Genomic DNA, 52,210 nt, shown 5'->3' with positions numbered 1-52,210 from the left:
TCACAACAAGAAAAACAACAACTAATATTTAAATCTTTTCACAAACACAACAGAAAACACAAAAAGAATCAAAGAAAAATAAAAAAAACTAAAAAATATGTCAAAGAGCTAACAAATTGACAGTCCCATTGAAATGAATTCCCAAATAACATCCCAGAAACTCCACCAATACTCGGAACTGCAAAAATACCTGTTGCAAGTGCTCCCCATATTCCAGACATACCATGTATACCCCATACATCCAAAGCATCATCATAACCAAGTTTTGGTTTTAAATAATTAATTGCAAAATTAGAAACAAATGGAGCAGCATCACCAATTATTAAAGCTGCTGGTACATCAACAAATCCTGCTGCTGGTGTGATAGCTACAAGTCCTGTAACTGCACCAGATATTGCACCTAAAACAGTTGGTTTTCCAACTAAATAGTTATCCAATATTGTCCAAACAATTAAACCCATTGCTGCTGCAGCATTTGATACAATAATTGCATTAGCTGCAATTCCATCAGCAGCTAAACCAGAACCTCCATTAAAATCCATCCATCCAAACCATAACAATGCTGCACCAAGCACAGTATAAGTTAAATTATGAGGAATTAATGAACAATCTTTTCTTCTTCCTAAAACTAATGCAACAGCTAATGCAGATACACCAGAATTAATATGAACAACAGTACCTCCCGCAAAGTCAAGAGCTCCAATCTGCATTAACCATCCTCCTCCCCACACCCAATGAGCAATAGGGATATAAACTAAACAAGCCCAAATTGAAATAAAAATAACCCATGCCTTTGTTTTTAATCTTCCAACAAGTGCTCCAGAAATTAAAGCTGCAGTTAATCCTGCAAATGATAACTGAAACATTACAAATAACAATGTTGGTATTGTGCCGGTTAAACTATCTAATGTAATTCCTTTTAAGAAAAGATTGTTAGGAATACCAATGAATCCATAAAATGAATGTTCACTAAATGCAAATTGATAACCAAAAACCACCCAAATAACACTAAGAATTGAAAAAGAGATTAGTGTTAAAAAAATTGTATTCAAAACATTCTTACGTTTACTTAATCCACCATAAAAAAATGCAACTGCAGGAATACTCATAAGTAAAACTAAAAGACTACAAACAAGAACCCATGCAGTATTACCTGTACTAAAAACATCCATAATATCAAGTTCCAATTATTAAAAATATAGTCAGAATTATATTTCCGGAAGTAATATTCCGATATATTATGATTTAACATACTAAGATATAAATGTTATGAATAATAATAAAACAATTTATTTTTAAGAAATATTAAATATAAGATATTAAAATAAATAGTATTATTATAAAATTTGATAAAATTATCAAATAAAAAAAGTGTTATTATGAAAGACTCGATAAAAGCAAATTTAGTGGTATTTTTAATAATAGCTATTATTTCCTTTGTCATTAGTAGTGCATTTGCTAATGTAACAATTCATGAGGAAAATGATTCATACAAGTTAATTCAAATTGAAAAAGAGAAATTTACTCCCAACCATGTTGATAAAGTTCCTGTTTATACTCCACCAGTAAAATCAAACAACACTACACTTAATAACACAATTTTAGAAAATTATACAAATAACATTTCAAATAAAATCAATAATACTTATAACTCTATAAATGATACAATCAAAAACTACCTGGAGTGACAAAAGATGGGAGAAAAGAAAAAATTTATCAGAGATAGTGTTTACGGAGATATTGAATTATCCTCATTTGAAGTAAAAATCATGGATACGCCTCAATTTCAGCGTTTAAGGAGAATTAAACAGTTAGGTTTAATTAGCTTAATTTATCCTGGAGCTACACATACACGATTTGAACATTCAGTTGGAACAATGAATCTAGGATCTAAATTAGCTAAAAAACTTGAATTAGAAAATGATGAACAAGATTTAATAAGAATATCTGCATTATTACACGATATAGGCCATGGGCCTTTTTCACATGTGTCTGAAGGAGTTCTTTCAGTTAAACATGAAGAACTAACTAAATATGTAATAAAACACACATCTTTAAGGGATTTAGTTGATGAAAAATTTGATGTAAATGAAATTACAGATATTATTACTGGAAAAGGTTATCTTGGACCAATCGTGTCTGGAGAACTTGATGTAGATAGAATGGATTATTTGCTAAGAGATTCTCATAATACTGGAGTAGCTTATGGAATAATCGATTATGAAAGAATTATTTCAAATTTAAAATTAGAAGATGGATTGGTTTTAGATATTAAAGGAGTTCAAGCAGCAGAAGGAGCTCTTGTATCAAGGTATTTCATGTATCCTAGTGTATATCAACACCACACAACACGTATTGTAAACTCAATGTTTCAAAGAAGCCTAAAACAAATATTAAATGAAGGAATTTTAGACGAAAATACATTATACAAGTATGATGAAGCTGATGTTGTTTCAATTATGAGAAGATGTGACAATTCTTATGTGAACGATATTATATCAAGATTAGATAATAGAAATCTTTTAAAAAGAGTCAAAACCATAAGACTAGATAATTTTAAATTCCCTGAAAAAATGTATAAAATTAAAACATCAGAACTTAAAAGAGCTGAAGAAGAAATTAGCGAAGATTTTGGAATTGATAAAGATTATGTATTCATAAATATAGCTGAATATCCCCGCTTTGATGAAATGAAAACGCAAGTTAATAGGGATGGAAAATTATATCCTTTAACTGAAATTTCAAATATTGTAAGTGCATTAAGTAAAGCTAGATTCAATATACCAGATATTAGTGTCTATGTTCCTAAAAAAGATAAAAATAAATTAGATAAACTTAAATTAGAACATTATATTGATTTACCTGAAATTGATAAAGAAAAATTCCATGGAATACATTATGATCAAATTAAACTGTTCTAGGAGATAATATGATAATTGTGGCAATTACAGGAGCTAGTGGAGTGATTTATGGAATAAAATTACTTGAAGCTCTAAAAGAATTAAATATTGAAAGTGGATTAATAATTAGCGATGCAGCAAAAATTGTTATAGAAGATGAAACTGCTTATAAAATTGAAGAAGTAATTAAACTATCCGATAATTACTATGAATTTAATGAATTAACTTCTTCAGTAAATAGTGGATCATTTAAATTTGAAGCATTAGCTATTGTTCCTTGCTCCATGAGAACATTATCATCAATCGCCCATGGCTATGGAAATAATACAATTACAAGAGCAGCAGATGTGTGTTTAAAAGAAAGAAGGAAAACTGTAATTGTTCCACGTGAAACCCCACTTAGAAGTACTCACATACAAAATATGTTAACATTATCACAAGAAGGAGCAGTGATTTTACCTGCAATGCCTGGTTTTTATTCGGATAGTGATACAGTTGATGACCAAATTAATTTTATTGTTGGAAAAATATTAGACTCATTAAAAATTGAAAATAACTTATATAAAAGGTGGCAGTGAATGTTAAGTGATATGGACTTTTATAAATCATGTGATGTTCCAGGACCTACAAAAGAAGCTATTAGAGCTATTATACTCTATAAATCAGAAGTAGGAGAAAATGATAATGTAGTTGATATTGGATGTGGAACTGGAGGAATTACATGTGAATTTTCACAAAGAGCAAATAAAGTAATATCGATAGATACTAATCCTGAAGCAATTGAAGTAACAAAAAAGAACCTTAAAAAATTTTCATTAGGTGATAATGTAACTTTAATTAATGATAAAGGATCCAATGCTTTAAGTGAAATAAAAAACATTGATATAGCTGTTGTTGGAGGAAGTGGTCGGGAACTTGAAAATATTTTAGAAATTATTGATACTAAACTAAATCCAAATGGTCGAATAATTATTACTGCTATTTTAGTTGATACTAAACTAGAAGCTATAAACAAACTAAAAGACCTTGGTTATAATCCTAAAATTATGGAAGTAAATGTTTCAAATGGTAGAATCTTAGACCGCGGCATATTAATGATTAGTGAAAATCCAATAGCTATTATAACTGCTAAAAAGAGAGGTAATTAAATGGAGATTGAAGAATGGAAAATTAAATTTGGAGTTATTTTAATAATAGCCTCAATTGTATTATACGGAATTACAATGACACTATTTCATGGCGAAGAAGCAGTTTTTCACTTTTTTGTAGATATTGCATTTGTACCAATTGAAATTCTAGTTGTTACTTTAATATTAGATAATATAATTGAGAAAAAAGAGAAAGAAGCTCAATTAGAAAAAATTGACATGATTTTAGGAGTATTTTTTTCAGAAATCGGAAATGATTTACTTAGGACATTTTCATCCATTAATGAAGAAAATGATGATTTAATAGTTAAAATCAAAAATATTGACACATGGACTAAAAAAGACTTTAAAAATGCTTATGAAATAATGGAAAAATCTAGACGTAAATTTAAATTATCTATTCCTAATGAAGAAGCACAAGAATTTATTAAAGATTTAAAAGAATTTATGCAAGATAAAAGACTATTTTTAATAGACTTAGTTGAAAATCCAAATTTACTTGAAAAAGCTGAGTTTTCAAATCTTTTACTTGCTTTGTTCCATTTACATGATGAACTTGAACAAAGGACTGAACTAGAAAAAATAGATTCAACAGATTTTAAACATCTTCTTGGAGATATAGACCGGGTTTATGGTACATTAACTTATCAATGGGTTAAATATTTAGAATACTTAAGCAAGAATTACCCATACATGATGTCAATTACTATACGTACTAATCCGTTTGATCCGAACTCAAGTATATATGTAACAGCATGAAAATGAAATCTTGTATTATATTATGTGGAGGACAAAGTCGAAGAATGGGTCAAGATAAAGGATCTATGCTCATTCATGATAAACCGATGATTAAATATGTCCTTTCCACATTAAATTACCAAATAGATGAAGCTATAATTGTTTTAAATGATGAAAATCGTGTTGACAAATATAAAAAATTTATCAATACTAATGATTATAGCTACAAATTAATTTTTAAAACTGATTTAATTAAAGAAAAAGGACCATTAACAGGAATATACACGGGTCTTAAAGAAATTGATGGAAATTACGCTTTAATTTTACCTTGTGACAGCCCATATGTTACAAAAAATTATATTCAAAGTATTTTTAATGAAATTGAAAATAAATATCAAGCTATTGTTCCTTATCATGATGTTAAAAATAAATTAAAAACATCAGAACCTCTTCATTCAATTTATAATAAAAATACCATCCCAATAATTGAAAAATTACTAAAAAATAACAGTTTACATATTAAAGGATTAATAGAAAAAATAGATACAAAATTTATTTTAATTGATAATGAAAAAATATTAAAAAAAGAATTTAGAAATTTAAATCGCCCAAAAGACATTTAAAGCTTTTCAATTAATTCTTTTGTTTTTAAAATAGCTATATTTACCGCATTTGTAATATCTTCTTTAGTTAAAGGCTCAAATCCACCTTTTTGCATGGCACAGATATTACCTTCACTAGTTACACCAATATTTAAACGAGCATCAGCAACTCTTTCTTCAGTTAATGTTGGATCTAAAACTAATTTATCTCCAATTTTAACAAAAGTACACATAGCTACTTCTTTGTTAATAGGCAAATCAAAGAATTCATCATCACTAAGAACAATTTCTTCATCAACTATTTCTGCAACAGGTAATTTCATAGATTTTAATGCAGCCATTACTGCAAGTTCAGATGCATCAAATAAGTTTCCACAATTATCAATAATATGTAAATCAATAAATAACATCCATACATACTTACCTTCTTCAACGCAAAGTTTATCTAAATCAACTAATTCACTTTCACGAATTCCCCTATCAACAACACGTGCAAGTTCAATTGAATCTTCACTTGGTGGTCCTGGTTCAAAAGTAGGATCAGCCATAGGTAACATCTCACAATTAGTCATTAAAACACCCAATTCAGGAGTATCAGGAAACGGACTTCCTAATTGTGGTTTAATACCTACCATAACTTGTGTTTTTCCAAGTTTAACTCTAGCAGAACCTTCAGCTTTAGAAATAACATTAGTTTCAATAATAATATCTCTGTATTCATCAAGTGCTCTTGCATCTTCTCTTTTATCATTCTTAACAAGGTTAGTTATACTTTGTCTTGTAATTTCTGGTATGATATCCATATTGACCACCTATTGTTCTGTAGAATACTTTTTCATTAAAGCTTCTTTTTGAATCTCGCTTATTTTTCTACATCCTTCCATGGCTAATTCAATAGCTTGTGAAAATTCTTCTTCAGATAAATCTCCATCACTTTGAAGTAATGTGATTTCTCCTGTCCTCGGCATAATAGCTATTGGAACATCGGCTTGTCCTTCTTTGTCTTCCACTTCAGATAAATCTAAAACAACAGCATCATTAACTTTACCTGCAGCACACCCTACAACAATATCTTTCATAGGAATACCTGCATCAACTAAAGCAACAGAAGCTGCAGTAATTCCTGCACATCTAGTTCCACCTTCAGCTTCAATTACTTCTATGTAAATATCAATCATTGAACGAGGATAATTTTCTAACATTAATGCTGGTCTTAATGCATCTGCTGTGATTTTAGAAATTTCAGATGACCTTCTATCTGGACCAGGTCTTTTTCTATCATCAACTGAAAATGGAGCCATATTATACCTACATCTAATTACTCCAGTATTTGGTTTGAGTAATCTTCTAATATATGATTCTCTAGGACCATAAACAGCCACTAAAATTTTATTTCCACCAACTTCTAAATAAGCAGATCCATCAGCTCGTTCAAGGACTCCTGCTTCAATTTTGATAGGACGCAACTCATCAAATTCCCTACTATCATGTCTTATCATTTTTGACATCATATCAACCTCTTAAACACTCCAAAAATTAATAATTATTATCTTTATTCATAATTAAATGATCATTAGAACCACTATCATAAGACAGAGATTTGTCTTTATTATTTTTATTTTTTCTTTTAAATTCTTCGATAACTTCATAAAGATTTGGTTTATCTTCTTTTTCTTTAGAATCATCAGAAGATTCGTTTTCTTCTTGTTCTAATTCATCTTTAAAATTTTGAAGTTTCGGTTTTTCTAAAACAAACTCCTCTTCTGCTTCAGGAGTTTCTTCAGGTGGTAATTCACCATCAATAGTTAAATATAATTTATTTTTAATTTTATTAGTTAAACCAGAAGTATGAGCTTCAGCTTCAATTGTATGGATGATATTTTTGGTGAGTTGTTCCATATCTTCTTCACCTTTAACCCAAACAATACCATTTTGACCAACAACTATTTTACAATTAGTTTTATCTTTAATCATGTTGATCATGGAGCCTTTTTTACCAATTAACCTAGGAACTTTAGTTGGAGCAATATCAACCATTATTCCTCCTCTAAATTTACCCATTCCTCTTCCTTTTAAACCGAGCTTAGCCTTTTTGATTTCATCAACTTCGACAACTCTTAAAAATAGCACGTCCCCAACATCAAAAACTTTGTTGAGTTCTTTTTTATCTTTATTAAATACTTCAGAAGCAGGTAAAATTCCAGAATAAGGGGAGTTTATATCAACATCCCACATAGAAAATCTAACATCTTTGATTTTACCAATTACAACATCTCCTTTCTTAGGAACATATTTACTTTTAAATGGAATAACTCTAATTTTTTTATTCCTTAGAGAAACACGCCCCATTAAAGAAGAACAAACTTTACCATCCTCTTTAAAGGTTCCTCTTCCTGAGTAATAATCATCATCCGCTAACACTTGGCCAGGAATAACGAAATTTTTATTTTCTACATATATCATAATAATCCCATTAATTAAAATTAATCATTAAATTGATTTTGTCTCAGCTTCACCATTTGAAATTTCAGCCATTTTAGCAGCAAATGAATCTTGTAGACCACCTGGCATTTCAATAATACCAATCCAAGAACCATCTTGTTGCCATTCTTCATTTAATACTTCGCCAAATGCATGAATTTGAGAATAAGCACTACCTGCTACAGAACCTGGTAATCTAACAGCTACTTTAACTTTTTCAAACCTAATTGGGATAAGTGGTTTAATAGCTTTTAAAGCAGTTTGTACTTGTTGGTCCACAGATGTGAATGGGTCAAATTTTACTTTCGCTTCATCAATTGCATTTTCAATCCTTTGTACAGGATGAGGAAGTCCATTTTGAGGATTAATAGCTTCACGAGATATTTTATTAATAACAAGTTTTCTTTTATCCGCCTGCATATGTCTTTTTTGCTCTGCAGTTAATTGAACAGTTCCTTTTTCAAGAATGATTTTTGAAACTTCTATAGGATCTGTAGTTTCAAAAATCTTATTCATAGATTCATCAGAAGCTTTATCTCCTTTTTTAGAATCCTTAAAAATTTCTTCAACAGCTAAGAGATCTTCAATGGCAACATCACTACTGTCAGGGTTTCGATACTCGGCTGCTAAATCAGCATCAACCAAAATCTCAAAGTGTTCACCACAGTACTCATATTTAGCTATGATAGCCTCATCAACATTCACCATTGAAAACATCCCTTAATTAAATATTATAATTATTCTTCATTTTCTTCTACTTCTTCTTTATCATCTTCTTCTTCAACAATGACTTGATCAATGTATGATTTTACTTCATCTTGAGATAATTTTACATATTTTTCATCATCAATTTTAATAACAGCAATTTCAACATTGTCAGAAGTAGTATCATGATCGGTAGCTTCATTAATAGCAGTGATAGCTAAACAAATTGCATCATCTAAGGATAAATCATCTTCATATTTATCCTCAAAAATATCCATAGCAGCAGATCTTCCTGAACCAATTGCAGTTGCTTTATATTCAATTAATGCACCACTAGGGTCAGTTTCAAATAATCTTGATTTACCTTCATATACTCCACCAATAATTAATGCAGAACCAAATGGTCTTACACCACCATTGTGTGTGTATAATTGTAACATGTCACATAATTTTTTAGATAAACTTTCTACTCTAATAGGTTCACTGTAGGTAATTTTATTAATTTGAGATTCTACCCTTGCCCTTTCTACTAATGCCCTTGCATCTGCTACAAGACCAGAAGTAGCTGCACCTATGTGCTCATCTATTTTAAATATTTTTTCAATAGATGTTGGTTCAACTAACTTAGAAGTAGTTCTTTTATCTACAGCGAGTACAATACCTTCAGAACTTTTTACACCAATAGATGTAGTCCCTCTTTTTACAGCTTCTCTTGCATATTCAACTTGAAAAAGTCTTCCATCTGGGCTAAATACAGTGATTGCCCTATCATATCCAGCATTTTGTAAAGGTTGCATAACATTACCTCACATTCAAATATTTTATAAACAATAATTTAAGTTCGACACCACAAAAATAAAATCATTTTCTCCCGTGAAAATGTATATAATTTTAATTATTTAAAATCTAATTAAATTATTTTTTATTTCTTTTCCATATATCCAATTAATTATATATAAAAATATTATTAATAAAGTTTTCTATTTTAAAATAACAAAAAGTTATTAAATAAATTTAAGTGCTCCATTAATAGTACCGGATAAAGCAATTGTAGTCATTGCTATTTTTTTACCATTGACTTTATTAACTAATGCAATTGAAGAACGAACTTCCTGCTCATATCCTCTTTGACATCTTACAACAGCTTTATAATTATAATAATTTCCAATTTTATTTAATTTAAAGAATCTCATTACCCACAAATTAAAATCAGCAGCATTTAATTCACCACAAAAATGAATACAAGCATTCCAAATAATTGAAACAATTTCATCTTTATTAATTTGTGAATCGATTTTAATATCAACAACAAGATATCTATTATTCTTTCTAAGTGTTGGAGGTAATATTTTAAGCTTCATCATTAACCCTCCTAACACCTTTCAAAATCAAATTTTTTCTATTTTTATTAAATTCCAATATATTTAGCGCACTATTATTACAATTATCAACTTCATCAGAAGTTAAACCTGTTTGAATAAAAAAAGATTTGAAATCTTGTGGTGTGCGTATATCCATGATAGATTCAGCATGAGAAGATAAAATTAAAGGAAACTTAAATTTACGATACAAAGTATAAATATCTTTAAAATTAGATAAAACTTTTGATCTATGGGTCGAATAAGTTTTTAATGCATCCACAAAAGAAATTTCAATAGCCACATTATTTTTAAAAGCTTCTTTAGCTAGTACATGGTTAATACCACTATCATATCTTTTTAAATAAGGTCTTGATAAAATATCTATCTGAATATTCTCTAATGTAGCTCTATTAACTTTTAAATCTCCACCTAAAACTGAAATACAAGAAACTTTATTTCTAAATTTATTAGCAATTTTACGAACTTCACCAACATTATTTGATTTAATTTCTAATGTATAATCAATTTTATCCGAAAATTCCTCTAATAAATCATCTTTATAATGCAATGCATCAGAAAAGTTATTTTGATTATATGAAAAATTTACATGTTCCCATCCATATTTAAAGGCTTCATTAGCTAGTTCTAAATTATCTTCATAACTACTCCCTTTAATATTTAAATCAAAAAACATATTAAAATCTTTAAGTTTTATAATTATTAAATTTTATTAAACTACAACAGTTAAATAAACAAAAATTATTGATAAATAACAATACTTTTGATTTAAATAATATTAATAAGCTAATTTTAAACTAAATAATATCATAATATTTAATTTTAATATAATTAAATCAAAATCGTTTTAAAATATATTAATTTCTAAAATAAGATGATAAAATATTGAATGAAAGAATTATATTGAAAATTTGCAATGTTTCAAGAATTTATTTGGATAAGTAAAATAAAAAAAAGATTTAAATATAATGAACAAGTCTTAACTATTATAAGACTATTAAATTTACAAAATTAATACTTTTATGTAAACATGTGTTATTTCATGTGTTTAAAATACATCTAAAAAGTTGTAAAATATTTTATATAAAAAAAATAGAGTAGATAATATGAAAAGAGAAGGCGATGAACTTTTGAAATTAACCTCATATGTAACTATTTCCAAGTATCGTGAAAAAACATTAAAATCCATTGGTGATGAAGTTAAAATACCTACTGTTATAGCTAAAGATAGTGGTATTAGAACTAATCATATTTCAAAAGTACTAAGCGAATTAAAAAGCAAAGAAATCGTTGAATGTATTAATGAAGAAGCACGTAAAGGAAGATTATATAGACTAACAGATACTGGTAAAGACATTTTAGATAGCATCCAAGAAGGTGATGAATAAATTAATGTTTTTCCAACCCATCCCTAATAAAGTCTAATTCTTCCTTACATATTTCTTGTGATGCAATTTCAAATTTCTTAAATAAATCATTAACTAACAACTTATTTTTTATATTCAATTCTAAACATTCAGCTGTTTCCAATATTATTGAATCATGTTTAGGATGATTTAAATCCCGTTTATATTGTAATTTTATTGAATCTCTTAAATCTTTATTAATATAATTCTCTAAAAATAATATAATTTCATTAGCAAATGAATTGCCTATAACTATCATCTTTTTTAAAGTAATATCTTTCATTTCAATATTTTCAATTAAACTATTAAACGATGCATAATTCTGATAACCATATGGTATAAATCTTCCTTCAACTGTGTGAGCACAATACTCATTCATAACACTAATTTCACCATTAGACAAAAAAAACCAAATGAAACTTTGTAAAACAGATGTTGATTTTACTCCTAAAATCTCACACATCAATTCTTCAATAATTCTAAACAATAAAAAATGAGATAATTCATGAATAATTGTAGCTATTTGAATCGAATCATCAAGACGATCATCATAATAAATAACATTTCCAAAACTAAATCCTCTCTCATAACCCTTTGATTTAGTTTCACAATGAGCAAACAAATTCGCTAATGATAATACTTTTTCTTTAATGGTATTTCCATGAATATCGCTGAATTCTATTCTTTTAAATACATCGTTTAAGATATTATAATAATCGTCATCAAAAATCTCAAAATTAGCTATTAGACTTTTATTATAATCTGTGAATAGTTTATCAAATGAATCAATAGCAACAGGTTTAATTTGCTCTTTACAATAACTACAATGAGTTGCAGTATCTGAATTTAATTTATTACAAAATGGACAAATGTTTTCTATAGCTATTTTATTTCCACAAAAAGTGCAATAGTTATTATCATTGAAATTTAAAGTACCACATATATCACAGGTTTTCATTAAATCACTTACCTAAATAATCCCTTGATATTATTTACAGTATTAAATAATATATTTCTCTTTTCAATAGCCCGTTTTATATTTTTACCACAAGAAATGCAATAATCATCTTTAAAATCAAGAATTTGACCACAACTACAAATAACTCTTGATTTAATAAGTCTCTGAGGATTTAATGGCCTATTACATGATATACAAAAACTATCATTAATATCATTTAATGTGCCACAAACACAACTAATTTTAACATTTTCCTTTTTTAAATCAGCACCACAACCAATACAATAATCGGAAGTTATTTCATTTAAAGTAGAACAAGCACATAATATATTCAGATCATCATTTTTACCACAACTTTTAATTGGACGACCACATTTTGTACAAAACAATGCATTTTTTTCATTTTCTTGTCCGCAAAAACAAAAAACACTCTCATCAAATTCTATATTGAAATTACTATAATTATTATTAAAAGTATGAATTTCATCCTTTTTTAATTGATTACCACAATTTTCACAAAAAGAATTTTCTTTTGAATTAATTGTTCCACAATCACATAAAACATTGTCTAAATAATTTTTATCTCTTTTTGGTTTGAAAAGATTATAAAATCTATTATTTACTCTTTTAGTCCCACACATTGGACAAAAATCATTTGATTTTTCATTTAAAAAACCACATCCACATATTTCATATTTAAAATTTCTTCTAATGTTATTAATATATGGTGAAAAATCAATGTCAAAATTAAAAAAACCAATATTATGAATTGGAATTGTTAAAATATACTCACTATCCATATCATTATAAGAAGTCCGATTACCACAGTTAGGACAGTATGGTTGATTTGGAAGTATTCTTTTACCACAGTTCTTACAAAAGTTTTCTAAAACCATTTCAATCCATTACTAAATTTTAGTCATCTCTTTTATTTCACGAACAATTTCAGATAACACTTCCTCTCCAAGTCCTTCAATATATTTAATAGAACCTGCACATTCATGACCTCCTCCATCAATACCTGCAGAAGGAATCCTTTCAGCCAAAATAGAAACAATATCATTAACATTAAACCCATATTGTTCATTTACTGAATCAGTGGCCCTAAATACACCAAAATCTGGACCATGACCTAATGTTACAATAGCTTTATCTTCACCTAACTTCTTAATTACATCATCATGAACAAAACCACAAGTTTTACCTGGAGCTGGGAATGTAAATTTATGTGCAAATTTCTCAACATCAATCATATTAAAATAAATTCCATTTTCAAATTGTGTTTGTTTAATATTTGGAAGAGCCGCTTTAAGTTGAGTATCAACTCGTTTAAGATATTCATTATATAATGCATTAACCATTTTTTCATGCTTATCTAAATTATCAACAGCTAAAATTGTATCCATTATTCCTCTTCCATTCATGAACCTCAAGAAATAAGCTTCAAAATCAACACATTCAGCTATTTTAGCTAAATCTTCTTTATTAAATCCTTTATCTTTAGCTAATTGCAAGTATTGATATACCTCACCACATTCAGCACGATCCCCTAATGCTGCAACCGCTGGAAGATGTTTTATTAATTCTTTAACAGACGGATTTATAATATGTGCAACTTCACATGCCAACGCTCCTGCAGTTAGTTGAGAGTCTCCACCAACCAGATATGGATTCACATGAGTATCAACATACTCATCTACTGCTACTGTTGCTGAATAAATTTCACCATTTCTTTCATCTTTTGTAATTAATTCTCCAGGATAATGGTGATCAATTACAACAACTTCAATATCATAAATTTTAGCTTGCATTAAAGCTGTAATATCTTCTTCAGTAGATCCATTATCTAAAAGTACGATTAATGGTAATTTCTGACCATGCCTTTCTTGATCTTCAAGAGCAAAAGATAAATCTTTAACAACATCTTCTAGTTCATAAAAAGGAGCTTTACTTGGAGACCTTTTAAAGTAATAATATTGAGCATCATTACTTGGATTTGTCATTTCAATTAATGGAATTATAGCTTTTTCCATAGCAACTCCAGAACAAATACCATCAGCATCATTATGATGTCTAAGTAAAATTGTTCTTCCATCAAGAATAGCTCTTCTAATTTTGCAAGCAGCTTCTCTCATCTTAGGTTTAAGTCTGTTTAAAACATCACTTTTAACTAAAAATTCTACATCTTCAGGTTCAGCTCTTTCATTTAATGCAACATCAATTGCTTTATGTAATCTTATAGAACTTTCTTCAGTAAGTTTTAGTATTGACTGTGACTCAATTTGTGTTTTTCCACCATGCTCGTTAACATCACCTAAAACTTCAATTGCATCCCCAACATTAATATCAGGAAAAGCTCGTTCTCCCGCTTTATCAAATGCAGCAACCCAAGTAACTCCACTTTCATCATTAATTGTAAAAATAGTTGGTCCGGAGGTTTGTTGGATTTGCATAACTTCACCATCAATACGGACTAATTTACCCATATTATTCTCTAAATCACCAATTAAAGTTCTGGAAATATTTTTGGTTAATTTTTTAATTTGATAATTTTTAACATAAGTAGGTGCAAAGTCTATTTTTCTTTCCCTTGGTTTAATAGATGTAATAAATACGATAACTTCATCTCCAACTTTATAATCAGAGACATCTCCCCTCATAAGACCCCAAACATTATTATTTAAAGTAACAAAAGCACCATATTTTTCAACTCTTGTAATTTTACCTTTATATAATTTATCTTTATCCATATCCCTCATTTCACAAATAGGATCTAATATAAATACATCTTTTGTCTCATTTTCTTTAGCTATCCTTGCATCTCGTTTCATTTTATCTTCATCCCTTTTTTTCTTACAATCAAGACATAAATCATGTTTATTATCAATATGCTTTCCACAATCACGACAAATATTTATCTCTCCACTCCCATTACAATGTGGACAATCCTCATAAACTTCAACTTGACCCTTTCCATTACATACTTCACATGGAATATCTTGCTCAGAGCCTAAATCAAATTTAGCTCTTGCATTATTATTAACACCTTTAAAATGATTTCCTACATCAAAAGAATCCTCATAACCAGTTCCGCCGCAAGCATTGCATTCTTTGTAGTCCACAACAATAGAACCTAAACCTTTACATTTTGGACATTTTTCTTTCATTTCATAGCTCCAAACATCATTTAAATAAATTAGGATTTTCACTAACAAGTTGATTTCTCGAATCTTGATATTGTAAAGATTCATTCATATAATCATTAGCTTCTAAAGCATATGTATTACCTGTTGAATTATAATGATCCTCATAATAATTAATAGCCATTGTTAAAGAGTTTATTGCCTTAATTTTTATTTGTACTTCCTTATAAGCAGCATTTATATAACTTTTATGGACATTATTGATATCATTATTAAAATTACTTTTTACATCAGATAATTTTTTTAAGCTACTATTATAATAATTACTTGCTGAAGTAGCTTTATTCATTGCTCCAGTATAATTTTTATTATTAAGTAGTTCTACTGCATCATTATAATCATCATTACCCTTTTCAATATCCTCATTAATACTTGGTATGGATTTGTTTATAGTATCTACAGAACTGTCTAAAAAAATAATTCCGGCAGAAATTAAAAGTAAAACTAAAATAAAAATTACTAATTTAGTATAACTTGACACAATTTAAAAGTATATACAAACATATTATTAAACATTTTTATAAAAAAAGAAAATATTAAGATTTAATTAAATCTTAATTTATTCGCTAGACCAAAGACCATGAAGGTTACATAATTCATATGCAACAATGCCTTCATTGATTTTATCAGAACCAATAGTGAAAGTAGCTTCCGGTGTTTCACCCGGCTTAAAGCATTTAATAAATAATTCACTACCAGCCTCTACAATTACAAATTGAATGAAATGATCTTCATCAGCAGGATGTTGTATTTCACCTATTTTTACAGTAACATTATCCCCATCAATTTCAACAACAGGTTTGTGTTTAGCTGCTTTATCCCCTTCTGTTTGAGCTTCCATTAAAATCATGTGAGAATCACAAGATTCCCCATCACCTTTTACTAAAGGAAGAACAAAACTTCCACATGTATCACATTTAATAATTTTTGCCATATATACATCTCCATATAAAATTATGATTATAGGTTTTATATTAAATGTTTAAATAATTATTGATTCTTATCATAGTAATCTTTAATTGCTGCTTGAAGACCATCAGCCGCCAAATTAGAGCAATGCATCTTAATAGGAGGAAGACCCCCTATCTCTTCAGCAACATCATTTCTAGATATTTTTAAAGCTTCATCCAGTGTTTTTCCAACAGCCATTTCTGTAATCATACTACTAGTTGCAATTGCTGCTCCACAACCAAACGTCTGAAACGTAATATCAGAAATTACATCATCTTTAACTTTAATATAAATTGTCATCAAATCCCCACATGTTGGATTACCAACACTACCTACACCATCAGGATTTTCCATTTTTTTACAATTTCTAGGGTTTGCAAAATGATCCATTACTTTTTCACTATAATCCATAATATCCACTCCTTATTTTCTACCTACAATTCTATTATAATCTAATTTTTGATTCCATAAAGGAGACATTTTTCTTAAAGTCTCAACAGCCCCAGCAATGGCATCTACAAATTCATCAATATCAAATTCATTGGAATTTGGTGAAAGTGAAATTCTTAAAGAACCATGTACGTCTACTGGATCTAAACCTAAAGCAGTCAATACTGGAGACGATTCTAAATTTTTAGATGAACATGCGGATCCAGTTGAAGTTTGGTAACCTTTTGAATCTAAGAGAAGTACTAAAGATTCCCCTTCAATTGCTCTAAATCTGAAATTAATAAGATTTGGTAATCTAATCTCTTTATCTCCATTTAAATAGGATTCAGGAATTTTATCTAAAACTTTTTCAATAATTTCATCACGAATAGCCACTAATTTTTCTTGTTTCTCATTTAAATTATTGTTAGCTAGCTCACAAGCCTTAGCAAATCCAACAATGCCTGGAACATTTTCAGTTCCTGACCTAATTCCTCTTTCTTGACCTCCACCATGAATAAGTGGAACTAATCTAACACCTTTTTTAGTATATAATGCTCCAACACCCATTGGTCCATTTATTTTATGTGAAGATAAAGATAAAAGGTCAACATTTAATTTTTCAACATCAATATCAATTTTTCCAAAACTTTGAACTGCATCACTATGGAAAATAATATTGTTTTCACGAGCTAATTTTCCTATCTCCTCAATTGGTTGAATTGTACCAATTTCATTATTAGCATGCATAATTGTAATTAAAATTGTTTCAGGAGTAATTGCTTCTTTTAAGTCTTCAACTTTAATAACACCATTTTCATAAACTGGCAAATAAGTAACATTAAAATCTAAGGATTCAAGAAAATGTAAAGTCTCCTTAACAGCTGGATGTTCAATTTCAGTAGTAATAATATGATTTCCTTTTGATTTTAATTTAAAAGCTATTCCTTTAATAGCTAAATTATCAGATTCTGATCCACCACTAGTAAAAATTATTTCATCCGTTTTAGCATTAATTGAATCGGCTACTTGTTTTCTAGCTAATTCTAAAGCTTTTTTTGATTCCCGACCAATTGAATAAAGAGTAGATGGATTTCCAAAATTTTCTTTTAAATAAGGTTCCATTGCACTTAAAACTTCTTTGCTAATTTCAGTAGTTGCTGAGTTATCTAAATACAATAATATCATCTCCATAATTTAATAATTAAAAAAATTTATTTAAATTAAATCTAAAGCTTCATTTAAATCATCAATTAAATCTTCAACATCTTCTAAACCTATAGAAAGTCTAATAAAATCTGGTGTTACTCCAGTTGACGCTTGTTCTTCTAGTGTAAGTTGTTGATGAGTAGTGCTTGCTGGATGAATTGCTAAACTTTTAGCATCACCTACATTAGCTAAAAGTGAAAATAATTTTAAGTTATTAATAACCTTTTTACCAGCTTTTTCGCCTCCTTTAACACTAAATCCTATAATACCAGAATAATTTCCTTTTAAGTATTTTTTATTATTTTCATAAGTCGGATGAGATTCTAAACCAGGATAACTTACCCAATTAACTTTAGGGTGAGACTCTAAGAATTTTGCAATTTTAAGTGCATTTTCAGAATGTCTTAAAACTCTTACATTTAAACTTTCAAGACCTTGTAAAAATATAAAGCTATGCGTTGGTGCTTGTGTTGCTCCTAAATCACGTAGTAGTCTTGCCCTTATTCTTAAAGTAAAAGCAATGTTTCCAAGACCTTCCACATCACCAAAAGCCTCCCAAAATACTAATCCATGATAACTTGGGTCTGGTTCAGTGAATTGTGAAAATTTACCATTACCCCAATTGAATTTACCTGAATCTACAATATACCCACCAACTGCAGTTCCATGACCTCCAACATATTTTGTTGCTGAAGCTGCAATTACATCTGCTCCATGAGTTAATGGTTGAACTAAACCAACCCCTAATGTATTATCTACGATTAGTGGAATGTTATTTTTGTGTGCAATTCCAGCTAAACTTTCAAAATCAGGAACATCTAATTTAGGATTTCCAATTGATTCCACATATATGGCTTTAGTTTTATCATCAATTGCATCCTCAAAAGCTTTCAAATCTTGTGAATCAACAAACTTTACCTCCCTTGCTAAATCTTTGAAAGTATAGTTGAATAATTGATATGTCCCACCATAAAGATTATTTGCTGATATGAAATTATCTCCAGGACTGGTAACATTTAGTAATGCATAAAATATTGCCGCAAGACCACTTGCAGTTCCAAGTCCTGAATTTCCTCCTTCAATAGCAGCAATCCTATTTTCAAATACTTCTGTAGTGGGATTAGTAAGCCTTGAATAAATTGAACCAAATTCTTGTAGAGCAAATCTCCTAGCAGCTTCATCAGCATCTTTAAATACGTAAGAACTTGTTTGATAAATTGGAACTGCTTGAGTTCCTGTAAATGGATCTGGTTCTTGCCCCGCACGTACACCTAATGTTGATAATCCGTATTTCTTATTTTGTTCCATTAATAATCACCTAACATTAATTTATTTAAATTACATGCCCATATATTTAAAAACCAGTTTTATTATCAATTAATTGATAAAGTAATTTTGTATTCTTATTATTGAATACAAATAGTCTTCATAATATATATCTTTGTAAAATATAACAATAGTTATTTTTTAAAAAATAAAAATTTTTAATTTGGAGAAAAATTAAAAAAATATAACCATTGTTATATTATTATCATTGTTGAATTTAATATATAAATGTTTAGTAATAAAAAAGAAGAGATAAAAATCTCTTAATCATTTATCTCATAACCTAACTTTTGTAGGTCATCTCTAATTTTATCAGATAAATCATATTGCTTTATAGATCTTAATTCTCCCCTAACTTTTAAAATTAAATCAAATAAATCACAAGAAGAAGATTCAACATCTTTTAAAGTAAAATCAATTCCTAAAATATAAGAAACATCGTCTAAAAATTTTCTAATTGCAACTTTATCATTATTAGATAAATCTTCTTTTTTAGAAGAGCTAATTAACTCAAAAATAGATGCAATAGCCTTTGGAGTATTAAAATCATCATCCATACTTTCAAAAAATTCCTTTTTAGATATTTTTAAAGCTTCCATTTCAGATTCACAAACCCCATCTACATCAAGAAGTTGTGTGTAGAATTTTTTAATTTTTTCTAAACTTTTTTCAGATTGATGAAGTGAATCTTTTGAAAAATCAATTGGACTTCTATAATGAGTTGAAAGAACAAAAAATCTAAATGTGTCAGCTTCATAATTTTCAAGTAAATCACGAATGGTTATAAAGTTATTAAGAGATTTTGACATTTTTTCTCCAGAAACATTTAAAAATCCAGTATGTAACCAAAATTTAACCATTGGAGATTTTCCACTTACTGCTTCCATTTGAGTAATTTCTGCTTCGTGATGTGGGAAAATTAAGTCGAGACCTCCACCATGAACATCATATTGTGGACCAAAATAGTATTCAGTAATAGCAGTATCTTCAATATGCCAACCAGGTCTTCCATCACCCCATGGAGAATTCCAAACTGGTTCATCTACCCCTTCACGTTTTTTCCATAATGCAAAATCATTTTGATTCTTTTTATTAACATCAGCAATATTCCTATGAGATTCTAATTCCTCAATATTGCGATTAGATAATTTTCCAAATTCTGGAAATTTATCAATTTCAAAGTAAACTCCATCTTCACTTTCATAAGCAAAACCTTTATCAATTAATCTTTGAATTTGGTCAATAATTTCATCAATATGATCAGTAGCTCTTGCAAATAAATTAACACTATTAACATTTAATTTATGCATATCTTCAATATAACGTTTTTCAAACTTTTTAGCTATATCTGCAGCAGGGATTCCACTTTCTTTTGATCTTTTAATAATTTTATCATCAATATCAGTAATATTTTGAATATAAAATACTGCATAGCCTTTATAGTCAAGATATCGTTTTATTGTATCAAAAGAAATATAAGTTCTTCCATGCCCAATATGTGCATCATCATAAACAGTAGGACCACAAACAAATAAGTTAACTCTATTTTTATTAATTGTTTTAAATTCCTCTTTATTACGAGTTAAAGTTGAATAAATATCCATAAAAAATAACCTCAAAAAAAGATAGTTATAAAGGCAAGTAAGGGATTTGAACCCCTGTATCATGGTCTGCAGCCACGCACCTGAGCCGCTCGGTCAACTTGCCATGTAAAATAAAAGTATAATAAAATATAGTCATTTGTAGTATATAAAACTTACCATATCGACAATATTTTAATCGACTTCAGAACCCAAACAAGATTGACAATCTTCACCTAAATCGGACTTATCAATACCTAATTGCTCTAAAACATCAGTAGTTTCTACTTTTTTACAAATCTTACAAACTCTAGGAACTAAATCAATTTTAGATGCATTACCTTCATATAAGTCTTTAGCAAATCCATGAATCATTCCTTTAACATTATCTTTTAAACAAATACCACTACCACGTTTATCAGTAATATATTGAGATACTGCCGGCTGAGTTATATCCATAAGTTCAGAAACTTCTTTTTGCTTCATTCCTAATTTTAATAATTCTTTTGCTAGTTCTGAACGAATAGCAGGAATTACATACCATACAATGATTTCACAAGGTGGTTTCATTTTAAATCCTTCTACTTATTCAATAAATCATCTAATTCATCATTATATTCATCAGGCGAACATAATTTGTTTTTATCAAGTAAAATCTTAATACATTCCTCATTCTTCTCAAGATGCTCTGAAAGAGTTTTAATAGCATCTGCAACAGGGTCGGGAAGTTTATTGTGATCAAGATCAACTCTTTTAGTACGTTTATGTTTTCTTTTAACAATTCTTCCTGGAACCCCCACACAAGTAGATTCAGGAGGAACATCTTTAAGTACAACAGCTCCAGTTCCGATTTTAGAATATTCACCAACAGTAATGTTTCCCATTATTTTAGCTCCTGCACCAATAATAGCTCCTTTTTTAATTGTTGGATGTCTTTTAGTTTTTTGAGTACTAGTCCCACCAAGAATAACACCCTGATAAATTAAAACATCGTCTTCAACAATAGCTGTTTCACCAACGACAACACCCATACCGTGATCTATAAATACACATTTACCAAATTTTGCTCCAGGATGAATTTCAATACCTGTAAGAAATCTAGATATAGTTGAAATAACCCTAGCTAATAACTTTAGAGAATGATTCCATAAAAAATGACTAAGTCTATGAATCAATATTGCATAAAATCCAGGATAACACAAAAATATTTCTAATGTATTCCGTGCAGCTGGATCTTTGTCTTTTATAGCCTGTATTTCACTTCTCAACCTGTTAAACATTTATAAACCTCAAAACATTATAACCCTTGCTTCATTAAAACTTTTATAATATCTTGCTTATATATTTTAAGATTTAATCGAATAACCAATCAACAGACAAATATCTTTCTCCATTATCTGGTAAGATTGCGATTATTCTTTTACCTCCATTTTCTTCACGTTTAGCTAATTCTAATGCTGCCCATGTAGCTGCACCAGATGAAATTCCAGCAAAGATTCCTTCTTTTTTAGCTAAATTAACTAATGTTTTACCTGCATCTTCATTAGCTACTGGAATAATCTCATCAATTACACTATCCTCATAAATCGACGGAGTAAATCCTGCACCAATACCCTGAATTTTATGCGGTCCTTTTTCACCTTTAGCTAATGTTTGGGAGTCCTTTGGTTCTACTGCAACAATTTTAACATTAGGCAATTCTTTTTTCAATAGTTTACCTATTCCTGTAATAGTTCCTCCAGTCCCAACACCTGCAACAACAATATCAACATTTCCATCGGTATCTCTTAAAATTTCTTTAGCAGTTGTTTTAGAGTGAATATCAACATTGGCAGGATTGTCAAATTGGTGTAATATTATTCCACCAGGAGTTTTTTTTTCAATTTCATCTGCTTTTTCAATAGCTCCACTCATTCCATCACCACCGGGTGTTAAAACAATTTCAGCCCCAAAAATAGCTAATAATTTTCTTCTTTCAATAGACATTGTTTCAGGCATTATTAAAATTAACCTATAACCCTTAGCTGCTGCTGCAAAACCAAGTCCAATACCCGTATTTCCACTTGTAGGTTCAATAATAACAGAATCCTTATCTAAAAGACCCCTTTTTTCAGCATCTTCAATCATTGAAACAGCTACACGATCTTTGACACTTCCTGTTGGGTTAAATGATTCCATTTTTACATCAACTTCAGCATTTAGATTTCTAGTTAAATTATTTAATCTTACAATAGGAGTGTTTCCAATTGCATCAACCACACTATCAAGCACTCCTCTTTTTAATTCAGGTATATTTACCATATTTGCATCTCCTATTTTTTTCATTAATTTTTAATATAACATGTGTTATACCAATCATATAATACTATCTTATTAGTCATGTAAAATAAATTATTCATTAAAATAATCACAAATATCTGTACAAGGACAAATTTCACATTGAGGTGAAGTTGGTTTGCAGATATTTTGTCCAAATTGAACCATTAAATCATTTAATTTAATCCATAAGTGACGAGGCACAATTTTTGTAAGTTCCCCCTCAGTTTGATCAGGAGTTTTTGTATCAACCAAACCCAGCCTATTTGAAATTCTATGAACATGAGTATCAACTGGAATAGCTGGAAGTTCAAATGCAAATACTAAAACACAATTTGCAGTTTTACGACCTACTCCTGGAAGTTCTACAAGCTCTTCTAAAGTATTTGGAACTTCACCACCATATTGATCTATTAAGATTTGAGAAACTTCTTGAATCCTTCCTGCCTTTACACGATAAAAACCTGCAGGTTTAATTAATTTTTGAACATCCTCAATTGGTGCATCAACAATCTCATAGATATCTTTATATTTGTTAAATAAATTATTTGTAGCTTGGTCTGTATTTTCATCTCTTGTTCTTTGAGATAAAATTGTTCTAACTAAAACTTTATATGGGTCTTTATCTAAAAAGACTCTAATTTTAAAAATACCCTCTAAATATTCAATAAGTTTAACTACTCTTTCTTTTTTATTCATCATATCAACTCTAAATTAAAACCAATTTTTGCCATTGTATCTATGAAATTAGGGAATGATACATCAAATACTTCTCCATTCTTAATTTCAATTTCATTTTTAAGTCCAATTAATGAAAACGCCATAGCTAATCTATGATCCCCATGGGAATCCACAACACCAGAGTTAACTCCACCTGTAATGGACATTCCACCCTCATATTCAACTAATTTACAACCTAATTTTTCAAGTTCACGACAAGTAGTGTCAATCCTATCTGTCTCTTTAACTCTTGTATGTTTAACTCCAGTAATATTAGATGTTCCATTAGCCATTGCGGCAAGAACAGCTACTGTAACTAATAAATCTGGAGCATTTGATAAATCAACATCAACAGCTTTTAAATTACTATCAGATGAAATTTCAACATAGTCATCATATCGATTAATCTCAACACCCATTTTTTCAAGTATATCTAAAATTAATTTATCCCCTTGTTTAGAACTTTTAAATAGGTTTAAAATTTTAGCATTACCTCCACCAATGGCTACACAGGCAAGCAAATATGATGCAGATGAATAATCTCCTTCTACAATATAATCACAAGCCATATAATCTTGTTTTTTAATTACAAACTCATCAATTCTACAACTCTTAAATTCTTTATTACAAGATTCATGTTTTAAATAATATCCCTTTAAAATATTTACCCCAAATTTTTTCATTATATCAATAGTCATATCAACATAAGGCTTTGATTTAAATTCAGGAAGAACAAATAAAGTTACACCCTTGTCTGAAAGTGGTGCTGAGATTATAATTGATGATATGAATTGTGAACTTATACTGCCTAAAATATTAGTATCTCCACCAACATAACCTGGTTTTATTAAAATTGGTGCCTTATCATTATTGTTTAAAGATTTAGTAGTGATTCCTAAAGGTATTAAGGCATCCATTAAAAGACCCATTGGCCTACTTTGTAAGGATTCATCCCCAGTTAAAATAACATCATTATCTGATAAACTAGCTACACTTGTCATTAATCTTAAAGTAGTTCCAGAATTAGCTAAATCAATTGCATGTGTTTTTGAATTATGAAGTTTAGCAGATGTTCCAACAACTTCTAAGTAATCATCATGTTTTGTAATTTTAGCTCCTAAAGCTTTACAAACATCAATAGACGCTTGAGTATCTCCAGAAAAAAGTAAATTATATAATTTTGAAGTACCATTAGCTAAACTAGCTAAAATAATAGCTCTATGAGAATAACTTTTAGATGGTGGTGCTTTTACAATACCTCCAATATTGGAAACATTTTTTACCTTAAGAATCATTTTATCATTTTATTATTTATTAAAAATTAATAAATATAGTTAACTATGACAAGAAAAATCTTAAAAAAATTGTAAAGCAAGCAAAAAAAATATAGTTAAATTAATGTAAAAAAATATTACTATCAAAAAATAGGTGAAACTAGGGATTATTAGATAAAATTGCAGGTCATGCCTATGCATGTGGAGATATAAGTATAATAAACGAATATTTGTTTCCAGACGAAGAAATCATACAATCATTTACATTTTTCAGAGATTCAATTGTTTTAACAACACTTGGAATTTATGTAATTGCTGTACAAGGCTTAACTGATAAAAAAGTTGAAGTTAAATCTTCCATTGAAATTATTAAAACAATTTCTTGAAACTGCTTGATCTCTGATAGATGTAGATACAAAAATAAATGTAGATCACAAAACAGTTATTCTTGTTAAATATGGATATGTGAATGAGCCAACATCATTTAAAGTTCCAAAAACACAAGCAGAAGAATTGTTCATCTTGTAAAAGAACATTATTTAATATAAGAGTAATCCCTACTTTTAATTTTTATTTTTTACCATAAATCATTCCTACATTCTTAATCATCCAAGGTAATTTAATATAACTTGGAATAAACTCGTTATTCTCTGTGTTTGCAATGTAGTGAATTTCTTCAATTCCACTTTGTTTTAATTCTTCACAGAATTCGTTCATATCCCCATAAAGCTTTTTTTGAGAAAATAAATCTTGAAAGCAAAATGAACCTCCTTTTTTAAGAATTCTTAAAGCTTCTCTTACTACGTCCCGTTTGTCCTTAGCACTTCTAACTTCATGGAAAACAAAATTACTTATAGCTGCATCAAAGCTTTCAGATTCAAAATCTAGATTAGCTGCATCCCCTTTTACAAAGTTAGTTCGACTAGAAACTCCTTCTAACATTGCATTATTTTCACATTGTTCCTTTGCAAAACTCCATTCAGTCCCCCAATAATCAATTCCAGTTACTTTTGAATTAGAAAATCTTTTTGCACAACATATGGATAAAGCTCCTGACCCACAACCAATATCTAAAAGCTCACCTTCACCATCCCATTCTAAATGGTTCACAACATCTTGATGAATTTTACCCATCAACCCACCTTTTTCAAAATCTAAAAGATTTCTACATATTTTCATATAAATAGTAAATGCCAAACTTACAACAAATATTATAGCTAAAATAATACTAATCACTTGTATTTTTAAAAATAAGACACTTAAAACCAATAGTATAAAAAAAATCGATGAAAGAACAATAATTGTTTTCATCATAAATGCAGAAACCCAATTTCCATAATCAACCTTATTCAAATTATCACCTTTATTTAATATAATATAAATAAAGCTTATATAAAAATTTAGCTATACCTAATTTTAATAGGGTTAACAATAAAAATTTTGTTTAAATTCACAACCACGATCATTTTTCAATTATGAATAAATATGAAAAAAATGAGTATTTAAACAGTGATAATTATTTTAGAGACGAACCTACTAGCAAACACCGAGGAAAATTCCTACTTTAAATGTATACTACTAACTGCAAAAAATAAAAAGAAATATTTTTTTTATTTGGTAGATAAAATATGATTAGACAAAATTAAAAAAAGTATTAAAGTAATTATCTAATTACTTCAACAATAATATCAAGAGTTTCAGATTGTAATATATCTATTTTTTTACCAGAAGCGCCTACAATATCTTTTTTAATATTCAGCATAGATTCATCAACAATTAGCCCATTTATATCTAATTGACCATTAATGTTTAAATTTTCTGCAATTTCATCAATTGGAGTTGATTTAAGATATCCTATGATTTTACCTGCATCTTTTTTAAATTTAGGTCCAATTTGAGACATTTCCCCTTCGATTTCAATGATTTTTTCATGCACTTCAGGTCTTCCTGTTTTAACAGATAACTCATCAATCTTTAAAGTTCCTAAAATATCTTCATTAAATTCATTAAATACATCAATTAATTTTTCATCAGAAGTATATACATTTACTTCAGCTAATCGGGCATTAAGAGGGATTTTAGAAGCTGATTTAAATCTTCTTACTTCATCAATCAAATCAACAGTTAAATCTCCATTTTCAACAGCTACATCATTCAATAATGATTCATTAACTTCTGGCCATGATTCTTTATGAATTGATGTATCAGAAAAGTGTTGGTAAACTTCTTCTGCAAAGAACGGTACAATTGGAGATAAGAATTTAAGTGAAGTTTCAATTACACATCTAAGAGTGTATTTAGCTGCACGTCTTGACTTATCACCAACATCATCATTGTACAATCTGTATTTAACAGCTTCAATATACTCATCACAGAAATCGTGCCATACAAATTTCTCAATTGAGGATATTGTATCTGCATATTCATAATTAGCAAATGCATTATCTACTTTAATGTTTAATTTGTTTAATTTAGCTAAAATCCATTTATCCATTGCTCCAAATGAATCTTTAGCTTCATCATATGGAACTTCCTCATCAAATATTTGCATGCTAATAAATCTAAATGCATTCCAGAATTTTCTAAGGAATCTATAACCATGCTTAATGTCTTTCCAATCAAACATTACATCAGAACCTGGAACACTATTAGCTGCCCATGTTCTTAGAGAATCTGCACCATACTTAGCAATTACATCTTCCGGACCAATTACATTTCCTCTGGATTTACTCATTTTATATCCATCTTCACCAAATACCATCCCATTTATTACAATATCATCAAATGGCTTTTTACCAGTTAAGGCAAGACATCTAAGAGTTGTATAAAATGCCCATGTACGAATAATATCATGACCTTGTGGACGAATATTAGATGGAAAAATATCTTCAAAACCTTTATTAGGCCAATCTGCAATAGAAAGTGGTGAAACAGATGAATCCATCCATGTATCTAAAACATCTTCTTCTGGAATAAATTCTTCACAACCACATTCACAAGTGTGTTTAGGTTTATCTTGAGTAGGATCTACTGGTAAATCTTCTATTTCAGGTAAAATGATTTTACCACAATCTTTACAGTACCATACTGGAATTGGAGTTGCAAATAACCTTTGTCTTGAAATACACCAGTCCCATTCCATGGAATCTGCCCAATTAATCATACGACTTTTCATATGTTCTGGAACCCAATTCATCTCTTCTGCAGCTTCTTTTGTTTGCTCTATTAATTTATTAACTGCTACAAACCATTGCTTTTTAACAAGAATCTCTATAGGGGTTTTGCATCTCCAACATTGCCCAACATTTTGTTCTACTTTTTCTTGTTTTAAGAGATATTCTTCAGATTTTAAATCTTCAATAGTTTTTATTTTTGCAGTTTGTAAATCTAAACCGTCATATCTTCCAGCAGCAGAGGTTAAATGACCTGTTTCATCAATTGCATCAATAATTTCAAGTCCATGTTTATTTACCCATGTTACATCTGTTTTATCCCCAAAGGTACAAACCATTACAGCACCAGTACCAAACTCAGGATCCACTTCTTCATCAGCAATGATTTTAACTTTTTGATGAGAAAGAGGAACCTCCACATATTTGCCAAGTAAATGAGAATATCTTCCATCATCTGGATGAATTACAAGACCTACACATGCAGACATTAATTCTGGCCTTGTAGTAGCAATTATAATCCCTTTTTCTTTAGGATTTGCTTGTTTACCAGACTCTTTAGAAGTTTTTATATCTTTATAAAAACTTTCAGCTGCAGGTGGAAAATTAACATAGTTTAAATAAGTTTCATTATCACCATATTCTACTTCAGCAAATGCAATAGCTGTTTCACAACGAGGACACCAATTTACAGGGTGAATACCTTGATAAATTAAATCATCATCATACATTTGTAAAAATGAATATTGAGTTCTTTTCATATACTCAGGAGTCATTGTTATAAATTCACGACTCCAATCTTGTGAAAAACCCATAGCTTTCATTTGCTTTTTCATTTTAGCTATATTTTCAGTAGTAAGTTCAATACAGAATTCTCTGAATTTAGCTCTTGAAACATCATTTTTTTTAATATTGTGAGTTTCTTCTACTTTTACTTCGGTAGGAAGTCCATGACAGTCCCATCCTTGAGTGAATAAAACATCCATACCTTTTAATCTTCTGTATCTCGCATTCATATCAATATAAACCCAATTTAAAACATGACCTAAATGAATAGAACCTGTTGGGTAAGGTGGAGGAGTATCAATTACATATCTCGGTCTGGTTCCATCTCCAATAAATTTGTAAACATCACCATCCTGCCACTTTTGCTCCCAAAATTTTTCTTTTTTAATGTCATAGTCCTTAGGAATATTCTCATTTGCCATATATTTTCTCCTAAAATAATTATATAAAAATAATATTACTAAATATGTCATTTATTATTTAAAAAACTAAGCATATAAACATTTTATTAAAATATTAATTTAAACTTATTATTATTCAATTAATACAATGAACAGTTGTCAAAAGTTATTCATAGAAGTTTAAACGAATTATTTAGAAAAAAAAGCTTTTATAACTAAAAAATTAAATTATTATCTATCTATTCATTTTTATTTTTTTCAATCATATTATTGCTTTTCAATTAAACAACTAAAATAAATGTTGTAATAAATTACAAAATTGTAAAAAAAAGTAAAACTTAGATATCTATTAAAATAAAAAGTAAAATTAAATGAGTGTTGGCAGAAATTATTGAGTTTTAATTAATGTTTATTTTTTCTTCTGTTTTTATACTATTTTTTAAATAGTGTTCATTTTCATAATTATATTATTTTTTTCATGTGAATTTAGCTTCTTTTTTAATTTAGTAGTTAAATACTAACTAATTTCCAATGAATATTTGTTATTTTTATTTGTTTAATATATTGTTTGTTAAAAATGTATTATTCTGAATAAAAGTTATTAAAATCTATTTATATCAGAAAATACAAATATATATTTAGTTATAATTAATTTTATGATGTTTAGAATTGAATTATTTGTGTTTTGGTTACTATGATTGTGGATTGTTATATTTTGAATGATTTTAGTAAGAATGATGCGAAAATGGAAGAGGAATTTAAGGTTATGTATTTGGCATCTGTTATTGTGGGATGGTGCTTTTAATTATTTTAAAATCGAACGTAAATTGTCAAATGTAGGTAAACCTCCTTTTAATCTTAAATATATGATAAAACTAATTTTTTTATGGTTGTATAAATAAAATTACCAGTTCAATAGAGTTAGCTTATAATGCTAAGTATAATATATATGTATAAATGGATTTCTAATGGGATTGAACCTAGTGATAGAACAATTAGAGATTATAACTGTTATTACTTCAACAGATTTTATCAATTGATAATGGCTTTTATTCTTATTGTAGCTAATAGGATAGGTTTAACAGATTTTGAACATATTTCAATTGATGGTACAATAAAAAGAGCACATAACTCCGCATTCAATAGTAATTAAAGAAAAGGATATTAGTTTATTAATAAAGCATTATATGGTTGAAAAACTGTCAAAAAATGAAATTAAAAAGCTTAGAGGAAGTGCAAGAAAATTTCTGAATGATAAATCTAAATCAGATGAAGAAAAAGTTGATATTCTTTTTTATTGATGGCTATTTGCTTGATTGTTCTGGTCAAAAATCATTGGCTTTAAACGATTATGATGCTAGATTGATGAAAACTAAGGATAAAGGACAAAAATATCCAAAGTTTTCATATAATGTTCAGTTGGGAACAGATACCGAATCTAAGTTGATTTGTGGAGTTAATGTTGTCCAAAATCCCAACATGATCATTTATCAAATTCCTGTATTTAATGAATCAAATCCTTACCAATTTAAACTTAAAACCTCAAAAAATTAGTGCAGATACAATATATTCAACATTAGCCAACTTGAATTACCTAGATAACTTTAGGCATAACCTGCTCTAATTCCAACATCACAGCAAAATAGAAAAAAATTCTGGAAAATTACCAGAAAATCCATTTGCCATTGATTACTTTGTTTTCGATGAATATAAAAAATGTTTTCATTTGTCCAATGGAAAAAGAATTAACACTCGATGGTGCATACCCTGCACCAATGGAAAAAGGAGGAGGAATATATAAGTTAAATTAGTTTATTCATAATTACAATGAATGTAAAAAAATGCCAATATTCAAAACATTGTTATAACACAAACCATAGAACAATAACGCGATATGTTCATGAAGTTTCCTATAAAGTTGAACGCCTAATGTCTTCAGAAGAAGAAATAGAAGAATATAAAATCACGTTCAAAAACAGTAGAAGCACACAATGGAACTTTTAAAAGAATTTATCATTTATGATGACATTCCATTAAAAGGTTTAGAAAGGGTTCAAAACCTAATATTCACCATAGTATCATCATACAACCTAATAAGATTACATAATTTAATAAAAGAAAATAATATGGATTTTTATTCAATTATTAATTCAATAGAGTTCATATCGTTAACTTAAAATAGAGGTGCTGAAAATGAAAAATATTCAAAATTAAATAATTTCTGCCAACACTCAAATAATCAAAAAAAAATTATGAAATTGAACAAAATTTAATAAAAAAATGTAAACTTAGTAAAAAATGAACAATGATTAAAAACTAATAATTTCTGCCAACACTCTTGGATTGAAAAAAAACGAAAAATAAGAGCTAACAAAATTGAGTCCACCCTTCCTCCATAAAATAATGATATCAGTTAATTATTTATATGATTATCTAGATAATTATTTGTTGTAAAATAGTACTTTTTAAAAATATAAATTGAATTATATATTATATTTAATGTGAATCATGTTTATTTATATTTAATATGATAAAATATTTGGTTTTAGTTATTAAATAATATAATAGTTCTTTTTTTGAATTGGGAGTATTATTTTTTCATATATAAGAAAATCCATTAAAACTATTGAATTAGGGTATATTAAGTAAGAAATAAATGTTATTGCTTAATAAATATATTTATTAATAAGTTTTTTTAGGGTTTTAGGTAAAATAAATGGAGGAATTTTTAAAAATGTTTAAAAATTTTAGTAAAATTTTAATGTTCTTATTGTTTTTTGTATTTTTAACTGTTTCTACAGTTTCAGCAGAAGATAATGTAACTTTGGATATTGATTTAAATGAGGAAAATAGTAACTATTTGGAAATACAAGATATAGATAATGGTATTTTAGGTAATTTTAAGTCGAATAATACTTTAAAAGCCTCATCATCTAATTCTTTTAAAGATTTACAAAACATAATAGACAATGCCCATATTGGAGATACAATAACTTTAAACAAGGACTATACATACACTACAGGTGATTCTCCAATATTCATTGGCAAATCTATAACTATAGATGGGAAAAATCACATAATAGATGGAAAATTAGCAACAAAAATACTTAAAATACGTGAAGAACACGTCACAATAAAAAATATAAAATTCATAAACGCAAAAAGCATCAACAACGACTATGGTAGCGCCATAGATTGGAATGGAGACTACGCTAATTTACAATATTGCTCTTTCAACAACAACCATGCCGACTATGGAGGTGCTATTTCCTTAAGTGGAACTAATGGTAAAATAAGCCACTGTTCTTTTAATAATAATACTGCTAATAGGTATGGTGGTGCTGTTTCTTGGTATGGTGGTAATGGGGTGTTAAGTGGTTGTTCTTTTAATAATAATACTGCCTTTTTTAGTGGTGGTGCTGTTGAATGGAGTGGTGCTAATGGTTTTTTAAGTGGTTGTTCTTTTAATAATAATCATGCTGCCGAGAGTAGTGGTGGTGCTGTTTATTGGGTTGGTGATAATGGTTTTTTAAGTGGTTGTTCTTTTAATAATAATCATGCTGCCGAGAGTAGTGGTGGTGCTGTTTGTTGGTTTGGTGATAATGGTTTTTTAAGTGGTTGTTCTTTTAATAATAATACTGCCCTAAATGATGATGGTGGTGCTGTTTATTGGGTTGGTGATAATGGTTTTTTAAGTGGTTGTTCTTTTAATAATAATCATGCTGCCCAATGGGATGGTGGTGCTGTTTATTGGTTTGGTGCTAAGGGTAAGTTAAGTGGTTGTTCTTTTGTTATATTTCGTTCGAAAAATACTTCTTTTTTAAACATACCTAACTTAATTTATTATAATGGTAAAGATTATGATGTTGATTATTATAATAATGGTGTTAATATTAATAGTGGTAAGTTAAATAATGGTGTTAGTTTTTCAGGTCTAAATAATAATAAATACAATATTACAATGAAATATATGACAGATAATGGGATGATGATTAATTATTTAATAATTACGGGTGATTCTTATTTACATGCTAAAAATATTGCAATGTTCCATAATGACGGAAGTAGCTATGTTTTAAAGTTAACAGATGCCCAGGGAAACCCTATAAAAAATCAAATAATACAAATAACAATTGCAAATAAAAATTATAACATTAAAACCAACGACAAAGGCTATGCCCAACTAAAAATTAAACAAAAAGCAGGAAATTATAAAATAACCACAAAATTTAAAGGCAACAACCAATACAGCCCCACAAAAATCATCAACACACTAAAAATCCTAAAATCACCCATAACACAAAACAAAAACATGGAAATATACTACCTCGGCGGAACATTCAAAGTAAAAATAATAAAAAACAACGGAAAAAACGCAGGACCCGGACACAAAGTCCAATTCACAATCAACGGAAAAACATACACCAAAAAAACAAACAAAGAAGGCTACGCAAGCATAAAAATCACACAAAAACCAAAAACATACAAAATAACCACACAATACAAAAAATACAAAACAACAAACCAAATCAAAATCAAACCACTACTAACAGCAAAAAACATCATAAAGAAAAAAACAAAAATAACACAATTCCAAGCCAAACTCGTAAACAATAAAGGAAAACCACAAAAACAAAAAACAATAACATTCAAAATCAACAAAAAAACCTACAAAGCAAAAACCAACAAAAATGGAATAGCAACAATAAAAATCAAAAACCTACAAAAAGGAAAACACACAATACACACACAATACACCAAATCACAAATAAAAAACACAATACAAATCAAATAAAAAAAATAAGGAGGGAAAAAAACACACCCCTCCTTTCTTTTCCTTTCTTATTTTCATAAACTAACAATTTTATATTTTTTATTAAATAAGAGAATGTTGGCAGATAATTATTTAATTTTGAATATTTTTCATTTATAGTTGTTTACTAAACTTTTATTATAGATAAGTGACAAATAACATTATTATGTCTGGAAAATCCAAAATAAATTTATTTAATAAAATGAGTAAAGAAGAGTTAAACAATGAAATGAGTCAATATGTTGCATTTTATCGTTATTATCAGCGATTAATTGCGATTAAATTTATAACCGAAGGCCATACAATACAAGATGTAGCAAATTTACTTAACATTTCTTACCCGACTGTTCACAGATGGGCTAAATCCTGTGAAATGGATGGATTAGATGGTTTAAAACCATCTTTTGGAGGTGGAAGACCATCAAAATTATCTTATGAACAACAAGTAGAATTAGATAATATCATTGAAAATACTCCCAATTTATCAATGAAAAATGTTCAACAAATAGTTAAAGAAAAATTCAATGTAGAATACAGTTTAAAACAAATAGGAGTCATAGTAAGAAAATTAGGATATAATTATAGCAAAGCATATCCTATTTTTACAAAAACTCCAAAAGATGCTAAAAAACAATTAAAAAAAACTTAGAAAAATTTAATGTAAGTGAAAATGATATAATTATCTTATTTGATGAATCAGCATTCATAAACGAACCTTATAACTCTAAATCATTATATAAAATCTGGGGACAAAACATAAAAAAATTCAGTAAAAATCCATTATAAATTTAAAATAAATGCCACAGGATCTCTAGCAATAAATGGTAATTCAACAATAAACAATTACAAATTCTTCAACAGCTCCAAAAATAGCAATATCTCTATTAGAATTAAGAAAAGCTAATTTGACAAATATTGAGTTTGTTAAATTATTGAATAATATTTTAAAAAATATAAAAATCTCAGATGAAGAAATAGATAAAATTTTAATAGAAAATTCTGAGGATAAAATAAGTTTTAAAGATAAAATTACAAAAACCTTAGAAAAAAATATTCTGATGATTCAACCACAACACATAGCCAGAATCATTGGAAAACATTGCAAAAGAGAATCAATAAAAAAAAATGTGAAAAAAAAGAAGAGAAATATGGAGAAAATATAATCTTAAAAAATTTATTAAAAGAACCATCTACAAAAGAAACTACTCAATGAAAAAAAGAATATGTTTAATTTTAGACAATTTCAGTGCTTCACAAATCTGCATTTATATAAAAAAATAGCTAAAATTCTTAATATTGAGTTAATTAATCTCCCACCTTATTCCCCCACACTTAAATCCTATAGAACAACTATGGAGAATAATGAAAAATATAATTCGCAACGAATACTTAAAATCCAAAGAACATCTAAAAGAACTAGTCAAAAAAACCTTCAATGAAAATATTGAAAACAATAATATTACAACACATTGGTACGAAACATTTATATTAAAAGTTTAGTAACTAACTATAGTACTCTTATTTTTTTTTAAGTTAATGATACGAACTTTACTGAATTAATAGTCGGATGTAAATCCATATTTTTTTTTCTTTAATTAGAATTATATAATCTTATTAGGTTGTATGATGATACAATCATGAATATTAGGTTTTGAACTCTTTTTAAACCTTTTATTGGAATGTCATCATAAATGGCAAATTTTTTTAAATGTGCCATTGTGTGCTTCTACTGTTTTTAAATGTAATTTCTATATTCATTTTATTCCTTCTTCTGAAGACATTAAACATTCAGTTTCATAGGAAACTTCGTGAAGATAGGTAATTCAAGTTTAGCTAACATTGAATATGGATTGTATCTGCACCTAATTATTTGAACTTTAAAGTTTAAATTAGTAAAAGATTTGGATTCATTAAATATACTGGAATTTGATATGATAATCATAATGGGGATTTTAAACAACATTAACAACCACATTAATCCATAAATTAGACTTGAGTATCTCTTCCCAACTGAACAATTTATAATGAATAAATTTTGGAAATATCCTTGTCCTTTTATCATTTAGCTTTCATCAAATATAGCATTCATTATCCACTTTAAAGCCAAAAACTTTTTTTGACCCCCGAACAATCCAAATAAATAACCACCAATAAAAAAAAAGTAATATACAACTTTCTCCTCATCCTGATAATAGATTCATTACATATGATTTCTTTACACTTCACCTAAGCCTTTTGATTTCATTTTTAGACAATTCCTAAACCATATAATGTCCTTATATAAATAATACTAATAATCTTTTTTTTAATCATATTAAATAAAGAGTTATAAGCTCTTTTTATTGCGCCATCAATTGAATATATATGTTCAAAATCAGTTAAAACTTAAAACCTATTAACCACAATAAGAATAAAAGCCATATTATCAAATCGATAAATATTGTTGAAAACAAAAATTTTATAATCCCATAACTGTCCTACCCACTAGCTTCAATTCCCATTATAAACAATATTTGATTACAAAACAATTATAAACCTAGAATTTTATAAAGCTAACTCCACAAAACCAGTAATTTTATTAATACTACCATAAATTAGTTTTATCATACTTTTAAGTATTAAAATGAGGTTTATCCACATTTGAGGTTACACGTTCAATTTTAAAGTAATCAAAAGTACCATCCCACAATAACCGAAGCCAAATACATAACTTTAAATTCTTCTTTCATTTTCACATCATCCTTTTACTAAAAATCATTTCAAAATATAGCAATTCACAACCATAATAACCAAAACACAAAAAATTCAATTCAAACAATCATTAAATCAATTATAAATACATATATTCTAATATAAATAGAATTTAATAACTTTAATTAAAAATAATAAATTATTAACAAGCAATATAACAAACCAAAAAAACAATAAAAAATAACTGAAAATATATTTGAATTTAACTATTAAATTAAAAAAAGAAGCGAAATCGCATGAAAAAAAATAATAAAATATGAAAATGAACATTAATTAAAACTCAATAATTTCTGCCAACATTCATTAAGTAAAATAGTAAAAAATTTATTTATCAACTAACAAATTGACAGTCACGAATTAGTAATCTTATTATATAAAAAAAATTAATAAATAGTAATGTTATCAATGGAAAAGGACTGTATATAATGAATTTATTGTGGTTTTATGTAGCAATTGTATTAGCTATAAGTGACCTACTACACACGCAATTAATGTGGAAAGTCTTAAATAGCTTTTACATAATCTTAGGTGGTCTTATTGACAAATCTGTTCATTCTAGATGGCAAACATGGATTATTCACGAGCTAATGGAAGCAGGATTTCATTTTATTATATTGTCAATAGTTTTTTTATCACCACAAATAGGTATCCTTGCAGCTCTAATTCATTTTATAATTGATATAAGTCATACAATTCTAATTAGCCATATGGGTGAATTAGAACACAGAGCTTTACATTTTTTAATTGAATCCGCATTTTTTATTGCAATATACGGATTATAATAGGAGTATAAATAAATGCCAGTTATTACATTCAAATATCAAGATTTAAAAGATTTAGGAATAAATATTAAAAAAGATGAATTAATAGACACTCTCCCCATGATGAGTAGTGATATTGAAGATTTTGATGATGAAGAAATTAAAGTAGAATTCTTCCCTAACCGTCCAGATAATTTATCTGTTGAAGGAGTAGCTAGATCTTTTAAGGGTTTTATTGGCCAAGAAATTGGTCTTCCAAATTATGAAGTAACACCATCTGGAGAATTTGTAGTTGTTGATGAACAAGTAGCTAAAATTAGGCCCTATATTGCTTTTGCGAAAATTGAAGGGGTTGATTTTAAAGGAGATAAACTCAAGTACATTATGGATTTTCAAGAAAATCTCCATTGGGTTATTGGAAGAGATAGAAAAAAAGTAGCTATTGGTATTCACAATGCAGATGTTGTTAATGCTCCATATAAATACATTGCAACTGCTAAAGATGAAAATGAATTTATTCCTCTTGAAAAATCATCTACTATGACGCCTTATGAAATCTTAACTAAACATGAAAAAGGTGTTGATTATGCTCATCTAATTGAAGATTTCGATAAGTATCCTTTAATTTTAGATAAAGATAACCAAATTCTTTCAATGCCTCCCATTATTAATGGAGAACTTACTAAACTTAAAGAAGATACTGCAAATATTATTGTTGATGTGACTGGAACCGATGAAAAAGCTGTTAATCAAACTTTAAATATTATTTGTTCCTCATTTGCAGAAGTTGGAGGGAAAATTAAAAGTATGGAAGTTAGATATGTTGATAAAAGTATTGTTAGTCCAGATTTATCTCCTCAAATTAAAAATGTTCATGTTGATGTTACTAATAAATTAATTGGTGGAACAGATTTAAATGCAGAAGAGATTCATAAATTATTACTTAAAACTCGTTTTGATGCTGAAATTATTAATGAAAACGAATTAAAAGTATTTATTCCATCTTATAGAATTGATATTTTACACGAAGTTGATATTGTTGAAAATATTGCTGTTCAATATAGAATTAATAATGTTGTAGCGAAACTTCCAAATGTAAATACAGTAGCTCATGAAAATGACTGGATTAAATCAGAAAATACCATTCGTGAAGTAATGATTGGATTAGGTTTTCAAGAAATTATGAGTTTAATGCTTACTAATGAAAAAGCTCACTATACAAATATGTTACAAAAAGAAGAAGACCACGTTCAAGTATCAAGACCTATTACAATTGATCGGACTATGATTCGTACTAGTTTAATTAACAGTTTAATGGAATTTTTAGAAGATAACAAGCATGAAGATTTACCTCAAAAAATATTTGAAATTGGAGATGTTTTATATCTTGATGAAAGTAAAGAAAATAAGGTTAGAACTTCTAAAAAACTAGCTGGGTTAATCTGTCATTCTACTGCAAATTTCACTGAAATTAAATCCGTTGTAACAAGTACTGTTTCTAATCTAGGCTACTCTATGGAAATTTCTGATAGTGAAAATCCATCATTTATTTCAGGCCGAGCTAGTGATTTAAAAGGAGATTCTAAAAATAGTTCAATTAGAGGATTCTTTGGTGAAATTTCACCAGAAGTAATTAGTAATTTTAACTTAGAATATCCTGTTATTGCTTTTGAAATTGAATTTATTTCTTAATTAAATTCAATACCCTAATTTTTTCATTTGAGTAATATGTGATGTGTCATTTGAAAAGGTCGATTTCAAAACTATCACCAAAATTAAGATAGCTAATACTAAAAGTAGTTTTTTCATTTTTCACCCATAAATGTTAAATCGACTATTCGATTATTTCGTGGCCCATCAAGTTCAACAAAAAATACTGATTGCCAAATTCCAAGGTCGAGTTTAGAATTTTTAATGGGAATTGTTTCACTTGATGATAAAATAAATGACTTTAAATGAGATTTCGCATTATTATCAATCATATCATGTTCATAAGAATAATTATCTGAAATCATATCATTTAAAATTAATTCTAAATCTCTTAAAAGACCTTCCTCATTTTCATTTACTAAAATAGCAGAAGTAGAATGTTTTGAAAAGATATTAACAATACCATCTTTGATAAGTATTTTTTCTGTAATTTGAGAAGTAATATCAATAATTTCAAAATTTTTATTTGAATTGATCTTTAAAGAATCATTTTTAACTATCATCGCTAATAACATTGTTAGAACTAGTATAAATAAAAAAAATAGGATTAGTCGTTATTGCCCACGCCTATATCCAAATATAAATAAAATCATTAAAAATACCATAATCAGTACAACAATGCCCGAAGTTTCTGTAAGTGATTTTGATATTTTACTTTCAGGAACAACTTCATAAGCTTTTCCTTCTTTTGATTCATCTCCATTGGCATTAGAATCACCATTGGAGATTGTATTTTGCCCATTATCAGAATAATCATTTGAATATATATCTGAACTATTAGATCCATATTTTTTAGATGAACTATTAGAATTAGAAATATGATTATTTGGTGAATTTGAATCACCATTTCCTTGTTTAGATGATCTATTAGTATTAAAAGATCCTGAATTTGTTGTATCTGGCTTTTTATTATTTGCATTATTATTATCTTTTTCACCAGTTGCTTTATATTTATATTTTACAAATTTTCCTCCAATTTCAACTTCAACATCATATTCTTTATTTGAATCTAATTTTGCATCGATAATTGCTCTACCATTGACAAATTTAGCAGTGTATTGCTTTCCATCAACATTTACTTTAGTATCAAATGTAGCAAATTCTTTTACTTCATTTCCATTAGTATCATACATTTGAAGACCAATTCCATTTTTTACAGAGATTGTATCTAATTTCATAATACCTGCAAGAAGCATAGGACAAACGAATGTATTTGAATCATCAGTGGAATCAAACCAATTATCACCTAATTTGAAAACTGGTAATTCTGGATTATTTTTAGCTTGATACTGCTCATTATGTGTTAAAACATTATATTTGACTTGTAATCTAGCAGCTGAACCTTCTTTTGCTGTTTTAAAATCAGCTCCAAATAATAATCCATTACCACTTTCATAGCCTCCCAATTCACAATTAGGATCACGACGATTTGAGGTAAATGTATTAGCATTAATAATATCATATTTTGAGTTAGAATCAATGTAAATACCATTAGTATTTTCATAAACATTATTATGTTTAATAGAATTAGATGAAGACTCATTATACATTGAAATTCCATTGAATCTATTATGATGAATGATATTATATGAAATATTGTTATTATCAATGTTAGAAGTCTCTATTCCAGATCTTCCATTATATGATATTTTATTATTGTAAAATAAACTGTTTTTTACATTTTGAAGTTGAACACCATTTTTAATAGCCTTAGAAATATCATTATAAGTTAAACCAACATTATGAGAATTCCTAATTAAAATACTATTAGCTCCACCAGTAATTATATTGTTTTTAATTATAGTATTATCAGAAGAATTTAAAACAATTCCATAGTCAGCAGAATTAGCTACAATAGTAATTCCAGATAAAAGGCTTCCTTTACTATTAGGTGTAAAGTAAAATCCAAATGTTTTATTTATTCTTAAATTTTTAATGTCAAAAGAAACATGAATATTACTATTAACCTTTGATATAATGTTTAATTTTTTATCTACAACTAAAGATATGTTTTTATATTCCTTACTTTTAAATTCGATTGTATCTCCATCATTTGCACTATCAAACACTTTTTGAATGTCCTCATTAGATAAATCACTTGTAACTTGATAATCAGATGTAATTTTATCCTCAACTGCATTCACAGATGAAATAACGAATAGTCCAATAAAACATATGAAAAAAAGGCAAAAAACTTTTTTATCCATATACAAATCATCTCATTTACTATTTTAATCAATTAGCAAGCATATCTTATCGAAGTGATATAATATACTTATTGATTAATATTTATTATTTTTATTGTTAACTAATATAAATCTTTTTAAAATCTAATTAAAAGAAAATAATTCAATTATTAAATTAGTTTAAATATAAAAAAATACAAAATATAAATTATTACTTATCGATTAAATTAATAAGTAATATAAAAAAATAATTAATAAGATGATTAAAATGAAAAATAAAGGTTTTATTTTAGCTATTTTTTTAATTTTTATTGTTTTTTTAAGTTTATCTAATGTATATGCAGATGATATATCTAATAATAATTTAACTACTAGTGATAATTTAGAAATTCAAAAAAGTCAAGATATAGCTAGTATAAGTCAAAATAATGAAAATAACAAATTATCTTCATCTTATGATATTACTATTGGTTCAGATAGTGCGACTATCCAAAATACAATTAACGCTATGGAAGATGGAGATACTTTAAACTTTGAAGCTGGTGAATATAGAGATATTTGTATTTATGTAAACAAAAGTATTACAATAAATGGTAATGGAGCAACATTAATAGGTTATAATACACCTTCACAAAATAACACTCCCAGTATTATTTATAACAAAACAAGTGACAATGGTTATGGAATAAGCAACTTTGCAACACTATACATATTAGGAAACTCTAAAAATACAACAAATAATGTGATTATTACTGGTTTAACAATTGTTGGACAAAATACTGCTTATGGCAATGCTGCTGTTTATTCAGAGTACTGTAATAATTTGAATTTTTCAAATAATGTTATTAAAGGTTCCTCTTGGGGACTTTACTATCGTTTTTGTCATGATGGAACTATTGGTAATAATTTAATCCAAGACCAATCTACAACAGGTATCTTAAACTTTGGATCTGCTAGAAGTATTATTGTAAATAACACAATTAAAAATTCTAAAAATCATGGAATCGATGTGAGACATGGAACAGGACCAAATGTTAAAGTTATTAACAATACAATAATTGCTTCAAAAGAAGGAATCTATCTAATGCATTCTAAAGGACATTATGTAAGTGGAAATAAATTAATTAACAACACAATAAGTTCTATAAGTTGTTATGGTTCATCATTAATTACTTTAGTTAACAATACATTAATTAAATCTAGAATAGGTATTCTATTAGGTGGAGGATACTCAAATATTACTGTTGGTAAAAATGATTTTAGTTTAGATAACTTACCTTATCCTCCAACATTTGTATACTATGTAGCTGAAGCAAAAAGTGATTATCAATCAGCAACTGAAATTGTTGGAACCTACTCTGACAGTTCCACTTATGAAAACACCTACACCCAAACAGTAAATATTGCAACACCAAAAATGATTTCTATTGATTATACTGTAATTTTAAACCAAAATGGAAACATATACAACGTAACTAATGGAATGACAAGTGCTCAAATCCAAGGGTTAATTGACTCTATGCATAATGGAGATACTTTATCCTTTGAAAGAAATGCAATATTTAGAAATATTTCAATTTATACAGATAAAAATATTAAGATAATAGGAAATAACGCAACATTAATCGGATATGACAATGTTAACATGACTAATGTTCCTGAAAAAATTAGAAAAACTACTGAAGAAGGAGGATATGCTCTTTCTGAACGTGCTGTACTATATATTCTTAATAACACAAATGTAGTTGTAAGTAACTTAAATATTATTGCTAAATATCTTGGTTATAATACATCTAAAGTTAATGTAAAAACTGATGAATATAAAACTGCAGGAATCCGTACACAAAAAAGCACAAATATTACAATTACGAATGTTGATATTAAAGGAGCATCCTGGGGTATTTATTTAGAATATAGTGGAAATGCATTAATTTCTAATAATAAAATCCATGATGTATATACAACTGGAATTTTAAACTTTAGAACTCCTAACAGTCTTATCGCAAACAACACCATTACAAATGCTATTAACCATGGTATTGATGTGAGACATGGAACCGGACCAAATGTAACTGTATTTAACAATACTATAATTGGTGCTAAAGAAGGAATCTATCTAATGCACTCAAAAGGTCATAGTGTATATAACAATACTATTATTAACTCTAAAATTAGCGGAATTACCGCTTATGGATCTGGAAATGAAGTAATATTTAATAATACAATTACAGGAGTTAGAATAGCTATTTTATTAGGTGGTAACTATTACAATGTAACAATTGGAAAAAACAACTACAGCTTAGATTCACTACCATTTCCACCAACCTTTGCAACATACATCGCAAAAGCAGAAAATAAGTATCAAAGCGAAGATAATGTGATTAGAACCTACAGTGATAAAGAATCTGTAAAAATTATAGCTAATAATATTACAACTACATCAAAAACTGGTGAATTTAGTGTAATATTAACTGATATGGATGGAAAAGCTATTAAAATGCAAAATATTACTTTTACTGTAAATAATAAAAACTACACTACAAAAACAGACGAAAATGGAACTGCAAAAATCAATTATAATGTAAATGATGGTATAAATACCGTAAGTATAATTTATTCTGGAAATGACAACTATGCAAGTGCTACTCAAAACTATACCATTACAGTTAATAGGATAACTAGCAAAATTACAATTCCTAAATCCATAAATGTTTACCTTACAAAAGCTGTTTCAGGATATAATTATAAAATTATCCTTAAGGATGCATTTGGAAAAGTTTTAGCAAATAAAACTCTTACAGTTACCTACAACAGTAAAACTTACAACATTAAAACAAATGATAAAGGTGTAGCTACTATTAAAGCTGTAAAAAGCTTAGGCAGTAAAAAAATTAGCATTAAATTTGCAGGAGATACTACTTACAAATCAACAATTGCAACAGGAACAATTAAAGTAATTAAAGAAAAATCTGTTTTAAAAGTACCTAAAAAGACTTTTAAAGCAAAAGCAAAAAGTAAAAAAATCAAAATTACTTTAAAAAGTAAATCTGGAAAAGCTATTAAAAATGCTAGAATTACCTTAAAAGTTAAAGGAAAAACTTATAAAGCTAAAACTGATTCTAAAGGGATAGCTACTGTGAAACTTAAATTAACTAAAAAAGGAATTTTTAAAGCTACCACCAAGTTTAGTGGAAATAAATACTACAATGGAGTATCTCTAAAATCAAAAATAATTATTAAAAAATAGAAGAGAATAATCTCTTCTTAAACCTTTTTTTAAAATAAAGTCCTTCTTTTACTAATCGCAGTATATACAATAAATATTCCAATTAAAATCAAGACTATTTGTGGAAATATTGCAAATACAATAGCTGGAATTATAGACAGCTCAGCTAAAAGCCATAAAACACCATAAATTATTATTAAAGCACCAAATAAAATAAGTATTTTATAAAAAAGATCCTTAAGTTCGTATGGAAACATTCCATTTGGAATTGGCATTAAATCACCTACAATTCATAAGTACCATTATCAGTACCAATTATTACCTTATCAACCATTTGGGAGAAAATTCCATTTTCAACAACGCCAGGAATTGAATTTAAATCAATTTCTAAGTGAGATGGACTTTCAATTTCGCTAAATTTAGCATCAATTAAAAAATTACCATTATCAGTTATTACAGGACCATCTTTACGGATAGCCATCCTTATATTGCAAATAGCACCCATGTCTTCTAAAGTTTGAATAACCATTCGTGATGCATCAGGTAATACTTCAACAGGTACTGGAAAATCACCTAAAGATTTTTTAACTTTAGATTCATCAACGATTACAATAAAATTCTCCGCTGCATAATCAACGATTTTTTCTTTAGTATGGGCTGCTCCTCCACCCTTAATAAGATTAAATTCCACATCTACCTCATCAGCCCCATCAACAGACAAATTAATATCATGTTCTTCTAAAGTAGTAATTGGAATATTCCATTTTTTAGCTATTAATAAAGATTGAAAAGATGTTGGAATTCCCAATACTTTAATTCCTTCATCACGAATCCTCATACCTACCTTTTCAATGAAATAATGAGTAGTTGATCCAGTTCCCAGACCTAAAACCATTCCATCTTCAACATATTCTGCAGCTTTATAGCCTGCATTTTTTTTACTAGAATCATTTTTACTAGCATCTTTCATAAAAACACCTAAACAACAAATCCTAAACTAAGTTTATTAAGTTTATACCCTTTAATACATTCCCCATCATGCTTTCCATTATTTTTAATTACAATACATTTATCATTTTCAACTAATCCTTCTGGAAAACAAAAATCATGGAATTCACAATATTCATCACAATCTAAAGGATTATATGTAAAAGTTGAACCCTCAAAAATATTTTTAGAGTTAGTTAATATATTAATATTAGCTAATTCAACAACAACCGGTACCACCTTATTTTCATCATGTATGGGGCATTTTTGTTCATTATCCCGAACTTCCATTACAACATATTTTCTATTTTCTTCTAAATTATCTACACATGATGGTTTAAATCTACAACTTTCACATTCACTAGCAGGACCTTTAAAAACAAACTCTAAACCTTCATTAGCTAAAGATTTACCAATTAAAGTAATCATCTAAATCACCTCTGTTTTATAAGCCAGTTCATATGCTGCTTCACGAGAAATTCCATTATCCCCTAAAATTGTATATCTTTCAGGTCTTATTTCATTAGCCATTACTAAAGCTTCAATTATATCCTCTTCAGCGATTCCTATTTGTTTTGCATTTATAGGAGCTCCAACTGCCTTTATAGAATCTCTAATAAATTTCCAATCTCCCCCATATAAATACATCATTAATATTGTTCCAATTCCACATTGTTCACCATGTAAAGCTGGTTTATCCAATATTTTATCTAATGCATGTGAAAACATGTGTTCAGAACCACTAGCTGGACGACTAGAACCTGCAATACTAATAGCCATACCACTACTAAATAATGTTTTCATGACAATCCGAGCACTAGCTTCAAGACCTGCTTTAATATTATCCACATTATCAGTAATCATATTTGCAGACATTAAAGATAATGCAGCTGCAGATTCACTAAATGACTCATGTTTAAGTCTATGAGCTAATTCCCAATCCTTAACAGCAGTGAAATTTGAAATTAAATCGGCACATCCTGCAGACAATAATCTAAATGGAGAGTTTGCAATAATATTAGTGTCTGCAATAACAGCTATTGGTGCATGTGCTTTAGCTGATGTGAAAGTAGTTGAATCTTTTATAGAAGCCAAAGGAGATGCAATACCGTCATGAGAAGCAGTTGTAGGCATTGAAACAAAATAAACCCCCTTATTGCATGAAGAAAGTTTAGCTACATCAATAACTTTTCCTCCACCAACGCCTAAAATTGTAGTTTCAGGAGTCACTAATTCTTCAACTTCTTCAATTGAATCATAAGAAGCATCATCAACAATTTTAACTTCACTCTGAATATCTGCCTTTTCTAATGAATTTATTACTTGTTTTGCTCCAATATCATAAGTATTAGGTCCTGTGACAATTAAAACCTTTTTATCTAAATGGAGCGATTTACAAATTTCTCCTGTCTCATCAATAATACCTGGATCAATGTAAACTTCACGAGGCATTTGTATTTTCCTATTACTCATAAAAATCGCCTGAAAAAATAATATAAATATTATATTTGTGCTTAATAATTATAAATAACTTTCTTTCAATTTAAATTTCTATATACTAATATAATTTATTTAAATAACACTGTTATATTATTCGTGAATAAAAACAAACAAAGTTAGAAGATCCATATAAAAAAAATATTTTTGTGTAATTCAATACACAAAATAAAACTATAAGATTATAATATTACTTTTTACTTCTTCTTATTAAAGGAATTGAAATAAGGACAGATAAAACAAGTAAGAGTATTGGATTACCTGTATTATTAGGATTCATTGAAGAAACTTTTTTAATAGTTTTGTTGTTTTCAACATTTGGTTTTTCTGGTACCTGTGGATTCACAGGAGGGTCAACAGGAGGCTCTACTGGAGGCTCTACTGGAGGATCAACAGGAGGTTCTACTGGAGGTTCTTTTGGAACATAAACAGTGGCATTTGCAGTTTTATTCCCAACAAAAACCTTGTTAACTAACTTACCATATTTATTAACAGTAGCATTAACATGAAGAACAGTATTTCCACCTTTAGTGATATTTATAATCCAAGTAATAGTACGAGAACTAGCATTATAAACACCACCGTCAGAAGCACCTTTGAAAACTAAACCCTCACCTAAAACATCTCTAACAAGAAGATTTATCAAGTTAACATCGGGATTAAGATTAAAAATAGTAATTGTATAACCAACCTTATCATTAAAGCTAGGATTTGTAACATTTACTGTTTTTGTTACATTAGTATTTGGAACATTAACAGTGACATTTGCAGTTTTATTGAAAACATTAACAGTATTGTTAATTTTACCAAATTTTCCAATTGTTGCATTAACAAAAAGGTTAATTTCACCATCTGCAGGAATATTTAGAATCCAAGTAATTGTATTTGTTGTATTGTTATACAACCCATTATGAGAAGCACCTTTAAAAATTAATCCTTCACTTAAAGTATCAATAACTAAAACATCAACAACAAGTGTTGTTTTATTAGTGTTTTTTACTGTTATAGTATAAGATACTGTGGTATTAAAATCAGGATTTGTAATATTTACTTTTTTAGTTACATTAATTGGTGGTTCATCAGTTATATTTGACTCATTAAATGTGAATACTATCAAATCTTGGTGAACATCATTTGAGAATTGATAAAAATTATATGTTAAGTATTTCTTTGTTAGCCAATTAATCGAACCTTTTGCATTTACATCTGGATACCTGATCCCTCTTTCATATTCATCTAAAGTTTGTTTAATCAATCTATGAGATGAATAAGATTCATTAAATGGAGAAGGTACTAATGAACATCCACTTGATATGAAATGCAGTACATTCTTGAAGAGATCTTTGCTAATTTTACCATCAAGAACTCTTTGATAATTTTGAACTATAAAAATTTTTAAAAGTTCTCCAATAGGTTTACCACGGAAATATCCTCCAGAACCAATTAATTTATTTGTACCAGTCTCAATTATAGGATTGTTAGCAATATTCAGAATTCCTGGTTGTAAACAATAACTTACAGGATTAGTTAAATTTTTGATACTAATCTTTTTACCATCGGTATTATTAATGACCTCCACAATATCAACTGAAGGAAAAGTTATATCATTAAAAATATCAGGATATTCTTTTGCATGATTATTTGAAATAGTAGAATTTATTATATTTGCTTTTAAAAGAGGGCAATATATGCCTCCACCAATCGTTAAACCAGTTTCATTATAAGCAGAATTATTTGAAATAAGAGTATTTATAATTGTAACTCTTTGGTCTGACCAAATTGCTCCTCCTCTTAGCATTGCTTTATTTCCTGTAAGAACAGAATTATTTAAAACAATTTCTCCACCACCAAATGCAGTGAAAACCCCTCCAGAAGTTCCATAACTTCCAGGATCACCATTTTTATACGGAGCAGAATTATTTATAAATTCTACATGGTCACCATAATAAGAACCTAAATCATTATCTCCTCTAATATAAATAGCACCACCAGAATAACGTGCACCATTATTAACATATCTAGAACTTTTATCAAAAATTCTAGAGACATCATTAAAGATTACACCTCCAGTATAATCGCCTTTATTATTAATAAAAGTATTATTATAAAGATACATGTCAGAAAGAGAAATATAAATTACTCCCCCTAAGTTACTACCATGGTTTGAATCAAAAATAGTGTTATTTATATACACATAAGACCTATTTTTATATGCATCGTTTTGGAAGTTTATCGCACTACCTTGAACACCAGCATTATTTCTAAATATTGAGTCAGTTATAGTGAGAGTACCCCCACCCTGCAAATTAAGACACATGTAAGTACTTCTTTCAAACAAGCAATTGTTAATTGTTATATTTGGGTTTTTACTTGATTCTACAGCCATATTAAAATTCTTAAAATTTAAAGAATTTAAAACCAAATTTTTATTATCCACAACAGAAAATACATATGAATTTAAATGCTTTATGTTAACAACGTCATTATTATAGGCAGTAATATTTAAAGATTTACTAATCCTTTCAGATATTGAATAATTACCTGCTTTCATTTTAATAGAATCACCATCTTCAGAAATATTAATGGCTCTTTTAAAACTACAAGGATTATCTAAATCTGTACCATTTAAATCATCTGAACCATCAGATGATACATATATTTCTTTAGCACTAACAGCAAATAAACATGATAATGTTATTAACATGATAAGACTTACTATTAATACTGTTTTATATATTTTAAATTTAATAATTACATCATCCTATTCATTATTTTTATCATTTCCACTTAAATTACCACTATATCAATAGATACTGTATTAATCATAGAAAAAATAGCAGCTTAAACGAAATGATACATAACCATCAAAAAAATAAAATTAACGGTTAAGTTTTTTGTGAAGCTAATATGCCATTATTAAGTAACAATATAAAAAGCTCCATATAGTTTTATACTTTACAAACAATAAAAACGTTTCGATTTTTAGTAACAAAGAAATTATATGTAATAATAAATCTATCTGATGAAGAAAAAGTTGATATTCTTTTTTATTGGCGGCTATTTGCTTGGATTGTTCCAAGTTAAAAATCTTTGGCTTTAAATAGATAATGAATGCTATATTTGATGAAAACTAAATGATAAAATGACAAAGATATTCCAAAATTATTCATTATAAATGTTCAGTTGGGAACAGATACCAAAATCTAAGTTATGGATTAATGTGGTTGTTAATGTAGTTCAAAATCCCCATTATAATCATTTATCAAATTCCAGTAATTTAATGAATCAAATACTCTACTAATTTAAACCTAAAACCACAAAAATAATTAGTGCAGATACAATCAATATTCAACATTAGCCAACTTAAATTACATAAAATAACTTAGGGTATAAAAAATGCTCTAATATTCCAACATCTACAAGCAAAGATTAAAAAAAAATTCAAAAAATTATCCATGAAAAATCATAATTTGCTAATTGTATCATTTTGTTTTTGATGAATTATAAAAAATGTTTTCATTTGTCCAATAAAAAAGAATCAACGCTCGATAACACATAACCCTGCACCAATGAAAAATAGGAGGTGGATAATAAAGTTAAATTATTTTATTCATAATATTACGATGAATGTAAAAAAAATGTGAATATTCAGGAAACATGTTATATACTCAAAATCACAGAACAATAACGCGGATATCTCAACGAAGTTTCCTACAAAACTGAACGCTTAATCTCTTCAGAAGAAGGAATAGAAAAATATAAAATTATGTTCAAAAAACAGTAGAAGCACACAACAGCACATTTAAAAGAATATACATTATGATGACATTCCAATAAAAGGTTTAGAAAGAGTTCAAAACCTAATGTTCATGATTGCATAATCATACAACCTAATAAGATTATACAATTTAATTAAAGAAAATAAAATGGATTTACATTCGACTATTAGTTCAATAAAGTTCGTACATTAACTTAAAAAAAATAATAGTATTAAAAATGAAAAATATTCAAAATTAACTAATTTCTGCCAACATTCAAAATATTTTTAAAAAAATTTTGTAATTTACTATAAAATAAAAAACTCAATATGCTTAGTTGATTAAAATGGTAAAAAAATTTCGATGTTAACCCAAATTTTACTATGGTTTCTACAAAGCTATTAAATTAACCAAACATATTCTGTTATGGAAAAGATAAATTCAACTGTTAAACATACAAATAATATCTTAAACATTCTTGGTGAATCTATCTTATTTTCAACCTCTGACAATAAAACGGCATAAATTAAAATAATGAAATTACATGTACGAAATAGAAGTAAGCACTTAAAAAAATGAAATAGAATGGGTATTAAAAAAACTAATAACCATCCAATAAAAAATAAAATTTTATATATTACTTTCATTATCATGACTCCTTAAAAGTATTTATAAGTTTCTTCCTTATTTAATTTAATTCTTCCTTTTTCATGGGACTGTCAATTTGTTAGCTCTTGTTTTCGTTTTTCGATCCAGCCATCTTTTTGGTGCATTATTTGATTGAATATTCCTTCTAATGTTCTGAATTTCTTTTTGTGTGCTTTGGGCATTGTATTTCC

The 52,210-nt window shown here is 28.0% G+C and carries 47 protein-coding genes, 1 tRNA gene and 1 pseudogene; 17 read left to right on the top strand and 32 right to left on the bottom strand.

The genetic code is table 11. The features are described 5' to 3' along the window. Nucleotides 1-77 precede the first annotated feature (77 nt). Nucleotides 78-1,172: pseudogene (locus MBORA_RS00615) on the bottom strand (ammonium transporter); the annotation flags it as partial. A 207-nt stretch (nucleotides 1,173-1,379) separates the two neighbouring features. Between MBORA_RS00615 and MBORA_RS00610 the strand changes: the two are divergent. Genes MBORA_RS00610 through MBORA_RS00585 form a run of 6 tightly spaced genes read left to right on the top strand, consistent with a single transcriptional unit; the run spans nucleotide 1,380 to nucleotide 5,409 of the window. After that, nucleotides 1,380-1,688 (top strand): hypothetical protein, encoded by a 309-nt coding sequence (locus MBORA_RS00610; RefSeq protein WP_042692875.1) that lies wholly within the window; start codon nucleotides 1,380-1,382, stop codon nucleotides 1,686-1,688. 6 nt (nucleotides 1,689-1,694) lie between these two features. After that, nucleotides 1,695-2,921 (top strand): HD domain-containing protein, encoded by a 1,227-nt coding sequence (locus tag MBORA_RS00605; protein ID WP_063720083.1) that lies wholly within the window; start codon nucleotides 1,695-1,697, stop codon nucleotides 2,919-2,921. An 8-nt stretch (nucleotides 2,922-2,929) separates the two neighbouring features. Continuing rightward, on the top strand, nucleotides 2,930-3,478 hold the full coding sequence (locus MBORA_RS00600) for a UbiX family flavin prenyltransferase (RefSeq protein WP_042692883.1): 549 nt from the start codon (nucleotides 2,930-2,932) through the stop codon (nucleotides 3,476-3,478). Next, on the top strand, nucleotides 3,479-4,048 hold the full coding sequence (cbiT, locus tag MBORA_RS00595; protein ID WP_042692885.1) for a precorrin-6Y C5,15-methyltransferase (decarboxylating) subunit CbiT: 570 nt from the start codon (nucleotides 3,479-3,481) through the stop codon (nucleotides 4,046-4,048). Beyond that, on the top strand, nucleotides 4,049-4,807 hold the full coding sequence (locus tag MBORA_RS00590) for a hypothetical protein (RefSeq protein ID WP_042692887.1): 759 nt from the start codon (nucleotides 4,049-4,051) through the stop codon (nucleotides 4,805-4,807). It abuts the gene before it with no gap. Beyond that, complete coding sequence (locus MBORA_RS00585) at nucleotides 4,804-5,409, top strand: molybdenum cofactor guanylyltransferase (RefSeq protein WP_231475821.1); 606 nt, start codon at nucleotides 4,804-4,806, stop codon at nucleotides 5,407-5,409. The genes MBORA_RS00590 and MBORA_RS00585 overlap by 4 nt, the downstream gene beginning before the upstream one ends. On the opposite strand, the gene rrp42 is transcribed toward MBORA_RS00585, so the two are convergent. From rrp42 to rnp3, 7 genes are all read right to left on the bottom strand, one after another. Continuing rightward, nucleotides 5,406-6,191, bottom strand: a complete 786-nt coding sequence (gene rrp42, locus MBORA_RS00580) for an exosome complex protein Rrp42 (RefSeq protein ID WP_042692891.1) — start codon at nucleotides 6,189-6,191, stop codon at nucleotides 5,406-5,408. The genes MBORA_RS00585 and rrp42 overlap by 4 nt on opposite strands. Nucleotides 6,192-6,200: 9 nt before the next feature. Then, entirely contained in the window at nucleotides 6,201-6,899 is a 699-nt protein-coding gene (rrp41, locus tag MBORA_RS00575) for an exosome complex exonuclease Rrp41 (protein ID WP_042692894.1), read from the bottom strand. Between the two features lie 25 nt (nucleotides 6,900-6,924). Continuing rightward, complete coding sequence (rrp4, locus tag MBORA_RS00570) at nucleotides 6,925-7,851, bottom strand: exosome complex RNA-binding protein Rrp4 (protein WP_063720082.1); 927 nt, start codon at nucleotides 7,849-7,851, stop codon at nucleotides 6,925-6,927. Between the two features lie 27 nt (nucleotides 7,852-7,878). Beyond that, on the bottom strand, nucleotides 7,879-8,577 hold the full coding sequence (locus MBORA_RS00565; protein ID WP_042692897.1) for a ribosome assembly factor SBDS: 699 nt from the start codon (nucleotides 8,575-8,577) through the stop codon (nucleotides 7,879-7,881). Between the two features lie 29 nt (nucleotides 8,578-8,606). Next, on the bottom strand, nucleotides 8,607-9,371 hold the full coding sequence (gene psmA, locus MBORA_RS00560) for an archaeal proteasome endopeptidase complex subunit alpha (protein WP_042692900.1): 765 nt from the start codon (nucleotides 9,369-9,371) through the stop codon (nucleotides 8,607-8,609). 207 nt (nucleotides 9,372-9,578) lie between these two features. Further along, entirely contained in the window at nucleotides 9,579-9,935 is a 357-nt protein-coding gene (locus tag MBORA_RS00555; RefSeq protein WP_042692903.1) for an Rpp14/Pop5 family protein, read from the bottom strand. Continuing rightward, nucleotides 9,925-10,629: a ribonuclease P protein component 3 gene (gene rnp3 / locus MBORA_RS00550; protein WP_042692908.1), complete on the bottom strand. Its 705-nt coding sequence runs from the start codon at nucleotides 10,627-10,629 to the stop codon at nucleotides 9,925-9,927. The genes MBORA_RS00555 and rnp3 overlap by 11 nt, the downstream gene beginning before the upstream one ends. Nucleotides 10,630-11,059: 430 nt before the next feature. Here rnp3 and MBORA_RS00545 point away from each other — a divergent pair, with 430 nt between their 5' ends. Then, entirely contained in the window at nucleotides 11,060-11,341 is a 282-nt protein-coding gene (locus tag MBORA_RS00545; protein ID WP_042692911.1) for a winged helix-turn-helix domain-containing protein, read from the top strand. 1 nt (nucleotide 11,342) lies between these two features. Here the strand turns inward: MBORA_RS00545 and MBORA_RS00540 are convergent, their stop codons facing one another. From MBORA_RS00540 to aroA, 15 genes are all read right to left on the bottom strand, one after another. After that, nucleotides 11,343-12,317 carry a zinc ribbon domain-containing protein gene (locus MBORA_RS00540; RefSeq protein WP_063720081.1) on the bottom strand — a complete coding sequence of 325 codons (975 nt, stop codon included), beginning with the start codon at nucleotides 12,315-12,317 and terminating at the stop codon, nucleotides 11,343-11,345. Between the two features lie 8 nt (nucleotides 12,318-12,325). Further along, the gene (locus MBORA_RS00535) at nucleotides 12,326-13,213 is read right to left on the bottom strand and encodes a zinc-ribbon domain-containing protein (protein ID WP_063720080.1); all 888 of its coding nucleotides are present in this window, start codon (nucleotides 13,211-13,213) and stop codon (nucleotides 12,326-12,328) included. Nucleotides 13,214-13,225: 12 nt separating this feature from the next. Further along, nucleotides 13,226-15,484 (bottom strand): DHH family phosphoesterase, encoded by a 2,259-nt coding sequence (locus MBORA_RS00530; RefSeq protein ID WP_042693286.1) that lies wholly within the window; start codon nucleotides 15,482-15,484, stop codon nucleotides 13,226-13,228. 16 nt (nucleotides 15,485-15,500) lie between these two features. Further along, nucleotides 15,501-16,001: a hypothetical protein gene (locus MBORA_RS00525; protein ID WP_052331795.1), complete on the bottom strand. Its 501-nt coding sequence runs from the start codon at nucleotides 15,999-16,001 to the stop codon at nucleotides 15,501-15,503. Between the two features lie 78 nt (nucleotides 16,002-16,079). Continuing rightward, nucleotides 16,080-16,454 (bottom strand): desulfoferrodoxin family protein, encoded by a 375-nt coding sequence (locus tag MBORA_RS00520; RefSeq protein WP_106787312.1) that lies wholly within the window; start codon nucleotides 16,452-16,454, stop codon nucleotides 16,080-16,082. A 56-nt stretch (nucleotides 16,455-16,510) separates the two neighbouring features. Next, entirely contained in the window at nucleotides 16,511-16,882 is a 372-nt protein-coding gene (gene nifU, locus MBORA_RS00515) for a Fe-S cluster assembly scaffold protein NifU (protein ID WP_042692916.1), read from the bottom strand. 12 nt (nucleotides 16,883-16,894) lie between these two features. Continuing rightward, entirely contained in the window at nucleotides 16,895-18,079 is a 1,185-nt protein-coding gene (locus MBORA_RS00510; protein WP_042692922.1) for a cysteine desulfurase family protein, read from the bottom strand. 39 nt (nucleotides 18,080-18,118) lie between these two features. Further along, a complete protein-coding gene (locus MBORA_RS00505) occupies nucleotides 18,119-19,417 on the bottom strand; it encodes an O-acetylhomoserine aminocarboxypropyltransferase/cysteine synthase family protein (protein ID WP_042692924.1) in 1,299 nt (432 codons plus the stop codon). Nucleotides 19,418-19,698: 281 nt separating this feature from the next. Continuing rightward, nucleotides 19,699-21,039, bottom strand: coding sequence for a cysteine--tRNA ligase (gene cysS / locus MBORA_RS00500; RefSeq protein ID WP_042692929.1), 1,341 nt, complete (start codon nucleotides 21,037-21,039; stop codon nucleotides 19,699-19,701). A gap of 31 nt (nucleotides 21,040-21,070) precedes the next feature. Further along, nucleotides 21,071-21,142 (bottom strand) — tRNA-Cys (locus MBORA_RS00495). Between the two features lie 68 nt (nucleotides 21,143-21,210). After that, nucleotides 21,211-21,585 carry a transcriptional regulator gene (locus tag MBORA_RS00490; RefSeq protein ID WP_042692930.1) on the bottom strand — a complete coding sequence of 125 codons (375 nt, stop codon included), beginning with the start codon at nucleotides 21,583-21,585 and terminating at the stop codon, nucleotides 21,211-21,213. An 11-nt stretch (nucleotides 21,586-21,596) separates the two neighbouring features. Continuing rightward, nucleotides 21,597-22,295 (bottom strand): serine O-acetyltransferase, encoded by a 699-nt coding sequence (cysE, locus tag MBORA_RS00485; RefSeq protein ID WP_042692933.1) that lies wholly within the window; start codon nucleotides 22,293-22,295, stop codon nucleotides 21,597-21,599. 73 nt (nucleotides 22,296-22,368) lie between these two features. Beyond that, nucleotides 22,369-23,316 carry a cysteine synthase A gene (gene cysK, locus MBORA_RS00480; RefSeq protein WP_063720079.1) on the bottom strand — a complete coding sequence of 316 codons (948 nt, stop codon included), beginning with the start codon at nucleotides 23,314-23,316 and terminating at the stop codon, nucleotides 22,369-22,371. A gap of 90 nt (nucleotides 23,317-23,406) precedes the next feature. Further along, entirely contained in the window at nucleotides 23,407-24,030 is a 624-nt protein-coding gene (gene nth, locus MBORA_RS00475) for an endonuclease III (RefSeq protein WP_042692936.1), read from the bottom strand. Next, entirely contained in the window at nucleotides 24,030-25,346 is a 1,317-nt protein-coding gene (aroA, locus tag MBORA_RS00470; protein WP_042692938.1) for a 3-phosphoshikimate 1-carboxyvinyltransferase, read from the bottom strand. The genes nth and aroA overlap by 1 nt, the downstream gene beginning before the upstream one ends. 209 nt (nucleotides 25,347-25,555) lie before the next feature. Here aroA and MBORA_RS10455 point away from each other — a divergent pair, with 209 nt between their 5' ends. Beyond that, nucleotides 25,556-25,711, top strand: coding sequence for a PH domain-containing protein (locus MBORA_RS10455; protein ID WP_157944498.1), 156 nt, complete (start codon nucleotides 25,556-25,558; stop codon nucleotides 25,709-25,711). A gap of 184 nt (nucleotides 25,712-25,895) precedes the next feature. Here the strand turns inward: MBORA_RS10455 and MBORA_RS00460 are convergent, their stop codons facing one another. After that, nucleotides 25,896-26,678, bottom strand: a complete 783-nt coding sequence (locus MBORA_RS00460; protein ID WP_042692941.1) for a class I SAM-dependent methyltransferase — start codon at nucleotides 26,676-26,678, stop codon at nucleotides 25,896-25,898. Between the two features lie 310 nt (nucleotides 26,679-26,988). After that, nucleotides 26,989-29,703 (bottom strand): valine--tRNA ligase, encoded by a 2,715-nt coding sequence (locus tag MBORA_RS00455; RefSeq protein ID WP_042692943.1) that lies wholly within the window; start codon nucleotides 29,701-29,703, stop codon nucleotides 26,989-26,991. 910 nt (nucleotides 29,704-30,613) lie between these two features. Here MBORA_RS00455 and MBORA_RS00445 point away from each other — a divergent pair. The 8 genes from MBORA_RS00445 to pheT all read left to right on the top strand — a co-directional run bounded on the left by MBORA_RS00445 (nucleotide 30,614) and on the right by pheT (nucleotide 39,699). After that, nucleotides 30,614-30,835, top strand: a complete 222-nt coding sequence (locus MBORA_RS00445; RefSeq protein ID WP_156482680.1) for a hypothetical protein — start codon at nucleotides 30,614-30,616, stop codon at nucleotides 30,833-30,835. Between the two features lie 116 nt (nucleotides 30,836-30,951). Next, nucleotides 30,952-31,236 carry a hypothetical protein gene (locus MBORA_RS00440; protein WP_157944497.1) on the top strand — a complete coding sequence of 95 codons (285 nt, stop codon included), beginning with the start codon at nucleotides 30,952-30,954 and terminating at the stop codon, nucleotides 31,234-31,236. 437 nt (nucleotides 31,237-31,673) lie between these two features. After that, on the top strand, nucleotides 31,674-31,859 hold the full coding sequence (locus tag MBORA_RS00435; RefSeq protein ID WP_042692953.1) for a hypothetical protein: 186 nt from the start codon (nucleotides 31,674-31,676) through the stop codon (nucleotides 31,857-31,859). 557 nt (nucleotides 31,860-32,416) lie between these two features. Next, entirely contained in the window at nucleotides 32,417-34,477 is a 2,061-nt protein-coding gene (locus MBORA_RS00430; protein WP_156482679.1) for a hypothetical protein, read from the top strand. 220 nt (nucleotides 34,478-34,697) lie between these two features. Continuing rightward, a complete protein-coding gene (locus MBORA_RS00425) occupies nucleotides 34,698-35,144 on the top strand; it encodes a helix-turn-helix domain-containing protein (RefSeq protein ID WP_232817586.1) in 447 nt (148 codons plus the stop codon). A 256-nt stretch (nucleotides 35,145-35,400) separates the two neighbouring features. Next, complete coding sequence (locus tag MBORA_RS10450; RefSeq protein ID WP_063720076.1) at nucleotides 35,401-35,658, top strand: hypothetical protein; 258 nt, start codon at nucleotides 35,401-35,403, stop codon at nucleotides 35,656-35,658. Nucleotides 35,659-37,671: 2,013 nt separating this feature from the next. Further along, a complete protein-coding gene (locus tag MBORA_RS00410) occupies nucleotides 37,672-38,028 on the top strand; it encodes a hypothetical protein (protein ID WP_042692959.1) in 357 nt (118 codons plus the stop codon). Between the two features lie 15 nt (nucleotides 38,029-38,043). Then, nucleotides 38,044-39,699 carry a phenylalanine--tRNA ligase subunit beta gene (gene pheT, locus MBORA_RS00405; protein ID WP_042692961.1) on the top strand — a complete coding sequence of 552 codons (1,656 nt, stop codon included), beginning with the start codon at nucleotides 38,044-38,046 and terminating at the stop codon, nucleotides 39,697-39,699. 113 nt (nucleotides 39,700-39,812) lie between these two features. On the opposite strand, the gene MBORA_RS00400 is transcribed toward pheT, so the two are convergent. Continuing rightward, nucleotides 39,813-40,220: a secondary thiamine-phosphate synthase enzyme YjbQ gene (locus MBORA_RS00400; RefSeq protein ID WP_063720075.1), complete on the bottom strand. Its 408-nt coding sequence runs from the start codon at nucleotides 40,218-40,220 to the stop codon at nucleotides 39,813-39,815. 51 nt (nucleotides 40,221-40,271) lie between these two features. Continuing rightward, complete coding sequence (locus tag MBORA_RS00395; protein WP_042692964.1) at nucleotides 40,272-41,924, bottom strand: right-handed parallel beta-helix repeat-containing protein; 1,653 nt, start codon at nucleotides 41,922-41,924, stop codon at nucleotides 40,272-40,274. A gap of 247 nt (nucleotides 41,925-42,171) precedes the next feature. Here MBORA_RS00395 and MBORA_RS00390 point away from each other — a divergent pair, with 247 nt between their 5' ends. Further along, on the top strand, nucleotides 42,172-45,150 hold the full coding sequence (locus tag MBORA_RS00390; protein WP_052331796.1) for a right-handed parallel beta-helix repeat-containing protein: 2,979 nt from the start codon (nucleotides 42,172-42,174) through the stop codon (nucleotides 45,148-45,150). A 29-nt stretch (nucleotides 45,151-45,179) separates the two neighbouring features. On the opposite strand, the gene MBORA_RS00385 is transcribed toward MBORA_RS00390, so the two are convergent. The 5 genes from MBORA_RS00385 to MBORA_RS00365 form a co-directional block, all read right to left on the bottom strand. Continuing rightward, nucleotides 45,180-45,404, bottom strand: coding sequence for a hypothetical protein (locus tag MBORA_RS00385; protein ID WP_042692966.1), 225 nt, complete (start codon nucleotides 45,402-45,404; stop codon nucleotides 45,180-45,182). Nucleotides 45,405-45,412: 8 nt separating this feature from the next. Beyond that, nucleotides 45,413-46,099: a ribose-5-phosphate isomerase RpiA gene (gene rpiA / locus MBORA_RS00380; protein ID WP_042692968.1), complete on the bottom strand. Its 687-nt coding sequence runs from the start codon at nucleotides 46,097-46,099 to the stop codon at nucleotides 45,413-45,415. A gap of 8 nt (nucleotides 46,100-46,107) precedes the next feature. Beyond that, complete coding sequence (locus MBORA_RS00375; RefSeq protein ID WP_042692971.1) at nucleotides 46,108-46,545, bottom strand: UPF0179 family protein; 438 nt, start codon at nucleotides 46,543-46,545, stop codon at nucleotides 46,108-46,110. Next, complete coding sequence (locus tag MBORA_RS00370) at nucleotides 46,546-47,589, bottom strand: NAD(P)-dependent glycerol-1-phosphate dehydrogenase (protein WP_042692973.1); 1,044 nt, start codon at nucleotides 47,587-47,589, stop codon at nucleotides 46,546-46,548. A gap of 214 nt (nucleotides 47,590-47,803) precedes the next feature. Next, a complete protein-coding gene (locus MBORA_RS00365; RefSeq protein ID WP_063720074.1) occupies nucleotides 47,804-50,317 on the bottom strand; it encodes a DUF11 domain-containing protein in 2,514 nt (837 codons plus the stop codon). Between the last annotated feature and the right edge of the window lie 1,893 nt (nucleotides 50,318-52,210).

Source organism: Methanobrevibacter oralis, assembly GCF_001639275.1.
GTDB lineage: Archaea > Methanobacteriota > Methanobacteria > Methanobacteriales > Methanobacteriaceae > Methanocatella > Methanocatella oralis.
The sequence above is the reverse complement of the archived record's forward strand: the minus strand, read 5'-3'. Positions and strand labels throughout refer to the sequence as shown.

Coding starts and splice junctions, on each gene's coding strand:
- MBORA_RS00610 (WP_042692875.1), top strand. CDS start 1,380: ATGAAAGACTCGATAAAAGCAAATTTAGTGGTATTTTTAATAATAGCT.
- MBORA_RS00605 (WP_063720083.1), top strand. CDS start 1,695: ATGGGAGAAAAGAAAAAATTTATCAGAGATAGTGTTTACGGAGATATT.
- MBORA_RS00600 (WP_042692883.1), top strand. CDS start 2,930: ATGATAATTGTGGCAATTACAGGAGCTAGTGGAGTGATTTATGGAATA.
- cbiT (WP_042692885.1), top strand. CDS start 3,479: ATGTTAAGTGATATGGACTTTTATAAATCATGTGATGTTCCAGGACCT.
- MBORA_RS00590 (WP_042692887.1), top strand. CDS start 4,049: ATGGAGATTGAAGAATGGAAAATTAAATTTGGAGTTATTTTAATAATA.
- MBORA_RS00585 (WP_231475821.1), top strand. CDS start 4,804: ATGAAAATGAAATCTTGTATTATATTATGTGGAGGACAAAGTCGAAGA.
- rrp42 (WP_042692891.1), bottom strand. CDS start 6,191: ATGGATATCATACCAGAAATTACAAGACAAAGTATAACTAACCTTGTT.
- rrp41 (WP_042692894.1), bottom strand. CDS start 6,899: ATGATGTCAAAAATGATAAGACATGATAGTAGGGAATTTGATGAGTTG.
- rrp4 (WP_063720082.1), bottom strand. CDS start 7,851: ATGATATATGTAGAAAATAAAAATTTCGTTATTCCTGGCCAAGTGTTA.
- MBORA_RS00565 (WP_042692897.1), bottom strand. CDS start 8,577: ATGGTGAATGTTGATGAGGCTATCATAGCTAAATATGAGTACTGTGGT.
- psmA (WP_042692900.1), bottom strand. CDS start 9,371: ATGCAACCTTTACAAAATGCTGGATATGATAGGGCAATCACTGTATTT.
- MBORA_RS00555 (WP_042692903.1), bottom strand. CDS start 9,935: ATGAAGCTTAAAATATTACCTCCAACACTTAGAAAGAATAATAGATAT.
- rnp3 (WP_042692908.1), bottom strand. CDS start 10,629: ATGTTTTTTGATTTAAATATTAAAGGGAGTAGTTATGAAGATAATTTA.
- MBORA_RS00545 (WP_042692911.1), top strand. CDS start 11,060: ATGAAAAGAGAAGGCGATGAACTTTTGAAATTAACCTCATATGTAACT.
- MBORA_RS00540 (WP_063720081.1), bottom strand. CDS start 12,317: ATGAAAACCTGTGATATATGTGGTACTTTAAATTTCAATGATAATAAC.
- MBORA_RS00535 (WP_063720080.1), bottom strand. CDS start 13,213: ATGGTTTTAGAAAACTTTTGTAAGAACTGTGGTAAAAGAATACTTCCA.
- MBORA_RS00530 (WP_042693286.1), bottom strand. CDS start 15,484: ATGAAAGAAAAATGTCCAAAATGTAAAGGTTTAGGTTCTATTGTTGTG.
- MBORA_RS00520 (WP_106787312.1), bottom strand. CDS start 16,454: ATGGCAAAAATTATTAAATGTGATACATGTGGAAGTTTTGTTCTTCCT.
- nifU (WP_042692916.1), bottom strand. CDS start 16,882: ATGGATTATAGTGAAAAAGTAATGGATCATTTTGCAAACCCTAGAAAT.
- MBORA_RS00505 (WP_042692924.1), bottom strand. CDS start 19,417: ATGGAACAAAATAAGAAATACGGATTATCAACATTAGGTGTACGTGCG.
- cysS (WP_042692929.1), bottom strand. CDS start 21,039: ATGGATATTTATTCAACTTTAACTCGTAATAAAGAGGAATTTAAAACA.
- MBORA_RS00490 (WP_042692930.1), bottom strand. CDS start 21,585: ATGAAACCACCTTGTGAAATCATTGTATGGTATGTAATTCCTGCTATT.
- cysE (WP_042692933.1), bottom strand. CDS start 22,295: ATGTTTAACAGGTTGAGAAGTGAAATACAGGCTATAAAAGACAAAGAT.
- cysK (WP_063720079.1), bottom strand. CDS start 23,316: ATGGTAAATATACCTGAATTAAAAAGAGGAGTGCTTGATAGTGTGGTT.
- nth (WP_042692936.1), bottom strand. CDS start 24,030: ATGAATAAAAAAGAAAGAGTAGTTAAACTTATTGAATATTTAGAGGGT.
- aroA (WP_042692938.1), bottom strand. CDS start 25,346: ATGATTCTTAAGGTAAAAAATGTTTCCAATATTGGAGGTATTGTAAAA.
- MBORA_RS00455 (WP_042692943.1), bottom strand. CDS start 29,703: ATGGCAAATGAGAATATTCCTAAGGACTATGACATTAAAAAAGAAAAA.
- MBORA_RS00445 (WP_156482680.1), top strand. CDS start 30,614: ATGCTAAGTATAATATATATGTATAAATGGATTTCTAATGGGATTGAA.
- MBORA_RS00440 (WP_157944497.1), top strand. CDS start 30,952: ATGAAGAAAAAGTTGATATTCTTTTTTATTGATGGCTATTTGCTTGAT.
- MBORA_RS00435 (WP_042692953.1), top strand. CDS start 31,674: ATGGAACTTTTAAAAGAATTTATCATTTATGATGACATTCCATTAAAA.
- MBORA_RS00430 (WP_156482679.1), top strand. CDS start 32,417: ATGTTTAAAAATTTTAGTAAAATTTTAATGTTCTTATTGTTTTTTGTA.
- MBORA_RS00425 (WP_232817586.1), top strand. CDS start 34,698: ATGAGTAAAGAAGAGTTAAACAATGAAATGAGTCAATATGTTGCATTT.
- MBORA_RS00410 (WP_042692959.1), top strand. CDS start 37,672: ATGAATTTATTGTGGTTTTATGTAGCAATTGTATTAGCTATAAGTGAC.
- pheT (WP_042692961.1), top strand. CDS start 38,044: ATGCCAGTTATTACATTCAAATATCAAGATTTAAAAGATTTAGGAATA.
- MBORA_RS00400 (WP_063720075.1), bottom strand. CDS start 40,220: ATGATAGTTAAAAATGATTCTTTAAAGATCAATTCAAATAAAAATTTT.
- MBORA_RS00395 (WP_042692964.1), bottom strand. CDS start 41,924: ATGGATAAAAAAGTTTTTTGCCTTTTTTTCATATGTTTTATTGGACTA.
- MBORA_RS00390 (WP_052331796.1), top strand. CDS start 42,172: ATGAAAAATAAAGGTTTTATTTTAGCTATTTTTTTAATTTTTATTGTT.
- MBORA_RS00385 (WP_042692966.1), bottom strand. CDS start 45,404: ATGCCAATTCCAAATGGAATGTTTCCATACGAACTTAAGGATCTTTTT.
- rpiA (WP_042692968.1), bottom strand. CDS start 46,099: ATGAAAGATGCTAGTAAAAATGATTCTAGTAAAAAAAATGCAGGCTAT.
- MBORA_RS00375 (WP_042692971.1), bottom strand. CDS start 46,545: ATGATTACTTTAATTGGTAAATCTTTAGCTAATGAAGGTTTAGAGTTT.
- MBORA_RS00370 (WP_042692973.1), bottom strand. CDS start 47,589: ATGAGTAATAGGAAAATACAAATGCCTCGTGAAGTTTACATTGATCCA.
- MBORA_RS00365 (WP_063720074.1), bottom strand. CDS start 50,317: ATGTTAATAACATTATCATGTTTATTTGCTGTTAGTGCTAAAGAAATA.